The sequence below is a fragment of the Variovorax sp. M-6 genome, assembly GCF_052114385.1.
In the GTDB taxonomy this organism is placed as follows: domain Bacteria; phylum Pseudomonadota; class Gammaproteobacteria; order Burkholderiales; family Burkholderiaceae_C; genus Variovorax.
The window spans coordinates 111890-167459 of record NZ_JBFREQ010000008.1; the positions used below are offsets into that span (position 1 = coordinate 111890).

Annotated in this window: 51 protein-coding genes and 2 tRNA genes (1 of these 53 only partly in view); 31 read left to right on the forward strand and 22 right to left on the reverse strand. The window is 68.8% G+C overall.

What is annotated here, in order from left to right:
- The 3 genes in view from AB4Z46_RS11645 to AB4Z46_RS11655 are tightly spaced (at most 44 nt apart) and all read left to right on the forward strand, a layout consistent with a single transcriptional unit that may run on beyond the window.
- Positions 1-715, forward strand: partial view of a UDP-2,3-diacylglucosamine diphosphatase gene (locus AB4Z46_RS11645; protein WP_442283654.1) — the 3' portion only. It extends 164 nt beyond the left edge of the window; 715 of the gene's 879 nt are visible here — the last part of the coding sequence; its start codon lies off the left edge, out of view; the stop codon is at positions 713-715.
- Positions 712-1899: a glycosyltransferase gene (locus AB4Z46_RS11650; protein WP_442283655.1), complete on the forward strand. Its 1188-nt coding sequence runs from the start codon at positions 712-714 to the stop codon at positions 1897-1899. The genes AB4Z46_RS11645 and AB4Z46_RS11650 overlap by 4 nt, the downstream gene beginning before the upstream one ends.
- Before the next feature lie 44 nt (positions 1900-1943).
- Entirely contained in the window at positions 1944-2159 is a 216-nt protein-coding gene (locus AB4Z46_RS11655; protein WP_442283656.1) for a hypothetical protein, read from the forward strand.
- Positions 2160-2204: 45 nt separating this feature from the next.
- Here the strand turns inward: AB4Z46_RS11655 and AB4Z46_RS11660 are convergent.
- Positions 2205-2281 (reverse strand) — tRNA-Met (locus tag AB4Z46_RS11660).
- Positions 2282-2499: 218 nt separating this feature from the next.
- On the opposite strand from AB4Z46_RS11660, the gene AB4Z46_RS11665 reads away from it, so the two are divergent.
- Positions 2500-3186, forward strand: a complete 687-nt coding sequence (locus tag AB4Z46_RS11665; RefSeq protein WP_442283657.1) for a sigma-70 family RNA polymerase sigma factor — start codon at positions 2500-2502, stop codon at positions 3184-3186.
- Positions 3170-4285, forward strand: coding sequence for a hypothetical protein (locus AB4Z46_RS11670; protein ID WP_442283658.1), 1116 nt, complete (start codon positions 3170-3172; stop codon positions 4283-4285). The genes AB4Z46_RS11665 and AB4Z46_RS11670 overlap by 17 nt, the downstream gene beginning before the upstream one ends.
- A gap of 68 nt (positions 4286-4353) precedes the next feature.
- Here the strand turns inward: AB4Z46_RS11670 and AB4Z46_RS11675 are convergent, their stop codons facing one another.
- Genes AB4Z46_RS11675 through AB4Z46_RS11690 form a run of 4 tightly spaced genes read right to left on the reverse strand, consistent with a single transcriptional unit; the run spans position 4354 to position 8825 of the window.
- A complete protein-coding gene (locus AB4Z46_RS11675) occupies positions 4354-5133 on the reverse strand; it encodes an enoyl-CoA hydratase (RefSeq protein WP_442283659.1) in 780 nt (259 codons plus the stop codon).
- Between the two features lie 43 nt (positions 5134-5176).
- Complete coding sequence (locus AB4Z46_RS11680) at positions 5177-6970, reverse strand: M61 family metallopeptidase (protein WP_442283660.1); 1794 nt, start codon at positions 6968-6970, stop codon at positions 5177-5179.
- Positions 6970-7692 carry a DsbC family protein gene (locus tag AB4Z46_RS11685; RefSeq protein WP_442283661.1) on the reverse strand — a complete coding sequence of 241 codons (723 nt, stop codon included), beginning with the start codon at positions 7690-7692 and terminating at the stop codon, positions 6970-6972. The genes AB4Z46_RS11680 and AB4Z46_RS11685 overlap by 1 nt, the downstream gene beginning before the upstream one ends.
- A 17-nt stretch (positions 7693-7709) precedes the next feature.
- Positions 7710-8825 (reverse strand): FAD-dependent monooxygenase, encoded by a 1116-nt coding sequence (locus AB4Z46_RS11690; RefSeq protein ID WP_442283662.1) that lies wholly within the window; start codon positions 8823-8825, stop codon positions 7710-7712.
- A gap of 117 nt (positions 8826-8942) precedes the next feature.
- Here AB4Z46_RS11690 and AB4Z46_RS11695 point away from each other — a divergent pair, with 117 nt between their 5' ends.
- Genes AB4Z46_RS11695 through AB4Z46_RS11705 form a run of 3 tightly spaced genes read left to right on the forward strand, consistent with a single transcriptional unit; the run spans position 8943 to position 11658 of the window.
- Positions 8943-9824, forward strand: a complete 882-nt coding sequence (locus tag AB4Z46_RS11695) for an MOSC domain-containing protein (RefSeq protein ID WP_442283663.1) — start codon at positions 8943-8945, stop codon at positions 9822-9824.
- A 58-nt stretch (positions 9825-9882) separates the two neighbouring features.
- Positions 9883-10974, forward strand: coding sequence for a redox-regulated ATPase YchF (gene ychF / locus AB4Z46_RS11700; RefSeq protein WP_442283664.1), 1092 nt, complete (start codon positions 9883-9885; stop codon positions 10972-10974).
- 9 nt (positions 10975-10983) lie between these two features.
- Positions 10984-11658 carry a glutathione S-transferase gene (locus AB4Z46_RS11705; RefSeq protein ID WP_442283665.1) on the forward strand — a complete coding sequence of 225 codons (675 nt, stop codon included), beginning with the start codon at positions 10984-10986 and terminating at the stop codon, positions 11656-11658.
- Between the two features lie 13 nt (positions 11659-11671).
- On the opposite strand, the gene AB4Z46_RS11710 is transcribed toward AB4Z46_RS11705, so the two are convergent.
- On the reverse strand, positions 11672-12142 hold the full coding sequence (locus AB4Z46_RS11710; RefSeq protein ID WP_442283666.1) for a YqaA family protein: 471 nt from the start codon (positions 12140-12142) through the stop codon (positions 11672-11674).
- Between the two features lie 164 nt (positions 12143-12306).
- Here AB4Z46_RS11710 and dusB point away from each other — a divergent pair, with 164 nt between their 5' ends.
- From dusB to purH, 3 genes are read left to right on the forward strand one after another with little or no spacing between them, the layout of a single operon-like run.
- On the forward strand, positions 12307-13368 hold the full coding sequence (dusB, locus tag AB4Z46_RS11715) for a tRNA dihydrouridine synthase DusB (RefSeq protein ID WP_442283667.1): 1062 nt from the start codon (positions 12307-12309) through the stop codon (positions 13366-13368).
- 52 nt (positions 13369-13420) lie between these two features.
- Complete coding sequence (locus AB4Z46_RS11720; protein WP_028249493.1) at positions 13421-13657, forward strand: Fis family transcriptional regulator; 237 nt, start codon at positions 13421-13423, stop codon at positions 13655-13657.
- Positions 13657-15234: a bifunctional phosphoribosylaminoimidazolecarboxamide formyltransferase/IMP cyclohydrolase gene (gene purH, locus AB4Z46_RS11725; protein WP_442283767.1), complete on the forward strand. Its 1578-nt coding sequence runs from the start codon at positions 13657-13659 to the stop codon at positions 15232-15234. Before AB4Z46_RS11720 ends, purH begins: the two co-directional genes overlap by 1 nt.
- A 2-nt stretch (positions 15235-15236) precedes the next feature.
- On the opposite strand, the gene AB4Z46_RS11730 is transcribed toward purH, so the two are convergent.
- The 3 genes from AB4Z46_RS11730 to thiD form a co-directional block, all read right to left on the reverse strand.
- Entirely contained in the window at positions 15237-15707 is a 471-nt protein-coding gene (locus AB4Z46_RS11730) for a hypothetical protein (RefSeq protein WP_442283668.1), read from the reverse strand.
- A gap of 5 nt (positions 15708-15712) precedes the next feature.
- Complete coding sequence (gene hemL / locus AB4Z46_RS11735) at positions 15713-16999, reverse strand: glutamate-1-semialdehyde 2,1-aminomutase (protein WP_442283669.1); 1287 nt, start codon at positions 16997-16999, stop codon at positions 15713-15715.
- Positions 17000-17166: 167 nt separating this feature from the next.
- The gene (gene thiD / locus AB4Z46_RS11740; RefSeq protein ID WP_442283670.1) at positions 17167-18126 is read right to left on the reverse strand and encodes a bifunctional hydroxymethylpyrimidine kinase/phosphomethylpyrimidine kinase; all 960 of its coding nucleotides are present in this window, start codon (positions 18124-18126) and stop codon (positions 17167-17169) included.
- A gap of 111 nt (positions 18127-18237) precedes the next feature.
- On the opposite strand from thiD, the gene AB4Z46_RS11745 reads away from it, so the two are divergent.
- From AB4Z46_RS11745 to AB4Z46_RS11770, 6 genes are all read left to right on the forward strand, one after another.
- Positions 18238-18408, forward strand: coding sequence for a rubredoxin (locus AB4Z46_RS11745; protein WP_081781356.1), 171 nt, complete (start codon positions 18238-18240; stop codon positions 18406-18408).
- Between the two features lie 78 nt (positions 18409-18486).
- Complete coding sequence (locus AB4Z46_RS11750) at positions 18487-18882, forward strand: response regulator (protein WP_442283671.1); 396 nt, start codon at positions 18487-18489, stop codon at positions 18880-18882.
- Positions 18882-19247, forward strand: a complete 366-nt coding sequence (locus AB4Z46_RS11755; RefSeq protein WP_028249487.1) for a response regulator transcription factor — start codon at positions 18882-18884, stop codon at positions 19245-19247. The genes AB4Z46_RS11750 and AB4Z46_RS11755 overlap by 1 nt, the downstream gene beginning before the upstream one ends.
- Positions 19248-19266: 19 nt before the next feature.
- Complete coding sequence (locus AB4Z46_RS11760) at positions 19267-19800, forward strand: chemotaxis protein CheW (protein WP_442283672.1); 534 nt, start codon at positions 19267-19269, stop codon at positions 19798-19800.
- Between the two features lie 280 nt (positions 19801-20080).
- Positions 20081-22159 carry a methyl-accepting chemotaxis protein gene (locus tag AB4Z46_RS11765; protein ID WP_442283768.1) on the forward strand — a complete coding sequence of 693 codons (2079 nt, stop codon included), beginning with the start codon at positions 20081-20083 and terminating at the stop codon, positions 22157-22159.
- A 16-nt stretch (positions 22160-22175) separates the two neighbouring features.
- On the forward strand, positions 22176-28202 hold the full coding sequence (locus tag AB4Z46_RS11770; protein ID WP_442283673.1) for an Hpt domain-containing protein: 6027 nt from the start codon (positions 22176-22178) through the stop codon (positions 28200-28202).
- A 21-nt stretch (positions 28203-28223) separates the two neighbouring features.
- On the opposite strand, the gene AB4Z46_RS11775 is transcribed toward AB4Z46_RS11770, so the two are convergent.
- Positions 28224-29729 carry a cryptochrome/photolyase family protein gene (locus AB4Z46_RS11775; protein ID WP_442283674.1) on the reverse strand — a complete coding sequence of 502 codons (1506 nt, stop codon included), beginning with the start codon at positions 29727-29729 and terminating at the stop codon, positions 28224-28226.
- Between AB4Z46_RS11775 and AB4Z46_RS11780 the strand changes: the two genes are divergently transcribed.
- From AB4Z46_RS11780 to AB4Z46_RS11810, 7 genes are all read left to right on the forward strand, one after another.
- The gene (locus tag AB4Z46_RS11780; RefSeq protein WP_442283675.1) at positions 29728-30327 is read left to right on the forward strand and encodes a YqgE/AlgH family protein; all 600 of its coding nucleotides are present in this window, start codon (positions 29728-29730) and stop codon (positions 30325-30327) included. The two genes, AB4Z46_RS11775 and AB4Z46_RS11780, sit on opposite strands and share 2 nt — an antisense overlap.
- Positions 30328-30338: 11 nt before the next feature.
- On the forward strand, positions 30339-30761 hold the full coding sequence (ruvX, locus tag AB4Z46_RS11785; RefSeq protein WP_442283676.1) for a Holliday junction resolvase RuvX: 423 nt from the start codon (positions 30339-30341) through the stop codon (positions 30759-30761).
- Positions 30758-31255 carry a bifunctional pyr operon transcriptional regulator/uracil phosphoribosyltransferase PyrR gene (gene pyrR / locus AB4Z46_RS11790; protein ID WP_442283677.1) on the forward strand — a complete coding sequence of 166 codons (498 nt, stop codon included), beginning with the start codon at positions 30758-30760 and terminating at the stop codon, positions 31253-31255. Before ruvX ends, pyrR begins: the two co-directional genes overlap by 4 nt.
- On the forward strand, positions 31255-32217 hold the full coding sequence (locus tag AB4Z46_RS11795; protein ID WP_286525482.1) for an aspartate carbamoyltransferase catalytic subunit: 963 nt from the start codon (positions 31255-31257) through the stop codon (positions 32215-32217). The genes pyrR and AB4Z46_RS11795 overlap by 1 nt, the downstream gene beginning before the upstream one ends.
- Entirely contained in the window at positions 32214-33488 is a 1275-nt protein-coding gene (locus tag AB4Z46_RS11800; protein WP_442283678.1) for a dihydroorotase, read from the forward strand. Before AB4Z46_RS11795 ends, AB4Z46_RS11800 begins: the two co-directional genes overlap by 4 nt.
- Positions 33485-34231 (forward strand): lysophospholipid acyltransferase family protein, encoded by a 747-nt coding sequence (locus tag AB4Z46_RS11805; RefSeq protein WP_442283769.1) that lies wholly within the window; start codon positions 33485-33487, stop codon positions 34229-34231. The genes AB4Z46_RS11800 and AB4Z46_RS11805 overlap by 4 nt, the downstream gene beginning before the upstream one ends.
- Before the next feature lie 172 nt (positions 34232-34403).
- Positions 34404-34712 carry a cell envelope biogenesis protein TolA gene (locus tag AB4Z46_RS11810; protein ID WP_442283679.1) on the forward strand — a complete coding sequence of 103 codons (309 nt, stop codon included), beginning with the start codon at positions 34404-34406 and terminating at the stop codon, positions 34710-34712.
- Between the two features lie 58 nt (positions 34713-34770).
- On the opposite strand, the gene AB4Z46_RS11815 is transcribed toward AB4Z46_RS11810, so the two are convergent.
- Positions 34771-37125: a hypothetical protein gene (locus AB4Z46_RS11815; protein WP_442283680.1), complete on the reverse strand. Its 2355-nt coding sequence runs from the start codon at positions 37123-37125 to the stop codon at positions 34771-34773.
- Between the two features lie 167 nt (positions 37126-37292).
- Between AB4Z46_RS11815 and AB4Z46_RS11820 the strand changes: the two genes are divergently transcribed.
- Together AB4Z46_RS11820 and AB4Z46_RS11825 are read left to right on the forward strand one after the other, a co-directional pair.
- Positions 37293-38051, forward strand: coding sequence for a hypothetical protein (locus AB4Z46_RS11820; RefSeq protein WP_442283681.1), 759 nt, complete (start codon positions 37293-37295; stop codon positions 38049-38051).
- A complete protein-coding gene (locus tag AB4Z46_RS11825; protein WP_442283682.1) occupies positions 38048-39622 on the forward strand; it encodes a hypothetical protein in 1575 nt (524 codons plus the stop codon). Before AB4Z46_RS11820 ends, AB4Z46_RS11825 begins: the two co-directional genes overlap by 4 nt.
- A gap of 67 nt (positions 39623-39689) precedes the next feature.
- Here the strand turns inward: AB4Z46_RS11825 and AB4Z46_RS11830 are convergent, their stop codons facing one another.
- The 10 genes from AB4Z46_RS11830 to AB4Z46_RS11875 form a co-directional block, all read right to left on the reverse strand.
- Entirely contained in the window at positions 39690-40076 is a 387-nt protein-coding gene (locus tag AB4Z46_RS11830) for an FHA domain-containing protein (protein ID WP_442283683.1), read from the reverse strand.
- Positions 40077-40159: 83 nt separating this feature from the next.
- Positions 40160-40600 carry a YidH family protein gene (locus AB4Z46_RS11835; RefSeq protein WP_442283684.1) on the reverse strand — a complete coding sequence of 147 codons (441 nt, stop codon included), beginning with the start codon at positions 40598-40600 and terminating at the stop codon, positions 40160-40162.
- Positions 40601-40697: 97 nt separating this feature from the next.
- A tRNA-Arg gene (locus tag AB4Z46_RS11840) sits at positions 40698-40772 on the reverse strand.
- A 46-nt stretch (positions 40773-40818) separates the two neighbouring features.
- Positions 40819-44892 (reverse strand): translocation/assembly module TamB domain-containing protein, encoded by a 4074-nt coding sequence (locus AB4Z46_RS11845; protein ID WP_442283685.1) that lies wholly within the window; start codon positions 44890-44892, stop codon positions 40819-40821.
- A gap of 19 nt (positions 44893-44911) precedes the next feature.
- Positions 44912-46795, reverse strand: a complete 1884-nt coding sequence (locus AB4Z46_RS11850; RefSeq protein WP_442283686.1) for an autotransporter assembly complex protein TamA — start codon at positions 46793-46795, stop codon at positions 44912-44914.
- Between the two features lie 57 nt (positions 46796-46852).
- Complete coding sequence (locus AB4Z46_RS11855; protein ID WP_442283687.1) at positions 46853-47770, reverse strand: 2OG-Fe(II) oxygenase; 918 nt, start codon at positions 47768-47770, stop codon at positions 46853-46855.
- Between the two features lie 126 nt (positions 47771-47896).
- A complete protein-coding gene (locus AB4Z46_RS11860) occupies positions 47897-49084 on the reverse strand; it encodes a vWA domain-containing protein (RefSeq protein WP_442283688.1) in 1188 nt (395 codons plus the stop codon).
- Positions 49085-49090: 6 nt separating this feature from the next.
- Positions 49091-49705 (reverse strand): GNAT family N-acetyltransferase, encoded by a 615-nt coding sequence (locus AB4Z46_RS11865; RefSeq protein WP_442283689.1) that lies wholly within the window; start codon positions 49703-49705, stop codon positions 49091-49093.
- Between the two features lie 2 nt (positions 49706-49707).
- The gene (locus tag AB4Z46_RS11870) at positions 49708-49953 is read right to left on the reverse strand and encodes a hypothetical protein (RefSeq protein WP_442283690.1); all 246 of its coding nucleotides are present in this window, start codon (positions 49951-49953) and stop codon (positions 49708-49710) included.
- A gap of 10 nt (positions 49954-49963) precedes the next feature.
- Positions 49964-50806: an AAA family ATPase gene (locus AB4Z46_RS11875; protein ID WP_442283691.1), complete on the reverse strand. Its 843-nt coding sequence runs from the start codon at positions 50804-50806 to the stop codon at positions 49964-49966.
- Positions 50807-50936: 130 nt separating this feature from the next.
- Here AB4Z46_RS11875 and AB4Z46_RS11880 point away from each other — a divergent pair, with 130 nt between their 5' ends.
- Positions 50937-51617: a c-type cytochrome gene (locus AB4Z46_RS11880; RefSeq protein WP_442283692.1), complete on the forward strand. Its 681-nt coding sequence runs from the start codon at positions 50937-50939 to the stop codon at positions 51615-51617.
- A 180-nt stretch (positions 51618-51797) separates the two neighbouring features.
- Here AB4Z46_RS11880 and AB4Z46_RS11885 read toward each other — a convergent pair whose 3' ends face one another.
- Positions 51798-52232: a DUF1841 family protein gene (locus AB4Z46_RS11885; protein ID WP_442283693.1), complete on the reverse strand. Its 435-nt coding sequence runs from the start codon at positions 52230-52232 to the stop codon at positions 51798-51800.
- Positions 52233-52289: 57 nt separating this feature from the next.
- Here AB4Z46_RS11885 and AB4Z46_RS11890 point away from each other — a divergent pair, with 57 nt between their 5' ends.
- The 4 genes from AB4Z46_RS11890 to AB4Z46_RS11905 all read left to right on the forward strand — a co-directional run bounded on the left by AB4Z46_RS11890 (position 52290) and on the right by AB4Z46_RS11905 (position 55535).
- Positions 52290-53240: a LysR family transcriptional regulator gene (locus AB4Z46_RS11890; protein WP_442283694.1), complete on the forward strand. Its 951-nt coding sequence runs from the start codon at positions 52290-52292 to the stop codon at positions 53238-53240.
- A 143-nt stretch (positions 53241-53383) separates the two neighbouring features.
- Entirely contained in the window at positions 53384-53893 is a 510-nt protein-coding gene (locus AB4Z46_RS11895) for a hydroxyquinol 1,2-dioxygenase (protein WP_442283695.1), read from the forward strand.
- A 19-nt stretch (positions 53894-53912) separates the two neighbouring features.
- Complete coding sequence (locus AB4Z46_RS11900; RefSeq protein WP_442283696.1) at positions 53913-54920, forward strand: hydroxyquinol 1,2-dioxygenase; 1008 nt, start codon at positions 53913-53915, stop codon at positions 54918-54920.
- Positions 54921-55064: 144 nt separating this feature from the next.
- Positions 55065-55535, forward strand: coding sequence for a nuclear transport factor 2 family protein (locus tag AB4Z46_RS11905; protein WP_442283697.1), 471 nt, complete (start codon positions 55065-55067; stop codon positions 55533-55535).
- Positions 55536-55570: the final 35 nt, after the last annotated feature.

Sequence of the window (55570 nt, forward strand, 5' to 3'; positions counted from 1 at the left end):
TTTCCTCAGGCACACCGAGTGCGAGACCCTGTTCCTGGTCGGCGACATCATCGACGGCTGGCAGCTGCGCCGCCACTGGTACTGGCCGCAGGCGCACAACGACGTGATCCAGAAGCTGCTGCGCAAGGCGCGCAAGGGCACGCGGGTGATCTTCATCCCGGGCAACCACGACGAGTTCGCGCGCAAGTACCTGCACCACAACTTCGGCGGCATCGACGTCGCGGAGGAGTGGATCCACGAGACCGCCGACGGCCGCAAGCTGTGGGTGATGCACGGCGACCTGTTCGACGGCGTGATCCAGTGCGCGAAATGGCTGGCCCATGTGGGGGATTCGCTGTACGAGTTCACCCTCCGGCTGAACCGGCACCTCAACTCGCTGCGCGCGCGCATGGGGCTGCCCTACTGGTCACTGTCCAAGTACCTGAAGCAGAAGGTCAAGCGGGCGGTCAGCTACGTCGGCGACTTCGAGAGCGCGGTGGCGCGCGAGGCCCGCCGGCGCGGCGTGCAGGGCGTGGTCTGCGGCCATATCCACCACGCGGAGCTTCGGGACATCGACGGCATCCTCTATGCCAATGACGGCGACTGGGTCGAGAGCCTGACGGCGCTGGCCGAGCATGCCGACGGCTCGCTCGAGATCCTGTACTGGGCCGGGCAGCTGCCGGCCCGTTCGAGCCTCGGGGCGGGGGCTTCGCGGCGCGCGGCGGTGTCCGCATGACGGCGGTGTCCGGCGCGCGAACCGTCGACCTCGTCTACTTCAATGCCGGCGGCGGCCATCGCGCCTCGGCGCTGGCGCTGGAGGCCGCGATCCAGCGCGCCGGCCTGCCGTGGACCGTGCGGCGGGTCAACCTGCGCGAGGTGCTGGACCCCAAGGACAGCTTCCGCAAGCTGACCGGCATGGACCCCGAAGACGTCTACAACAAGCGGCTCGCGCGCGGCTGGACGCTGGGCCTGGCGCAGGAACTCAAGCTGCTCCAGGGCATGATCCGCTGGAGCCACGCGACGCTGGTGCGGGCGTTGCAGCAGCACTGGCTGGCAACCGAGCCGGACATGGTCGTGTCGCTGATCCCGAACTTCAACCGCGCGCTGTGCGAGTCGCTGGCCTCGACGCTGCCGGGCGTTCCCTACGTGACCGTGCTGACCGACCTGGCCGATCACCCGCCGCATTTCTGGATCGAGAAGGGGCTGGACCAGCACCTGGTGTGCGGCTCGCCGAAGGCCGTCCAGCAGGCGCGCTCGGCCGGCTATGCGGACGAACGAATCCATGCCAGCTCGGGCATGCTGATGCGCTCGGCCTTCCATGAGCGGCCGCCGATCGACCGCGCCGCCGAGCGCCGCCGGCTGGGGCTCGATGCGGATCGGCCGACCGGCATCGTGCTGTTCGGCGGCCAGGGCTCGAAGGCGATGCTCGGGATCGCGAAGCGCTTGCCCGAGACCCCGCTCATCCTCGCTTGCGGCCACAACGCCGCGCTCGCGCGGGCCCTGCGCGCGTTGCCGGCGCGGGCGCCGCGGCAGGTGCTGGAATTCACGCCCGACATCGCGCACTACATGCGCCTGGCCGACTTCTTCATCGGCAAGCCCGGCCCCGGCAGCCTGAGCGAGGCGGTGCAGATGCAGTTGCCGGTGATCGTGGTGCGCAATCGCTGGACGCTGCCGCAGGAGCGCTACAACGCCCAGTGGGTGCGCGAGCAGGGCGTGGGGCTGGTGTGCGGCAGCTTCGCCAAGGTAGGGCCAGCGGTCGACGAGCTGACCGGGCAACTGGGGCGCTACCGGGCGGCGACGCGCAGGATCCAGAACCGGGCGATGTTCGAGTTGCCGGTCATCCTGCAGGACATCCTTGTCCGGGCGGAGCGCCCCGCCCCCGAGTCAGCCTCGGCGGGGCTTGAAAGTAGAACTTTATAAGTACAAGCAGTTACACTCGGCTTGGAGCAACCGAGGAGAAGACTGTGAAAAAGACGAGCGGGCGTGTACTCCCGGGCATCCTGATTCTGGTGGCGTCGTTGACCGGCTGCGAGGGCGGTACCCGGACCGCGGCCTCGGGCGGCGATTCGACGACCTTTGCGGCGGCGCCGGCGCCGGTCGTGGTCACCTGGCAGCCCCGGAACAAGCCCGAGGAGTTCCTCAGCGGCTGGCGTCCGAAGGAACGGGCATCCGGGCGCTGAAAAAGAAAAGCCTTGCAAGTCGCTGACCTGCAAGGCTTTCTGATTTGGTGGCTCTTCACGGACTCGAACCGCGGACCTGTGGATTATGATTCCATCGCTCTAACCGACTGAGCTAAAGAGCCGAGCCCGAGATTATAACCCTATTGGCAGCGACCTCGGCCGCAGCGCGGAAGTTTCTCGAGTTCGTCGCTCACCAGCCCGCACGTTCAGCCGGTCCAGCGTCTCCACCGAATGGTTGCTCACGTCGTGCGCCGTGTCGCGGCCGGGCCCGCTGCCGTGTGCGATCTGCCGACTCCGGGCGACCATCCCGTCCGTAAAAAGCCGAGGTCAAAATCTGCCGATGTTCTCGCCCGCCGCGAATCCCGACGTCTTCGATGCCATGCCGGACGACCAGTTGATGCTGGCCTATGCCGGCGGCGACACCAGCGCCTTCGACGCGCTCTACGCGCGCCACGAAAGCGCGCTGCTGCGCTTTGTCCGGCGGCTGCTGGGCATGCGGCTCGCGGCCGAAGCCGACGAGGTGTTCCAGGAGACCTGGATGCGGATCGTCGCGGCGCGCGACAGCTTTTCGCCGCGTGGGGCCGCCTGGCGCATCTGGGCTTTCACGATCGCGCACAACCTGGCGATGGACCGGCTGCGCGCGAGCGGCCGCGAGGTCGCGTTCTATGCCCACGACGAGGACGGCGACGGCCTCGAGGCGGCGCAGCTCTTCAGCCGCGGCTTGCTGCGCGACGGCGCCTCGATCGGCGATGCCGTGCACCCGTCGGCCGAGGAGCTGGCGTTCTGGCGCGCCGCCGGGAGGCGCCTGCTCGCCTGCCTCGACGAATTGCCGGACGACCAGCGCGCAGCCTTCCTGCTGCACCACGAAGACGGCTTCACGGTGGAGGCGATGGCCGCCGCCCTGGACATCAGCTTCGAAACGGTCCGCAGCCGCCTGCGCTACGGGCTGAAGAAGCTGCGCGGCTGCATGGAACGCTACCTGTCCGTGCTGGGGCAGCGGAGGTTGTCGAATGAACTCGATGCCTGAGGACACGGACGATCTGCGCGACGCGCACCTGCGGCGCGCGCTTGCGCATGCGCCCGACCACAACGTCGCGCCCGACTGGCGGCTGCGCAAGGCCATCCTGAGGAGGGCGCACGACGCCATCGGCGCGACCGACCCGGACACCGACGCGGCCGAACTGGAACGAGCGGCCCGCCCGTGGTGGCGCCGTGCCGGGGAACGCGGTGGCAAGGATGCCAGGCGCATGCGCAGGTTCTGGAGCGCGGCCGTCGCGACCGTGCTGCTGGCGGTGCTGGTGGGCGTGCTGTGGCAGCGCGAACCGGTACCCGGGCCGGGGCTCAACGCCGAAGCGCCGGCGAAACCACCGTCGCCACCGGTGCCCGCGCCGAGCGCTGGGCCGGCCCAGGGCGGCACCGGTTCGGTCGCTTCTTTGGCCGAGTCCGTCACTGCGCCACCGCCGCCGCCGGCACCCGTTGCACCTGCGCTCCCGGAGCTGCCTCCCGCGGCCGGCAGTGCCGCGCTCCTGGCGCCGACGGACCTGCCGCCAGTCCGGCCGCGCAAGGAGTCCGAGGCGACCGCGCAGGCGCCCATCGGTATCGATCGTGCGCCGACCACCCCGGTGGCGCCCAGGGTCGCACCAGCCGCACCAGCCGCACCCGTTGCACCCGCCGCCGCGCCAGACGCGGCCCGGAAGGCGCCACCAGCGGTCCGCACCGACGAGACCGATCCGCCCACCTTCGTGGCGCTGTCGACGTGGAACCGCATCACGATCAGCCGGCGCGGCGGCGAGAGCCGGAGCCTGCCGCGGGCCGAAGCGCGCGAACTGAATGCCTTGCTGGGATCGGCCGCCTTGTCGGCGGTCGGGCCTCGACCGCTGGCCGGCGCACCCGAGTGGCGAGTCACGCTGGAGCGCAGCGGCGAGGTGCTGGCGGTGTTCGAGATCGCCGGGGCTCAGGTGCGCTGGCGCGAGGGGCGCACGCCGGCCGCCACGGGCGTGCCGTCGGCGCCGGCGCTGGCGGCCTTGCGCGAGGCGCTGCAGCGCGCGGTGCGGCCGCCGGACGCGGCGCCTGCAGGGATCTCCGAACGGCCCGCAGAAGCACGCGCGTCGCCGCGCAATCCCTGAAGCGGGTCACCAGAGGGCCTCCAGGCCGACGCGGCTTGCGGCCCCAGGTGCGAGGGGACCTTGTCTATCTACTCGTGTTTGAAGTCGGGCGTGCGCTTGGCCAGGAAGGCGTCCATGCCTTCCTTCTGGTCGGCGGTGGCGAACAGCGCGTGGAACAGCCGGCGCTCGAACATCACGCCATCGGAGAGCCCGCTCTCGAATGCCCGGTTGACCGATTCCTTGGCCGCCATCACCGCGACCTGCGAGAAGTTCGCGATCACCAGCGCGGCGCCGAGCGCCTCCTCGGCGAGCTTCTCGTAAGGCACGATGCGGCTCACCAGCCCGGCGCGCTCGGCCTCGACCGCGTCCATCATGCGGGCGGTCAGGGCCATGTCCATGGCCTTCGACTTGCCCACCGCGCGCGGCAGGCGCTGGGTGCCGCCGGCGCCCGGGATGACGCCGATCTTGATCTCGGGCTGGCCGAACCTGGCGTTGTCGGCCGCGATGATGAAGTCGCACATCATCGCGAGTTCGCAGCCGCCGCCCAGCGCGAAGCCGCTCACGGCGGCGATCACCGGCTTGCGGATCTGGCGGATGGTTTCCCAGTTGCGGGTGATGTAGTCGCCCTTGTACACATCGAGGAAGCTGTACTTGGCCATCGCCGCGATGTCGGCACCGGCCGCGAAGGCCCGCTCGCTGCCGGTCAGGATGATGCAGCCGATCGCCGGGTCGGCGTCGAAGGCCTTGAGCGCCTGGCCCAGTTCGGTCATCAGCGCATCGTTGAGGGCGTTCAGCGCCTTCGGGCGGTTCAGCGTGACGATGCCGACTTTCTCGGCCTCGATGCGCACTTCGATGTTTTCGTAGCTCATGCGTGTCTCCTTGAAACGAACAATGGGTGGGGGCGTGTGCCGGCTATCGCGGATGCAGCCAGGCCGCCATCTTCGCCGGATCCTGGGCGAACAGGCGCCAGGTCGTGACGTTGGCGGGCAGGCTCAGCGGCAGGCGCAGCAGGCGGCGATCGCGGGCCACCAGGGCGGTCGCCTTTCGCAGCGGGCCGAGGTAGAGCGCGAGATCGTCGAGCCGCGCCAGRCGCCAGGCCTGGGCCGGCCGGCCCTTGGCGGCCGGCAGCTCGATGCCGATCCATTCGTCGTTGGCCGAGAAGCCCGCCTGTTCGGCGGCACCGCCGCGCAGCACCACCTTGACCTGCACGCTGCCGCCGGTCTCGGCGACGCGCAGGCCGAGTTCCTGTGCGCGCTGCGCCGGATCGTCGAGCGCCGCCACGCCGTGCAGGCGCAGGAGGTCGGACAACGGCAGTTCGTCGGTCGAATGGACCCAGCTCGCCATTTCCCTGGCGAACGATCGCCCGCCGACCGCCTCGAGCGCGGCGGCGACATCGGCTTCGGCGATCGGACCGCCGTCGCTCTGCTTCCACAGCAGGCGCATCACGTCGTCGAGCGAGCCCTTGCCCTCGCTGCGCAGCGTGAGGTCGAAGCACATCGCGACCAGCGCGCCCTTGGTGTAGTAGCTCACCGTGGTGTTGGGCGTCTGCTCGTCCTGCCGGTAGTACTTGATCCAGGCGTCGAAGCTGGCCTCGGCCACCGACTGCACCAGCCGGCCCGGCGTCTGCAGCACCTGGTTGATGGTCTTGTTGACGAGCCGCAGGTAGGTGGCGTCGTCGATGCAGCCGGCCCGGCGCAGCAGCAGGTCGTCGTAGTAGCTCGTGAAGCCCTCGAACAGCCACAGCAACTGCGTGTAGTTCTCGCGCCCGTAGTCGTAGCGCGCGAATTCGGCGGGCCGCAGCCGCTTCACGTTCCAGGTGTGGAAATACTCGTGGCTGACCAGGCCGAGCAGCGTGGTGTAGCCCTCGGACTGCTTCCTGGCGCCGAGTTGCGGCAGGTCGCGGCGGGTGCAGATCAGCACCGTCGAGCGGCGATGCTCGAGCCCGCCGTAGCCGTCGTCCACCGCGTTGAGCATGAACACGTAGCGGTCGTGCGGCGGCTTCGGCCCGCCGCGCTTGCCGACCTTGTCGCCGTGCCAGAAGCGCATCTGCGCCTCGCAGATGGCGCGCGTGTCGGCAATCAGCCGCGCGCCGTCGAAGGAGGCCGGCGCGCCCGCGACCACGAAGCGGTGCGGCACGCCGCAGACCTCGAAATCCTCGCTCCAGAACGGCCCCATCTCGACCGGGCTGTCGGCCAGTTCGTCATAGCTTGCGGCCAGGTAGCTGCCGAAGCCCTGGCGGTCGACCCGGGTCGGCTGCAGCGCGGTGGCGCAGGACCAGCGCGCGCCGTCGGCGACCGGAGGCGGTGCCACCACTTCGAGCGCGTGCGGCGTGTCGACCTGGCCCTCGACCTGCAGGCACAGGCTGGTGCCGTTGAAGAAGCCGCGATCGGCGTCCAGCCAGGCGGTGCGCACCGAGTTGTCGTAGGCACAGACCTCGTAGCGCAGCACCAGCGGCTTGCCCGGCGTGCAGGCGATGTCCCAGGTGCACTTGTCGTGTTGCCGCACGGCCAGCCTGCGCCGCCCCTGCAGCGCCCGCAGCTGCTGCAGGTTCTTCGAGAACTCGCGCAGCAGGTAGCTGCCGGGGATCCAGGCCGCGAGCGCCACGCGCTGCAGCGCGGCGGGCGCCGCGATGGTCAGCGTGACGGCGAACAGGTGCGCCTTGCGGTCCGCGCACTCGACGCGGCAGTGGATGGCCGGCGTGGCCATCAATTGAGGGCGGAGAGTTGCTTCTCGACCTGCGCGGCCGGGATCGCGCCGGGGGTGCGCGTGCCGTCGCTGAAGATCAGCGTCGGCGTGCCGGTGATGTTGTATTTCTGGCCGAATTCGCGGTTGCGCGTGAGCGCGGCGGTGTCGCACTCGGCGGTCGCGGGCGCGACGCCGCGCTGCATCCAGTCGTCCCAGGTCTTCGCCTTGTCCTTGGCGCACCAGATGTTGCGCGACTTGACGACCGAATCGGGTCCCAGCACCGGGTAGAGGAAGAGCTGGATCGTGACGTTGTCGACCTTGGTCAGGTCGCGCTCGAACTGCTTGCAGTAGCCGCAGTTCGGGTCCGCGAACACCGCCAGCCGGCGCTTGCCGTTGCCGCGCACGATCTTGATGGCGTCCTTCGTCGGCAGTTTGTCGAAGGCCACCTGGCTGAGCTTCTCGACCCGTTCCTCGGTCAGGTTGCGGCGCTCCTTGACGTCGATCAGGTTGCCCTGCAGCAGGTAGTTGCCCTGCTCGTCGGTGTAGAAGATCTCGAAGCCGTTGACCCGCACTTCATAGAGGCCGGGGATCGGCGCCTTCGTGACCTCGTCGATCTTGGCGAACTGCGGGATCCGCGCGGCCAGGTTCTTGCGGATCTCGGCCTCGCCGGCCGTTGCGGTCAGCGCCGAACCGAATGCGAGGACCGCGAGGGCGGCAAAGAGGGGACGGAGGGGGTGCTTCATGGTGGTGTTCCGGGGATTCAGCGCAGGCCCATGGCCTGGCGCGCGATCCAGTTCTTGACGAGCCGTGTGCGGTCGAAGCCGCGCATGCCCCAGTTGCGCAGCGCCGGCAGGGGGTCGGCGCTGTGGGCGAAGAGTTGCTGCAAGCCGTCGGTGGCGAGGCTCATCGACAGCACGTCGGTGCGGCGTGCGCGCTCGTAGCGGCGCAGCAGCCGGGCATCGCCCACGCTGCGCCAGTAGTCGCGGGTACGGATCAGCTCGGCCAGCGCGGCGACGTCGGCAAGGCCGAGGTTGAGTCCCTGGCCGGCCAGCGGATGCACCGTGTGGGCGGCATCGCCCGCCAGGGCCCAGGCCGAGCCGTCGCCGAAGACGCCGGTCCAGCGGTCGGCGATGGCGCGCTGCAGCGGCCAGGCGGCGCGTTCGCTGGCGAGCTTGAGCGCGCCCAGCGCATCGTGGCTGGCCTCGCGCAGGGAGACGCTGAATGCGTCGTCGGACTGCGCGAGCAGGGCCGGTGCCCGGAACTGGTCGACCGACCAGACGAGGGCCAGCGAGCGGGGCGTATCGCCCAGCGGCAGCAGTGCCAGCACTTCGCCCTTGTCGTTGAACCACTGGCGCGCGGTGCCGTCGTGCGGCTGCTCGGCCTCGAGCCGGGCCGCGATCGCATGCTGGGCGTAGCGCGTGACCTCGTAGCCGACGCCGAGCGCCTCGCGGGTGGTGCTGACGCGGCCTTCGCAGACGACCGTCAGCGCTGCCGGCACGGGCGCGGCCACGACCTCGATGCGGGACTGGAAGCGCACGGCGTCACTCAGTTGCCGTTCGAGCGCGGGCACGTCGACGATCCAGGCCAGCGCATCGACCTTCTGGCGCACGGCGGAGAACTGCACCCGTCCGCCTTCGTCGCCGTGCACCAGCATCTCGCGCACCGGCGTGGCATGCGCCGCCTCGGGCCAGGCGCGCAGCGATTCGAGCAGGGACTTCGAGGCGGCGTTGAGTGCGTAGGCGCGCACGTCCTGTCCGGCCGGCGCCGCGGCCGGCGCCACCAGCGCCACGCGCACCCTTTCGCGCGCCAGCAGGAGCGCCAGCGTACGGCCGACGATGCCGGCGCCGCGAATGCAAACTTCGGGGGGAAGAGCCATCGGGCCATTGTAAGGATGTGGCCCTTCCACGCTTCTGCGCTCCATGGGGGCGCCGCCCCCACGGAGGGAGCCCGGGCCGGTGCCGCACAATCTTCGGTCAGCCACAAGGATCCGACCGTGAACGCCTCCGATTTCGACCTCCAAGCCACCATCGCCCGCCTGTTCGTCTACCCGGTCAAGTCCTGCGCCGGCGTCGAGCTCGACGAGGCCCTGCTGATCGAGACCGGCCTGGAGTTCGACCGCGCCTGGATGGTGGTCGACGCCGCGGGCGAATTCGTGAGCCAGCGCGAGCTGCCCCGCATGGCGCTGATCCGGCCGCAGCTCAAGCAGTCCGAGATGGTGCTGCGGGCGCCGGGCATGCTGGCGCTGCACATCGCCTTCGACCGGGTCGAGCAGCCCACCCGTGTCAGGGTGTGGAAGGACGAGGTGGCGGCCTACGACATGGGCGATATCGCGGCCCAGTGGTTCAGCGACTTCCTGTCGGAGCCGGGCCGGCCGCGGCCATTGCGCATGGTGAGGTTCGATCCCGAGCAGCAGCGGCTGTCGAGCCTGAAATGGACCGAGGGCGTCGAGGCGCCAAACCAGTTCGCCGACGGATTCCCGCTGCTGGTGGCGAGCGAGGGCTCGCTGGCCGAACTGAATGCAAGGCTGGTCGCCGCCGGCCATCCGGCGGTCGGTATCGAGCGCTTCCGGCCCAACATCGTGCTGGCCGGCATCGAGGCGCACGACGAGGACCGGGCCGAAACGATGCACGTCGCCACCGCCGAGGGCGAGGTGCTGATGCGTCCGGTCAAGCCCTGCGCGCGCTGCCCGATTCCGGACATCGACCCGGCGACGGCGTTGAGCAGCCCCGAAGTCGGCGACATGCTGCGCACCTATCGTTCGGATGCGCGGGTCGACGGCGCCATCACTTTCGGCATGAACGCGATCGTGCTGCAGGGGGTGGAACACGCGCTCAGGGTCGGCCAGCCGGTGGTCGCCAACCTGCGTTTCGAATGACCGCGGTGCCGGGCGCCTAAAATAGCCGGTTCCCCCCAGCATTCTGAAAGCACCCGCCATGAGCCTCCAGTGCGGCATCGTCGGCCTGCCCAACGTCGGCAAGTCCACCCTCTTCAATGCCTTGACCAAGGCAGGCATCGCGGCCGAGAACTATCCCTTCTGCACCATCGAGCCCAATGTGGGCGTGGTCGAGGTGCCGGATCCGCGGCTCGCCGCGCTGAGCGAGATCGTCAAGCCCGAGCGCGTGGTGCCCGCCATCGTCGAGTTCGTCGACATCGCGGGCCTGGTGGCCGGTGCCAGCCAGGGCGAAGGCCTGGGCAACCAGTTCCTCGCCCACATCCGCGAGACCGACGCGATCGTCAACGTGGTGCGCTGCTTCGAGGACGACAACGTGATCCACGTGGCGGGCAAGGTCGATCCGATCTCCGACATCGAGGTGATCCAGACCGAGCTCTGCCTGGCCGACCTGTCGACGGTCGAGAAGGCGCTGCATCGCCACACCAAGACCGCGCGGTCGGGCGACAAGGAAGCCATCAAGCTGGTGGCGCTGCTCGAGAAGTGCCAGGCTTCGCTGAACGAGAACAAGCCGGTGCGCTCGATCGAGTTCAGCAAGGAAGACAAGCCGCTGGTCAAGCAGTTCTCGCTGATCACCGCCAAGCCCGCGATGTTCGTCGGCAACGTGGCCGAGGACGGCTTCGAGAACAATCCCTTCCTCGATCGCCTGCGCGAATACGCCGCTGCGCAGAACGCGCCGGTGGTCGCCATCTGCGCCAAGATCGAGGCCGAGCTGGCCGACATGGACGACGAAGACCGCAAGATGTTCCTGGCCGAGATCGGCCAGGAGGAGCCGGGCCTGAACCGCCTGATCCGCGCCGCCTACACGCTGCTGGGCCTGCAGACCTACTTCACGGCCGGCGTCAAGGAAGTGCGCGCCTGGACCATCCACATCGGCGACACGGGTCCGCAGGCGGCCGGCGTGATCCACACCGATTTCGAGAAGGGCTACATCCGGGCCCAGACCATCGCCTACAACGACTTCATCGCCTACAAGGGCGAGCAGGGCGCGAAGGACGCGGGCAAGATGCGCGCGGAAGGCAAGGAATACGTCGTCAAGGATGGCGATGTGATGAACTTCCTGTTCAGTTCCTGAGCCCCTGCCGTGATCACGGTCCACCACCTCGAGAACTCGCGCTCGCAGCGCGTGCTCTGGCTGCTCGAGGAACTCGAACTGCCCTACGAGGTCGTGCACTACCAGCGCGACGCGACGACGATGCTGGCGCCGCCTTCGCTCAAGGCGGTGCATCCGCTGGGCAAGTCGCCGGTGGTGACCACCGATGAAGGCCTGACGCTGGCCGAGTCCGGCGCGATCATCGAGACCTTGATCGAGCGCGAGGGCAAGGGCCGCCTCGCACCCGCGGCCGGCAGCCCCGAAGCCCTGCGCTATCGCTACTGGCTGCACTACGCGGAAGGCTCGGCCATGCCTCCGCTGCTGCTCAAGCTGATGTTCGACCGGGTCGAGAAGTCGAAGATGCCTTTCTTCGCCAAGCCGATCGCCAAGGCCATTGCGGACAAGGCCCGGGCCGCATTCATCCTGCCGAGCCTCAAGACCCACCTCGACTTCATGGAGGCCGAACTCGGCAGGAGCGAGTGGTTCGCGGGCGACGCGTTCACCGGCGCCGATATCCAGATGAGCTTTCCGGTGGAAGCCGCCCGGGCCCGCGGCGGGCTCGATGCTTCGCGGCCGAAGCTGATGGCCTGGCTCGAGCGCATCCATGCGCGGCCGGCCTACCGGCGCGCGCTGGAGCGCGGCGGCCCGTACGGGCTCCTGTCCTGAATTCGGCGCCGGCTCAGTTCGGCCAGATATGGAGCAGCGCCACCGTCATCGTGACGTAGCGCGCGAACTTGCCGATCGCCATGTAGAAGACACAGGGCCAGAACGACAGCTTGAGCCAGCCGGCGACCGCGCACAGCGGATCGCCGACGACCGGCAGCCAGGCCAGCAGGCAGGCCTTGGGCCCGAGCCGCTCCAGCCACCCCAGCACGCGCAGATGGTGCTTGGAGTGCGAATACTTGTCGGCCACCTTGTGGGCCCCGTAGCCCATCCACCAGTCGACGATCCCGCCCAGGGTGTTGCCGGCGGTGGCGACCGCGATGGCCGGCCAGAACATGTCGGGATTGAGCTTGAGCAGCCCGAACAGCACCGGCTCGGACCCCACCGGCAAGAGCGTTGCCGACACGAAGGCGGCGATGAACACCGTGCTGAGCCCGTATTGCGGAAGCGCCAGCAGCGCAAGGAGGGAATCGAGCCAGGCTTGCATGTGTGCGCGAAGTATAGGAACCAGACCGCCCGGGCATCGGCAAGATCACTGATGGGTACCTTCGGCGATGGATGCGGGAGTGCAAATCGTTTCAGCCGAAGGAGCGGCGCACCGCTACAATCGTGCCTCATTTTTCAGCAGCCCGGCGCGCGCCAACTTCCTCCATGACTCTGCAGATCGGCCACATCGCGCTGGACAACAGCCTGTTCGTCGCCCCCATGGCGGGCGTCACGGACCGGCCGTTCCGCATGCTGTGCCGCGAACTCGGCGCCGGCTATGCGGTGAGCGAGATGGTCACTTCGCGCAAGGAACTGTGGGGCACGCTGAAGACCTCGCGGCGCGCCAACCACGAGGGTGAGCCCGGCCCCATTTCGGTGCAGATCGCGGGCACCGACGCCGCCATGATGTCCGAGGCCGCCGAATACAACATCGATCGCGGTGCGCAGATCATCGACATCAACATGGGCTGCCCGGCCAAGAAGGTCTGCAACAAGTGGGCCGGGTCGGCGCTGATGCGCGACGAACCGCTGGCGCTCGAGATCGTCGAAGCCGTGGTTCGTGCTGCGCTGCCGCATCGCGTGCCGGTCACGCTCAAGATGCGCACCGGCTGGAGCGAAGACCATCGCAACGCGGTGACGCTGGCGCGACGCTTCGAGGCGGCCGGCGTGCAGATGCTCACGGTGCACGGCCGCACGCGCGAGCAGGGCTACAAGGGCCGGGCCGAATACGACACCATCTCGGCGGTCAAGGCCGCGGTGCGCATCCCGGTGGTCGCCAACGGCGACATCGCATCGCCCGAGAAGGCGCGCGACGTGCTGGCGGCAACCGGGGCCGATGCGGTGATGGTCGGGCGCGCGGCGCAGGGCCGGCCGTGGATCTTCCGAGAGATCGCGCACTTCCTGGCGACCGGCACGCACCTGGCGCCGCCGCTGGTGGCCGAGGTGCGGCGCCTCATGCTGGACCACCTGCAGCAGCACTACGCGCTCTACGGCGACTACACCGGCGTGCGGACCGCGCGCAAGCACATCGGCTGGTACGTGCGGGCGCTTCCGGGCGGCGAGGCGTTCCGCAGCGAGATGAACCTGATCGAGGACTGCGAGGCGCAACTGCGTGCCGTGGCCGCATTCTTCGACGCGCTGGCGCAGCGCATGGACCGCATTCCGCCGGCCTCGGCGGACGACATGCTCGAACCGCTGGACGCGCAGTCGGCCGACGCGATCGCGTGACGCCGAAGCGAACACGAGAGAAGGCTGAGAACGAGGAGAAGAAGAGAAGGCCATGAGCAAGAAACACATCGAAGACTGCGTACGCAGCAGCCTGGACAGCTATTTCCGCGACCTTCGCGGCACCGAACCCGACGGCATGTACGAGATGCTGGTGCGGGTGGTCGAGAAACCCCTGCTCGACGTCGTGATGACGCGCGCCGAGGGCAACCAATCCAAGGCCGCGCAATGGCTCGGCCTCAACCGAAACACGCTGCGCAAGAAGCTGGTCGAACACAAACTGTTGAAGTAATCCCGATGAACGCACTGATCTCCGTATCCGACAAGACCGGCATCCTCGAATTCGCCCAGGCGCTGCACGCGCTCGGCATCAAGCTGCTGTCCACCGGCGGCACCGCCAAGCTGCTGGCCGATGCCGGCCTGCCCGTGACCGAAGTGGCCGACCACACCGGTTTTCCAGAGATGCTCGACGGCCGCGTCAAGACCCTGCACCCCAAGGTGCACGGCGGCCTGCTGGCGCGCCGCGACCTGGCGGCGCACATGGCGGCGCTGAAGGAACACGGCATCGACACCATCGACCTGCTGGTGGTCAATCTCTATCCGTTCGAGGCCACGGTGGCCAAGCCCGGCTGCACGCTCGAGGATGCGATCGAGAACATCGACATCGGCGGCCCCGCGATGGTGCGCAGCGCGGCCAAGAACTGGAAGGACGTCGGCGTGCTGACCGATGCGTCGCAATACGGCCCCGCGCTGGCCGAACTCAAGGCCGACGGCAAGCTCAGCGACAAGACCAAGTTCGCCTTCTCGGTGGCCGCGTTCAACCGGATCAGCCAGTACGACGGCGCGATCAGCGACTATCTCTCGCGCATCCAGGAGGACGGTGCGCATGCGCTGTTTCCGGCCCAGAGCAATGGCCGCTTCGTCAAGCTGCAGGACCTGCGCTACGGCGAGAACCCGCACCAGCAGGCCGCGTTCTACCGCGACCTGTATCCGGCGCCGGGCTCGCTGGTGACGGCGAAGCAGTTGCAGGGCAAGGAACTCAGCTACAACAACATCGCCGACGCCGATGCGGCCTGGGAGTGCGTGAAGAGCTTCGACACGCCGGCCTGCGTGATCGTGAAGCATGCGAACCCCTGCGGCGTCGCCACCGGCGCGGGTCCGCTGGAGGCCTACAGCAAGGCCTTCAAGACCGATCCGACCTCGGCCTTCGGCGGCATCATCGCTTTCAACCGGCCGATGGACCGTGCCGCCGCTGAAGCGGTCAGCAAGCAGTTCGTCGAAGTGCTGATGGCGCCGGGCTATTCGGCCGAAGCGCTCGAGGTGTTCAAGAGCAAGGTCAACGTGCGCATCCTCGAGATCGCGCTGCCGCCGGGTGGCAAGACCGACTGGGACAACGGCCGCAACGCGGTCGACGTCAAGCGCATCGGCTCGGGCCTGCTGATGCAGACCGCCGACAACCGCGAACTGTCGGCCGGCGAGCTCAAGGTCGTGAGCAAGAAGCAGCCGACGCCGCAGCAGCTGCAAGACCTGCTGTTCGCCTGGAAGGTCGCCAAGTTCGTCAAGAGCAACGCGATCGTGTTCTGTGCCGACGGCATGACCATGGGCGTCGGCGCGGGCCAGATGAGCCGTCTCGATTCGGCGCGCATCGCCAGCATCAAGGCCCAGCATGCGAACCTGTCGCTGGCCGGCACCGCGGTCGCGAGCGACGCCTTCTTCCCGTTCCGCGACGGCCTCGACGTGGTGGTCGATGCCGGTGCCACGTCGGTGATCCAGCCGGGCGGCTCGATGCGCGACCAGGAAGTGATCGACGCCGCGGACGAGCGCGGCGTCGTGATGGTGCTATCCGGAGTTCGGCACTTCCGGCATTGAGCCTAGTTGCCGTCTGAAAAACGGTACTTGAGCTGAAAGCTGATCGCGCCGTACAGGCGGTTCTTGATGCTGGGGATGATCGCGATGTTCAGTCCCCAGTGCTTGCCTTCGATGGCCGCGGTCGGGATCAGCGCCGCGAACCAGCCGCCGTTGTTGGTCATCTGGTAGCCGTCGAAGCCGCCCACCACCGCGCCGAGCTTCACGCCGTGGAATTCGAAGGGCATCACGTACAGGCCCGCGTAGTGCGAGCGCTCGCGGTCGCTGTTGCGGAACAGGCCGGCCGTGAGCGAGAAGGTCTTGTCGATCGGCCACTCGAAGCCGATGCCGGGGTTGACGTCTTCCAATCCCTTGTTGCGATCGAAATGCAGCGAATAGAAGCCTGGATTGATCCAGACCTGGCTGATGTCGACCTGGGCCAAGGCCAGGCCGGGCAGGAGCAGGCTCGCGCCTGCCAGGAGCGGCAGAAGCTTCATGGCGACTACAGCGTGGCGAAGATCTGCCGCGCCGCTTCGACCGTGGCCGCGATGTCCTCGTCGCTGTGCGCGGCGCTCACGAAGCCCGCCTCGTACAGCGCCGGCGCGATGTAGACGCCGCGGTCCAGCAGGCCGTGGAACAGCTGGTTGAACTTCGCGCCGTCGCTCTTCATCACGGCCGTGTAGTTCTGCGGCAGTGCGTCGAGCAGGAAGAAGCCGAACATTCCGCCTTCGCTGTCGACGCTGAACGGCACGCCCTCGGCGGCCGCCGCGGCCTTCAGGCCTTCGACCAGCGAGCGCGTCTTTTTCGACAAGGCTTCGTAGAAGCCGGGCTTAGCGATTTCGCGGAGGGTCGCAAGTCCGCAGGCGGTCGCCACCGGATTGCCCGAGAGCGTGCCGGCCTGGTACACCGGCCCCATCGGCGCGAGCTGCTCCATGATCGCGCGCGGCCCGCCGAAGGCCGCCAGCGGCATGCCGCCGCCGATCACCTTGCCGAGCACCGTCAGGTCGGGCGTGACGCCGAGCACGCCCTGGGCGCCTCGCAGGCCGACGCGGAAGCCGGTCATCACCTCGTCGAACACCAGCAGCGCGCCGTGCTGCGTGCACAGCTCGCGGCAGCGCTTGGCGAAGGCCGCGCTGGCGCGCACGAAGTTCATGTTGCCGGCGATCGCCTCGATCATCAGGCAGGCGATCTCGTGGCCGTGCAGCGCGAAGGCCTCCTCGAGCTGCGCGAGATTGTTGTACTCGAGCACCAGCGTGTGCTGCACCACCTCGGGCGGCACGCCGGCCGAGGTCGGATTGCCGAAGGTCGCAAGGCCCGAGCCGGCCTTGACCAGCAGCGCGTCGGCGTGGCCGTGGTAGCAGCCCTCGAACTTGATGATGTACTTGCGGCCGGTGGCGCCACGGGCCAGGCGCAGCGCGCTCATCGCGGCCTCGGTGCCCGAGCTCACGAGGCGCACCATCTCCATCGAGGGCACCAGCGCGAGGATGGCTTCGGCGAGTTCGATCTCGCGCTCGGTCGGGGCGCCGAAGGAGAAACCTTCGGTGACGGCGCGCTGCACGGCCTCGACCACCGCCGGGTGGCCATGGCCGAGGATCATCGGCCCCCAGGAACCGATGTAGTCGATGTAGCGCTTGTCGTCGGCATCCCAGAAATAGGCGCCCTGCGCGCGCTTCACGAAGCGCGGCGTGCCGCCGACTGCCTTGAAGGCCCGCACCGGCGAATTCACGCCTCCGGGGATGACGGCGCGGGCGCGCTCGAAGAGGATCTCGTTCTGGTCAGGTGCGTTCATGGCGTTTGCGTTCATTGTTCATCTGCAATCAGCTCTTGCGCGGCCGGCGCAGCCCGGCCCGTTGGTGAAACACCGTGGAACCGGCTTCGCCGGGCCACTGGGGTTGCCCCCGGTAGGGGGTGGGCGTCCCGACACGAAGTGCGGGACAACCTGGGGGCGAGCAATAGCTAATGCCTGGTGTCGTGCGGGGGAAGTGCGAAGTCGGTTGGGGACGCGAGGTCGTCATTGTCGTCGTCGTCCTCGGGCTGGGCCCAGAACAGTCGATCGGGCAGCACGTGACCCATGCCGGGGCGAAAGCCCGCGTCGAGGCAGCGGTCCATGTAGCTCAGGGCCTCGCTGGTGGCGGCGACCAGATCGGTGCCGCTCGCGAGCAGCGCCGACAGCGCGGCCGACAGGGTGTCGCCGGCGCCCGCGAACACCGCATCGAGCCGCTCGTATTTCTCGCTCGCCAGCACCGACTGCGGCGAGGCCAGCACGTTGTCGATGAACTGGTCGGGCAACACCAGCCCGGTGACCAGCGTATAGGGCACGCCGTACTCGCTCGCCGCCTTGGCGATGTCGCGCGCCGTCGGCGGCCGCTCGCCGCTCCAGTCGGGCAGGAGCCAGCGCCAGAGCGTGCTGTGGTTGCCCACCAGCACCGTGGTCTGCGGCAGCACCAGCTCGCGAAAGGCGTCGAGGTAGGCCTCGATCTGGCTGTCCTCCCACCACGAGAGGTTCGGCATGTAGGCCACCACGGGCACTTCGGGATAGTCGGTCGCGGTCTCGGCCACCGTGCTGAGGTTCTCGGGCGAGCCGACGAAGCCGACCTTGATCAGCTGCACCTCCACGTCCTCGAGGATCGAGCGCGCCTGCTCGGCGACGGCCTCTTCATCGAAGCTGAAGTGGTCGAAGATTTCGGCCGTGTCGCGCGCATAGGCGCCGGTGACCACCGCCAGCATGTGGGCGCCGACCGAGGCCATGGCGAGCGCGTCGCCGCCCAGGCCGCCGGCGCCGCTCGGATCGCTCGCATTGAAGACCAGCACGCAGGGCGGATTCAAATCAGCTTCCGCCGCGCTCTCTTCGTCCGAGGGGTCGGTAAGATCGCTGATTTTGCGATCGTGCTCTGGTGGTAGTAAGTAAGTTTTCATACTCGAATCAGGGCTCACCAGATGGTGGCATATCTGAGACGCTTGTCACGTGAATAGTTGATACGTTTGGATACGATCGTTGCATTTGATGAACAGGGACCTTAAGCTGCGATGAATACGAAAACCTGGATGTGCCTGATTTGTGGGTGGATCTATGACGAATCGGTGGGCGTGCCAGAGGATGGTATTGCGGCCGGTACGGCCTGGGCGGATGTTCCGATGAACTGGACCTGCCCGGAGTGCGGGGCGCGCAAGGAAGACTTCGAAATGGTTGAGATCTGAAGCATGGCATAGGGCCGCGCTTCTTGCGCTCCCCGAGGGGCGCAGCTACACCCGGGTGTCACACGAGGAGCGGTGCGAATGAGCGCGAATGGATCTGGTTACAAGGTGCTCGTCATCGACGACAGCAACACCATTCGGCGCAGCGCCGAGATCTTCCTGAAGCAGGGCGGCCATGAAGTCCTGCTCGCCGAGGACGGCTTCGATGCGCTGTCCAAGGTCAACGACCACAAGCCCCATCTGATCTTCTGCGACATCCTGATGCCGCGGCTCGACGGCTATCAGACCTGCGCCATCATCAAGCGCAATGCCACCTTTTCCAATGTCCCGGTCGTGATGCTGTCCTCGAAGGACGGCGTCTTCGACAAGGCGCGCGGCCGCATGGTCGGCTCCCAGGACTACCTCACCAAACCCTTTACCAAGGACCAGCTGCTCCACGCCGTGCAGCAGTTCGGTCTCGTCCAGGAAACGCAGTAATGGCGATTCGCAAAGTGCTCGTGGTCGACGATTCCAAGACTGAACTCGTGTTCCTGACCGACCTGCTCCAGAAGAACGGCTTCTCGGTCAAGACGGCGGAGAACGCGGATGACGCGATGCGCCGGCTCGAGGAGGAGCAGCCCGACCTGATCCTGATGGACGTCGTGATGCCGGGGCAGAACGGCTTCCAGCTCACGCGCGCCATCGCCCGCAACCCGCAGTACGCGGCCGTGCCGATCATCCTGTGCACCAGCAAGAACCAGGAAACCGATCGCGTGTGGGGCATGCGCCAGGGTGCCCGCGACTACATCGTCAAGCCGGTGAACGCCGCCGAGCTGATGGCCAAGATCAGCGCCCTGGCCTGATCGCACACCGCCGCCGTCCATGGCCAACCGCGACGCTCTCCGCGCTTTCCAGTCCCGGCTCGCCAGCCGCCTGCAGGCGGCGCGCACCTCGGACGTGTCCGCATCCTGGCTCGCCGTGGAGGCGGGCGAATCGAACTACCTGTTCCCGCTCGGCCACGCCGGCGAGATCTTTCCCTGGGTGGCCCCGCAATCCGTGCCCTACACCGCGCCCTGGTTCCTGGGCGTGGCCAACCTGCGCGGCGGCCTCTACGGCGTGGTCCAGCTGTCGAGCTTCGCCGGCGGCGCGGCCACGGCATCCGTCGTGAACGACGCGGCCCGCGCGCAGTCGCGGCTGGTGGCGCTCAATGAAATGCTGGAAGTCAACTGCGCCTTGCTGATCGACCGCCTGGTCGGACTGCGCGGCGTGGAGGCCTTCGTGGCCTCGGAGGCGCCGCAGGGCGACGCGCCGCCCTGGTTCGGGCACTCGTACACCGACGCCGCCGGAGGGCGCTGGCAGGAAATCAACCTGCAGGCACTTTCGCAGCAACCCCAGTTTTTGAGCATCGGCGCCTGAGCGGCCTGCCGAGCACCGACTACAACCTGAAGGACCGACCGTGAGCTCGATCGCCGACAAGTTCAAGAAACTCCTGCCCCAGGGTGGCAACAGCGTCACCGTGGGCGCCGACAGCACGGCCACCCTGTCGCTGGACAGCATCGAAACCGTGCAGACGGGCGACGACAGGGCCGAACCGGTGCGGCGCGATGCCGTGCCGGAGCCCGAGGCCCCCACGACGGCGGCCGATGCCGTGCTGCAGAGCGTGGACGAGGCGCCGCCGGCCGAGGGTTCCGGCGCCGTGCCGCCGCCGGTCGCGACCCGATCGAGGCGATCGCGGCGATCCAGCCCGGCGCGCCAGCAGCGGATCCTCGCGCTGGCCCTGGCGGGCGTGGTGCTGCTGCTGCTGCTGGTCGCCGGCTCCGCCATCCTGCGCGCCGAACGGCTGGCGCAGCAGGTGGCGGCCACCGGCCAGTCGCTGATGCAGTCGCAGCGACTCGCCAAGTCGGTGTCGCAGGCGCTGGTCGGCAACGTCGCCGCCTTTGCCGAGGTGCGTGACAGCGCCGACGACCTGACCCGCCGCGTGCAGGGCCTGACCAACGGCGACGACGCCCTCAAGCTGGAGCGCGCGGGCAGCCAGTACGACGCCGAGCTCGGCAAGATCGGCCCGCTGGTCGAGCGCGCCGACAAGAATGCCAAGGCCGTGCTCGCCCAGCAGAAGATCCTGACCCAGGTCGGCACCGCGCTGCGCGACATCAATCGCCAGTCCTCGGACCTGCTCGAGATGACCGAGACCGTGGCTTCCCTGAAGATGCAGCAGAACGCGACCATTCCGGAAATCTCCGCCGCCGGCCAGCTGGTGATGCTGACGCAGCGCATCGGCAAGTCGGCCAATGAATTCCTGACGGTCGAAGGCGTGAGCCCGGACGCCGTGTTCCTGCTCGGCAAGGACTTGAACAGCTTCCAGGAAATCACCCGCGGCCTGCTGGACGGCAGCCCGCAGCAGCGCCTGCCGGGCACGCGCGACGCGCAGACGCGCCAGCAGCTCGAAGCGATCCTGAAGACCTACGAATCGACCCGCACCCAAGCCGGCGCCATCCTGGGCAACCTGCAAGGCCTGGTCGCCGCGCGCGAGGCGCAGGCCGCCATCCTGGCCGACAGCGAACCGCTGCGCACCGCGCTCGGCGACCTGCAGGAAAAGCTCTCGGCCCGCACCGGCCTCGGCGCCGGCACGGTGGTGATGCTGTTCGTGCTGTCGCTGGCCGCCCTGGCGCTGGCCGGCGCGATCGGTTTCGTGCAGGTGCGCGAAGGCCGCGAGCGTGCCGCCGCGGCGGAGCGCGATCGGGTCGAGGCCGAGCGCGTGAGCGAAGACGCGAGCCGCGTCAACGCCGCCAACCAGGCCGCCATTTTGCGTTTGATGAACGAACTGCAGACGGTGGCCGAAGGCGACCTGACGCAGGAAGCCACCGTGACCGAGGACATCACCGGCGCCATCGCCGACTCGGTGAACTACACGGTGGAAGAGCTTCGCCTGCTGGTGGGCAACGTGCAGAACACGGCGACCCGCGTGGCGCAGACCACCTCGCAGGTGGAAAGCACCTCGACCGAGCTGCTGGCCGCATCGACCGAGCAGCTGCGCGAGATTCGCGAGACCGGCCAGTCGGTGCTGACGATGGCCGAGCGAATCAACGGCGTGTCCTCGCAGGCGCAGGAATCGGCCACGGTGGCGCGGCAATCGCTGCAGGCCGCTTCCTCGGGCCTGCAGGCGGTGCAGAACGCGATCGGCGGCATGAACTCGATCCGAGACCAGATCCAGGAAACCTCCAAGCGCATCAAGCGCCTGGGCGAATCCTCGCAGGAGATCGGCGAAATCACCGAGCTGATCTCGGACATTACCGAACAGACCAACGTGCTGGCGCTCAACGCCGCCATTCAGGCGGCGTCTGCCGGCGAAGCCGGTCGCGGCTTCTCGGTGGTGGCGGAAGAAGTGCAGCGCCTGGCCGAACGCTCGGCCGACGCCACGCGCCAGATCGCGGCGCTGGTGAAGGCCATTCAGACCGATACCCAGGATGCGGTGGGCGCCATGGAGCGTTCCACGCAGGGTGTGGTGGAGGGCGCGAAGCTGTCCGACAACGCCGGCACCGCGCTGTCGGAGATCGACCGCGTGTCGCGCCGGCTGGCCGAGCTGATCGAGCAGATCTCGCAGTCTGCTTCGCGCGAAGCCGATTCGGCCAACGTGGTGGCCGCGAACATCCAGCACATCTTCGCCGTGACGGAGCAGACCGGCGAGGGCACGCGGACCACCGCGCAGCAGGTTCGCGAGCTCTCGCACATGGCGGAGGAACTGCGTCAGTCCGTGTCTCGTTTCAAGATTGCCTGAACGCCGAGCGCCCAACGTGTCGACCCCAAGCCCCACCGTCGCCCACACCGCCGGCAACGCGCCGGCCACCGAGGATCTCGGGCCGCTGGCCTGGGTCCTGGGAGAGATCCAGAAATCGCTCGACGGAGTCGGCAAGACGCTGCGGCGCTTCGCCCGCGAGGCTGCCTCCGCCGCGCCGGGCGCGGAGATCGACACGGCGCCGCTGCGCCTGACGCGCCAGCATCTGCACCAGTCCGTCGGTGCGCTCCAGATGGTGGGCCACACGGCGCCGGCCCTGGTGCTGGGCGCGATGGAGTTCGCGGTCCAGAGCTTCGTCACGGAGCCGCTGCGCTGCACCGAGAGCGCGGTCGAGAAGATCGATCGCGCGGGCTTCGCGGTGGCCGATTTCCTCAACGCGATGATCGCCGGCAAGGTGGTGTCGTCGGTGGCGCTGTTCCCGCAGTACCGCGAGGTGCTCGAACTGGTCGGCAACGAGCGGGTGCACCCGGCCGACCTCTGGAGCATGACCTGGCGCTGGGTCGAGATCAAGCCGGCGCCGACCCAGACCGCGCTGGTCTACGACCCGGCGGTGCGCTCCAAGCTCGACCGCGAGGTACTCAAGGTCGTCAAGAGCGGCGACGACCACGCCGCCCGGCGGCTCCAGGCGCTGTGCCTCGGGCTCGGGCGCGGCGCGTCGATGCCGCGGGTCGCGAGCTTCTGGACCCTGGCCGCCGGCTTCTTCGAGGCCCTGGCGCTGGCGCTGATACCCACCGACTCGCATGTGAAGCGCGCCGCCTCGCGCGTGCTGCTGCAATACGCCACCCTGGCACGCGGCGACAACACCGTGTCCGATCGCCTGGGCCAGGACCTGCTGTTCTTCTGCGCGCAGGCCGCGCCCGGCACGCGCGACGAGGCCGCCACCTTGCGCGCCGTGCGCGCCGCATGGGGCGTTGCCAACGAGCAGACGGTCGACTACACGATCGAGCAGTTCGGCCGCTTCGACCCGCTGGTGCTGGCCCAGGCGCGCAAGCGCATCGAGGCCGCGAAGGAGATGTGGTCGGCGCTGTCGGGCGGCGACACCAGCCGCACGCGGCAGGTCGCCGACACCTTCGCGCAGCTCGGTGAATCGCTGCAGAAGCTGCATCCGCCCAGCGCCCCGATGGTGCAGGCGCTCAACAATGCGGTCGAGGCCTCGATGGGTTCGGGCCAGCCGCCGGCGACCGAGCTCGCGATGGAAGTCGCGACCTCGGTGCTGTACCTCGAGGCCGCCTTCGAGGACCTCGATCCGCACGACCGCCAGCTCACGGCGCGCACCGTGCAACTCGCGGGCCGCATCGAGCGGGCCCGCGACGGCGGCCGTTCGGAGCCGCTCGAGCCCTGGATGGAGGAACTCTACCGCCGCGTCAGCGATCGCCAGACCATGGGCACCGTGGTCAGCGAGCTGCGCAGCCACCTGAGCGAGCTCGAGAAGTCGCTCGATCAGTTCTTCCGCCGGCCGACCGAAAAGGGCCTGCTGCGCACCGTGCCGAGCCAGCTGCTGCAGATGCGCGGCGTGTTCTCGGTGCTCGGCCTCGACCAGGCGGCGCAGACCGTGCAGTGCATGCGCGAGAACGTCGACCAGCTGCTGGCCGAAGAATCGCCGGCCGACGAGATCCGAGCCTTCGATTCGCTCGGCAACAACCTGGGCGCGCTCGGCTTCCTGATCGACATGCTGAGCTACCAGCCGGCGCTGGCGAAGCGCCTGTTCGTCTTCGATGCCGAATTGGGCGAGCTCAAGCCGCTGATGGGGCGGCAGGGATCCGAAAGCGCGGCGCCGGAAGGGGCGGCGCCGGCGTCCTTCGCCGCGGCATCCGGTCCGGTTGCCGTGACCGAAGCCGTGCTCAGCGTCGAGGAGGTGGATGCACAGATCGCGGCCAAGCTGGCGGCGCTCGCAGCGCCGGGCAGCCGCAAGCCGCCGCCTTCGCCGATCGAGGAGTTCAGCCGCGCGACCGCCAGCTGGACCTCGAAGATCACCGGACCGGCGCCGCTGGAAGGCATGCTTCCCGACACCGAGGTCACCGAGCTCGAGGAGGACGATCTCCAGAACATCTTCCTCGACGAGGCCCGCGAGGTGCTGCACAACGGCCTGGCCGCGGTGTCGGCGCTCGGCGCCCGTCCGGACGACGATGGCGAACTGACCGTGCTGCGGCGCGCCTTCCACACGCTCAAGGGCAGCTCGCGCATGGTCGGGCTGATGGATTTCGGCGAGGCCGCCTGGTCCTTCGAGCAGGTTCTCAACACCTGGCTGGCCGACCAGCGCCCGGCCACGCCGGAGCTGATCGCCGGCACGCGCAGCGCGCTGACCGATTTCGCGAAGTGGGTCGAAGCCATCGCCGGCGGCCAGCCGCACGACTGGCACTCGGCGCCGTTCCGCAGCATGGCCGAGGCCTTGCGAACGGGGGAACCGCTGGTGGTGCCCACCCGCGTGGCCGATGCCGGCGCGCTGGTCGCGGCCGCCCGTCACATCGCCGCGGAATCGCAGGCCGAGGCGCCGCCCGCCGCCGGGCCCGAAGGGTTGCCGGCGCTTCCCGATCTGGACCTCCCCGATCTGGACCTCGGGCCGATCGCACTCGATGTGCCGCCGACCGCAGAGCCGGCCGCAGCAACGCCGCCCGCTGAAGCCGCCATCGTGTGGCCGGGCCTGCACGAGCCCTCCCGGGACGAGGAGGCGCCGCCCACCCCGGACGATTTCGTCTCGACGGATTTTCTCGACTTCGAAGGCGACCCCACGCCGGAAGCACCGGCGGACCTGGGCGAACTCGAGGAGGTCGACTTCCTCGAGACCGTCCATACCTCGCTCGAGCCCGTCGCCAGAAGCCCGCGGCCGGAGCCGGATCCCGAAGCCGAAGCCGAAGCCGAAGCTGCGACGTCCACGGGCTTCGAGTCGACGGTCTTTGCCCCTGCGCCAGAGCCAGAGCCCGAGCTGTCTTTCGCCTTGAGCCTGGAGCCCGAAGCGCAGGCCGAGCCGCCGCCGCCGGCCATCAGCGTCGAGCCCGAACCCGTGGTCGAGCCGCTGGCGCTGGCCCCGGTGGCAGAGGCTGCCGAGGCAGAGGTGCCGCCCGAAGCCGCCGCGCCATCGGCGGCGGCCGAGCCGCCGGCCGAGATCGAACCCGAACGCCCGTCGCTGCCCAGCGCCGAGGAGCAGGTCAAGGTCATCGGGCCGCTGCGCATCGGGATTGCGCTCTACAACGTCTATCTCAACGAAGCCGACGAATGGTCGCGGCAACTGGCCACCGAGGTCGGCGAATGGGCGCTCGAATCGCACCAGCGGGTGTCCGACTCGACGATCGGGCTGGCGCATTCGCTGGCCGGCAGTTCGGCGACGGTGGGATTCCAGAGCCTGTCGGGCATGGCGCGCCTGCTCGAGGCTGCGCTGCAGCATCTGCAGATGCAGGGCCGAGGCACGCCCCAGCAAGGCACGGTGCTGGTCGGCGCGGCCGAGGAATTGCGGCGCCTGCTGCATCAGTTCGCGGCCGGCGTCCTCAAGGATCCGGCCGAAGGCACGCTGCGGGCGCTGCGCGAAGTCGCCGCTTCCGTGCTGCCGGTCGAAGCGGCCGAAGCGCGGACTGTCTATCCGCACCTGGTGCGCGACGGCATGGCGGACGTGGCGCTCGACGACTCCGAGGACGCCGTCGACGTGGCCGATGCGGTCGACGTCGACCTGTTCCCGATCTTCGAGGAAGAGGCCGCCGAGTTGCTGCCGCAACTCGGCGCCGCGCTGCGCGAGTGGGCCCAGCGTCCCGAAGACACCGCGCCGCGTGCGTCCACGCTGCGCACCCTGCACACCCTCAAGGGCAGCGCCCGGCTGGCCGGCGCGATGCGCCTGGGCGAGCGCGCGCACCGGATGGAGTCCGAGATCGAGTCGCTCGGCGCCGCGGGCGCCGAGCGTTCGTCGATCGAACGGCTGCTGGCGCGCTTCGATGCGCTGCAGGCGACCTTTGACGCGCTGCGCGCCGCCGACGATGCGATCCAGACCGAACTGGTGCAGCGCGCGGTGGCGCCCCCGGCCCCTGCGAAGGTCGCGGAACCGGCGTCGGCCGCTGCGGCGCACGTCCGCGATGCGCCGCCAGAGGCGGCGGCTGCCGCCGAGCCCGCCGTCCAGCGCGGCACGGTGGCGATGCCATCGCCATCGGCCCTCACGCCGCTGCGCGCGGTCTCGAGCCAGGCGGTGCGCATCCGCACCCACCTGCTCGACCGCCTCGTGGCGCAGGCCGGCGAGGTCATCATCACGCGTTCGCGGCTCGAGGCCGAACTGGGCCAGCTGCGCAGCTCGCTCGGCGACCTGACCGGCAACCTGGATCGCCTGCGCCAGCAACTGCGCGACATCGAGGTCCAGGCCGAGAGCCAGATGCAGTCGCGCCTGGCCCAGGCCAAGGATTCGCAGAAGGGCTTCGACCCGCTCGAGTTCGACCGCTTCACGCGGGTGCAGGAACTGACCCGCATGATGGCCGAGTCGGTCAACGACGTGGCGACCGTGCAGCGCACGCTCCAGAAGACGGTGCAGGCGACGGAAGACGACCTGAGCGCGCAGGCGCGCCAGACCCGCGAGCTTCAGCGCGGACTGCTGCGCACGCGCATGGTGGAGTTCGAGGGCATCTCCGAGCGGCTGTACCGAGTGGTGCGCCAGGCCTCCAAGGACACCGGCAAGCAGGTGCGCCTGGACATCACCGGCGGCTCGATCGAAATGGACCGCGGCGTGCTGGACCGCATGACGCCCGCCTTCGAGCACCTGCTGCGCAATTGCGTGGCGCACGGCATCGAGGACGCGGCGGCGCGCGAGAAAGCCGGCAAGGACGCCAGCGGCCTGATCGTCATCGAACTGCACCATGAAGGCAACGACGTCTCGGTGAGCTTCCGCGACGACGGCGCCGGCCTCGACCACGCGCGCATCGCGGCCCGCGCACGCGCGCTCGGGCTGGTCGCCGAAGGGCAGCCGCTCAGCGATGCGGACGCGGCCGAGTTGATCTTCCAGCCCGGCTTCTCGACCGCCGAGCAGGTGTCCGAGCTGGCCGGCCGCGGCATCGGCATGGACGTGGTGCGGGCCGAAGTCGCCGCGCTCGGCGGCCGCATCGAGACCCACAGCCAGGCTGGCCAGGGCACGACCTTCAAGCTGGTGCTGCCGCTGACCACCGCGGTGACGCACGTGGTCATGCTGCGTGCCGGCGGCACCTCGGTCGGCGTCCCCTCCAACCTGGTCGAGCTGGTGCTGCGCGCGAGCGCCTCGGACCTCGAGTCCGCCTACCTCGAACAGCGCTATTCCTTCGGCGGCGAGCAGGTGCCGTTCTACTGGGCCGGGGCGCTGCTGCAGTCCTCCGCGCGCAGCGAGCGCGCGCCGTCCAAGGCCAACACGATCGTCATCGTGCGAAGCGCGGCCCAGCGCGTCGCCCTGCACGTGGACGAAGTCCTGGGCAACCAGGAAGTGGTGGTCAAGAACCTCGGGCCGCAGCTGTCGCGACTGCCCGGCATGGCTGCCATCTCGGTGCTGGCCTCGGGCGCGGTGGCGCTGATCTACAACCCCGTGGCCCTGGCCGCGGTGCACGGCGAGCAGGCGCGCGAGTTCCAGGCCGCCGCGCGCCGCCAGCCCGCGGCGCGTGGCGCGCAGCCCGCGGCCTCGCAGTCGCCGGTGGCGCCGCAGGTTCCCCTGGTGCTGGTGGTGGACGATTCGATCACGGTGCGGCGCGTCACGCAGCGCCTGCTGCAGCGCGAAGGCTACCGGGTGGCGCTGGCGGCCGACGGCCTGCAGGCGCTCGAGCGGCTGCAGCAGGAGCGGCCGGCGGTCGTGCTGTCAGACATCGAGATGCCGCGCATGGACGGCTTCGACCTGGCGCGCAACATCCGCGCCGACCAGTCGCTGGCCGACCTGCCGATCATCATGATCACCTCGCGGATCGCCGAGAAGCACCACGACCACGCGCGCGCGCTGGGCGTCAATCACTACCTCGGCAAGCCATATTCGGAAGACGAACTGCTGCGGCTGGTGCGCAGCTATACAGGGGTCGATCTGCCGCAGGTGCTGGCGGCCTGAGCGACGGGGCAGGGCGGGGCGTCAGCGTTTCGGGCGCGGCTCCTGCTGCCTGACCACCCCATAGCGCTGCAGCGTGCGCTCGCGCGCCTCGGCGTGGTCGACGACCGGCTTCGGGTAATTCACGCCGAGTTCGACGCCCGCCGCCAGCAGTTCGACCGGCTTGGCGGTCCAGGGTGCATGGATCGCGCCGTCCGACAGTTTGGCGAGCTGCGGCACATAGCGGCGGATGAACTTGCCCTCGGGGTCGAAGCGTTCGCTCTGGGTGACCGGGTTGAAGATCCGGAAATAGGGCTGGGCGTCGCAGCCGCTCGAACTCGCCCACTGCCAGCCGCCGTTGTTCGAGGCCAGCTCGAAGTCGTTCAGGTGCAGGGCGAAGTAGCGCTCGCCGCGCCGCCAATCCAGCCCCAGGTCCTTGCAGAGAAAGCTCGCGACCACCATGCGCAGCCGGTTGTGCATGTAGCCGGTCTGGTTGATCTGCGCCATCGCGGCGTCGACCAGCGGATAGCCGGTGCGGCCCTGGCACCAGGCGTCGAACAGCTGGTCGGCGTGCTTGCCGTGGTGCCACTGGATCCTGTCGTACTCGGGCCGGAAGCTGCGCGATTCGCCGCCTTCGGCCACGTGCGGGTGGTGGGCCAGGATCTGGAAGTAGAAGTCGCGCCAGATCAGCTCGCTGAGCCAGGTCGCCGCGCCGCCGCTGCCCTGCTGCGAGAGCGGGTACGCCAGGCCCGCGAGCTGGCGGATCGAGACGGTGCCGAAGCGCAGGTGGACGCCGAGGTAGCTCGGGCCGCGCACCGAGGGGAAGTCGCGCGCCGTGTCGTAGCGGTCGATGCGCTGCAGGAAGTCGCCCAGCAGCGCGGCGGCGCCCTGGCTGCCGGTCGGGATCTCGAGCCCGGACAGGTTGGTCTTCTCGAAGCCCAGCTCGGCCAGCGCGGGCACCGGCGCGCGCAGCGTGTCGGGCGGCGGCGCCAGCGCCTCGGCATGGCTGCGCACCGGATACGGCTTGAGATAGAAGGCGTCGACCTTGGCCAGCCAGGCACGCTTGTAGGGTGTGAAGACGGTGTAGGGCTGCCCGGTCTGCGTCAGCACCTCGTCGCGCTCGAAGATGGCCTGGTCCTTGCAGGTGTGGAAGGCCACGCCGGCATTGGCCAGCGCGCCCAGCACCCTGGCGTCGCGGTCGAGTGCGCCGGGTTCGTCGTCGCGGTTCGCGAACACCGCCTGCGCTTCCAGGGTGCGCGCCAGTTGCGCGATCTCGTCCTCGGCCGCCGCGTGGCGCACGATCAGCCCGCCGCCCAGCGCCTCGAGCTCCGCCTGCAGCTCCACCAGGGACTCGCGGATGAACTCCACCCGCCGGTCGCGGCGGGGCAGGGGATCGAGGATCGCGCGGTCGAAGACGAACACGCAGACCACCTGCCGGCAGGCTCGCAGGGCCTGGTAGAGCGCCGCGTTGTCGTCCACGCGCAGGTCGCGCCTAAACCACATCAGGCCCCTGGGATAGATTTTGTCGACGGCCAGTAAAATCGGCGGCATGGCCTTCGATTCTGCCCCCATGAACCTCACGCATCATTTCCTGATCGCGATGCCGGGTCTGGAAGACAAGGCATTCAACCGCAGCGTGGTCTACCTGTGCGAGCACAGCGAGCGCGGCGCCCTGGGCCTGGTGATCAACAAGCCCAGCGACATCAACCTCAAGGTGCTGTTCGAGAAGATCGAACTGCACCTGTCGCGCCCTGAGCTCGGCAATGCGCCCGTGTACCAGGGCGGCCCGGTGCAGACCGAGCGCGGCTTCGTGCTGCACGAGCCGGTGTTCGCGGACGCCGACAAGCCCAACGAGTCGGTCTATGCCTCGACCATGACCATCCCGGGCGGCCTCGAAATGACCACTTCCAAGGACGTGCTGGAAGCGATGGCCACCGGCGCCGGACCGCGCAAGGTGCTGGTCTCGCTCGGCTACGCGGCCTGGGGCGAGGGCCAGCTCGAATCCGAGCTGGCCGAGAACAGCTGGCTCACGGTGGGCGCCGACCCGGCCGTGATCTTCGACACCCCGGTCGAGCAGCGCTACGACAAGGCCCTGTCGCTGCTGGGCCTGGAGGCCTGGACGCTGTCGCCCGAAGCGGGGCACGCATGAGCGTTCCGGCGATGCCTGACCGCGCTGTCCCTGCCCCGTCCGTCCCCTCCCATTTCCAAAGCTTCCTGGCCTTCGACTATGGCCAGAAGCGCACCGGCGTCGCCAGCGGCAACCGGCTGCTGCGTAGCGCCACGCCGCAGGCCACCATCAAGGCCGAGGGCAATGCCCGCTTCGCCCAGGTCGAGGCCCGGATCCGCGAATGGCAGCCCGACGCGCTGGTGGTCGGCGTGCCTTACCACCCCGACGGCGCGCCGCACGACAACACCCGCGCCGCCCAGCGCTTCGCCCGGCAGCTCCATGGTCGTTTCCAGCTGCCGGTGTACGAGGTCGACGAGCGCTACAGCACCACCGAGGCGCTGGCCGGCGGCGCGCGCGACGCCGATGCCGCGTCGGCCTGCATCATCCTTGAACAGTTCCTGAGGAGTCTCCCGTGAACGCAATCCCCGACGCCGAAGCGCTCTATGTCGAGCTGCTGCGCGGCGTGAAACCCCTCATGCGTCCCGACACGCGCCTGGTCGGCATCACCTCGGGTGGCGCCTGGCTGGTCGAGCGGCTGCAGAAGGACCTGGGCCTGCCCGGCGCGCCCGGCATCATCTCCTCGGCCATGCACCGCGACGATTTCGCCCGCCGCGGCCTCGCCGCCAGCGCCCAGACCACGCTGCCCTTCGACGTCAACGGCGCCGACGTGCTGCTGCTCGACGACGTGCTCTACACCGGCCGCACCATCCGGGCGGTGCTCAACGAGCTGTTCGACTTCGGCCGCCCGGCCTGCGTGCGGCTGGCGGTGCTGATCGACCGCGGCGGCCGCGAGCTGCCGGTGGCGGCCGACTTCGCGGCGCAGCGCCTCGATCTGCCGGCCACCCAACTGCTCGCGCTGGCGCGCAGCGATGCCGGCGCCTTCAGCTTCAAGGTGGAGGAAAACACCTGATGTTGTACAAGCGCAACCCCCAGCTCAACAAGAACGGCGAGCTGATCCACCTGCTGTCGATCGAGGGCCTGCCCAAGGACATCGTCACCCACATCCTCGACACCGCGGCCAACTTCACCAGCGTCAGCGACCGCGAGGTCAAGAAGGTGCCGCTCCTGCGCGGCAAGAGCGTGTTCAACCTGTTCTTCGAGAACTCGACGCGCACCCGCACCACCTTCGAGATCGCGGCCAAGCGGCTGTCGGCCGACGTGATCAACCTGGACATCGCGCGCTCCTCCGCCACCAAGGGCGAATCGCTGCTCGACACCATCGCCAACCTCAGCGCGATGGCGGCCGACCTGTTCGTGGTGCGCCACAGCGAGTCGGGGGCGCCCTACCTGATCGCCCAGCACGTGGCGCCGCACGTGCACGTGGTGAACGCGGGCGACGGGCGGCATGCGCACCCGACGCAGGGCCTGCTCGACATGTACACGATCCGCCACTACAAGAAGGACTTCGCGAACCTCACGGTGGCGATCGTCGGCGACGTGCTGCATTCGCGCGTGGCGCGCTCCGACATCCACGGGCTCACCACGCTGGGCTGCGCCGAAGTGCGCGTGGTCGGCCCGAAGACGCTGGTGCCGTCCGACATGGCGCAGATGGGCGTGCGCGTGTGCCACACGCTCGAGGAAGGGATCAAGGACTGCGACGTGATCATCATGCTGCGGCTGCAGAACGAGCGCATGAGCGGCGCGCTGCTGCCTTCGTCGCAGGAATTCTTCAAGACCTTCGGCCTCACGCCCGAGAAGCTGCAGCTCGCCAAGCCGGATGCGATCGTGATGCACCCGGGGCCGATCAACCGCGGCGTCGAGATCGATTCGGCGGTGGTCGACGGCCGGCAGAGCGTGATCCTGCCGCAGGTCACTTTCGGCATCGCGGTCAGGATGGCCGTGATGAGCATCGTCGCAGGAAACGAAGCATGAGCAAGATCCTGATCGTCAACGGGCGGGTCGTCGATCCTGCCTCGGGCCTCGACCGGCAAGCCGACATCGCGATCGCCGACGGCGTCGTGCAGGCCATCGGCGATGTCTCGCCCGACTTCCGGCCCGAGCGCACGCTCGACGCCCAGGGCTGCCTCGTCGTCCCCGGCCTGGTCGACCTGGCCGCGCGGCTGCGCGAACCCGGCTACGAGCACGAGGGCATGCTCGAAAGCGAGATGGGCGCGGCGGTGGCCGGCGGCGTCACCAGCCTGGTCTGCCCGCCCGACACCGACCCGGTGCTCGACGAGCCGGGCCTGGTCGAGATGCTCAAGTTCCGGGCCGAGAAGATGCAGCGCGCGCGGCTGTTCCCGCTCGGTGCGCTGACCCGCGGCCTGGCCGGCGAGGTGCTGACCGAGATGGCCGAGCTGACCGAGGCCGGCTGCATCGGCTTCGGCCAGGCCGAGGTGCCGCTGGGCAACACGCAAGTGCTGCAGCGTGCGCTGCAATACGCGAGCACCTTCGGCTACACGGTGTGGCTGCGGCCGCAGGAGCGCGACCTCGGCCGCGGCGTCGCCGCCAGCGGGCCGCTGGCGACGCGTCTCGGGCTGTCGGGCGTGTCGGTCGCGGCCGAGACCATCGCCATCTTCACCATCGTCGAACTGATGCGCAGCACCGGCGCACGGGTGCACCTGTGCCGCCTGTCGAGCGCGGCCGGGGTCGCGCAGGTGCGCGCGGCCAAGGCCGAGGGCCTGCCGATCAGCTGCGACGTCAGCATCAATTCGCTGCACCTGGCCGACACCGACATCGGCTTCTTCGACAGCCGCGCGCGCCTCAACCCGCCGCTGCGCCAGCAGCGCGACCGCGATGCGCTGTCGGCCGGGCTGGCCGACGGCACCATCGACGCGCTGGTGTCCGACCACACGCCGGTGGAAGCCGATGCCAAGACCCTGCCCTTCGCCGAAAGCGAGCCCGGCGCGACCGGTCTCGAGCTGCTGCTGCCGCTGGCGCTGCAGTGGGGCGAGCAGAGCGGCGCCGGCCTGCGGCGAGCGATCGAGGTCGTGAGCGCCGCGCCGGCGCGGCTGCTGAACGCCGAAGGCGTGGGCCGGCTGGCCGTGGGCGGCGCGGCCGACCTCTGCGTGGTCGACCCGGCGCACGAATGGCTGGTGCGGCCCGAGACGCTGAAAAGCCAGGGCAAGCACACGCCCTTCGGCGACTACGCGATGCGCGGACGGGCCCGTTTCACGCTCGTGGGCGGGCGGGTGGTGCACGGCTGATGCACGCCCTGTCCGCCAGCTGGAAGCTGCTGCGCGCGGTCGCGCACGCATTGGCCGGCTGGTGGACCATCCGGACCCGGTTCCCCCGGCTCTCGCCCGCCGAGCGCGAGCAGCGTGTCCAGCAATGGGCCGAGCGCATGCTGAACCTGATGGGCATCCGTCTCACGGTGCTGGGCACCCCGCCCGCGCAGGGGCCGGTGCTGGTGGTGTCGAACCATCTGTCCTGGCTGGACATCCTGGCCATCCATGCGGCACGGCATGTGCGTTTCGTTTCCAAGGCAGGGGTGGGCCACTGGCCGCTGATCGGCACCCTGTCGACCGGCGCCGGCACGCTCTACATCGAACGCGAGCGCCGCCGCGACGCGGTGCGCGTGGTGCATCACATGACCGAGGCGCTGCGCGCGGGCGATGTGATTGCCGTCTTCCCCGAGGGCACCACCAGCGACGGCGACGGCCTGTTGCCCTTCCACGCCAACCTGCTGCAAGCGGCGATCTCGGCCGGCGCGCCAGTGCAGCCGGCCGCGCTGCGCTTTGCCGATGCGGCCAGCGGCGACACCAGCCATGCGCCGCGCTACATCGGCGACGACAACCTGCTGAGCTCGCTGTGGGCCACGCTGAAGGCGCCGCCGCTGCTGGCGATCGTGCGATTCGGCGAGCCCCAGTCGTCGCTGGGCCGCGATCGCCGCGTCTGGGCGAAGACCCTGCATGTCGACGTCCAGGCGCTGCGCCGCGAGCTCAAGTAGCGCCTCGCCAACAATTAAGAAGTTCGGCCTCCTGCGGGAGCCCCTCGAGGCGGACTCCAGGGCGCATTGCACCAAATGCTTATATCCAGCGGGCGATCATCGCTTTATGCTGCCGCTGGTCTTCCTGCCCCATGCAGGAGGCGTTCACCCGAAAAACTCTCTGAGGAACCCCATGAGCAAAACTCTCGCCATCATGATTGCCGGTCTGTTCGCCGCGAGCGCCTTCGCGCAAGCCCCCAAGGGCGCCTCGTCGGAAAGCTCTCCCATCATGAACAGCAAGCCGCAGGAGCGTGCCGAAGCCAGGGTCGACGCTCGGCCGCAGGGCAAGGTCAAGGCCGTGGGTGGTGACACTCTGAACACGCCAGAGGGCGGCGCGATCGGCACGGGCAAGGCCGCCGCAGCCGGGCAGAAGCGGGAAGCGACCCGCAATGCCAAGCATCCGAATCGCAAGGTGAATCCGCAGGGCGGCACGCCGAACTGATCCGCGACCTGCCGCCGGAGCGCGGCGTGATGCCGGATGCGCCGACGACGTCCTGGGGCTAGCTCCTGGCGGAAGCGGCTTGCAGCGCGGTCAGCGCCTTGCGAGCCTCCGGCGCGCCGGCGGTTGCCGCCGCGCCCAGGTAGTGCTTCGCGCGGGATGCGTCGCGAGGCACTCCGTCGCCGCTCAGGTACCGCTTGCCGAGCGCGAAAGCGGCCGATGCGTGGCCCCGATCCGCGGCATTGCGAAGCCGCCGGATCCCGCCTTCCAGATCGAACAGCGGGCTCTGCGGCGCCAGGTTGAGGCGGGCCAGCCAGTAGCCTGCTTCGGGCAGTTCGATCCGGGCCAGTTCGCCGCCACCTTCTCGCAGGGCCTGGGGCATCGCATCGGTGTTCATCAGCGCGACCACACGGCCGACGCGTACCAGGGGATCCTGGGGGCGCATGACGGCGGCCTGCTCGAAGAGCTGCACGGCCGCAGGAATGTCCTTCGCGACGCCGTTCGCTCCCAGCACCAGGCGCCAACCGAGCACGATCCGCGCCTCGACATTGCCGGCCGCGGCCTCGCGGCTCAGGCGGGCCATCTCGGGGTACTTGCGCAAGGAGAGGTCGGGCATCGGGTCCGAGCGCCAGGCATTCAGCTCGGCCTTGAAGGCCGAATCGGAGGGCATGCCACGGGCGACCGGCAGCTTGTCGACACCCCACAGCGCACCGAACGTGAGCGCAGCCGCGACCGCCATCGCCAGCGCGCGCACTCGCCAGGAAAACCGGGACTTGTCGATCTGCGCCGTCATGCGCTGCCCGATCTCGGCGGGAAAGCGCTGGCGCAGTTGCCTGCGCACCCTGATCTCGACCGCCGCCCACACGAGCACGCCGCCCCCCAAGGCGGTCCAGGCCGGCGGCCAGCCGACCGGCCAGCGCGCGAACACCATCGCGCAGGCCGCCAGCACCACCAGGCCGATGCAGTAGAGGCCCGGCTCGAACATCTGCGCGGCGAAAAGCTTGCCCACGGCGCCATGGAACGCAGCCGAGGCGCGGTTCACGTAGTCGGCGTCCACCAGGCCCTGAAAGCGCGCCTGTACCGCCTGGTTGGTTGCCTCCAGTCCGCTGGCCTGGGATGCTGCCTCGGCAATGACCAGATTGAGTTCCGACTCGACGAAGAGGCCGGTGGTGTCCAGCAGATCGTCTTCGTGCGTGCGTTTCCAGCGCGACGCCTCGTTCACCGCCTGCTCCAGTCGCTCCAGGTCGCCCAGCAGCAGGTGGCCGGCGACATTGCGGAAGTCGAACACCTGCAGCGTCTTGCCGAAGGCGAGGACGGCGAAGCTCTGGCCTCCGGCCAGCAGGCGCGCGCTGGCGACGTCGATGTGCAGGCGGTAGTCGCTGCGCACGGAGGTGCCGTCGAGCCGCCGGTGAGCGACCGCGTCCAGCGCTCCGTAGTCCGGCAGGCGCGCGGCGTCGATGCGCAGCCGAACCAATGCCTTGGCCTCGCTGTCGGGATGCTCCAGCGCCAGCGATTCGCTCCCTTGCACCTTGCAGGTCAGGTGCCCGACGCAATGGCACCAGCCGGTGGCGGCGCAGCTGCCGCAATTGACCTTGCCGGTCGCGCCGCAGGTCATGCAGTCGTTGTGACCCCGGCCTGCGCAGGAGCCGCAGTTGATCTCGCCGGCGTAGTCGCAGGCGGTGCATTGGACCTTGCCGCCGGAGCAGCTGTAGCAGTTGATCCAGCGCGTCTTGTTCTCGGTGGAGTACGCGCTGCGAACCGGGTCCCAGGTCTGGGTCGAATAGTGCTCGATCTGGCTGCCCCGGCCCTGGCAGGAGGTGCAATCCCTGCGCCGCGTGCCCTGACAGCTGTAGCAGCTGATCTTTCCCCGCGCGCCGCAGCCGTGGCAGGCTTGCTTGCCGTCGCCGGAGCAGGCCGAGCACGACAGCCGGCCATACCCGCCGCAGGCACCGCAGACGAACTCGTAGCCCAGCAATTTGCCGAAGCCGCGCAGCAGGCCGTTGACGGGCAGCAGGCGACGGTATTCCACCGCGTCGAGGGCCGCCCAATGGTCGAGCCGGGCCGGAAGCGCCGTCCTGGCCTCGTCTCGCAGTGTCTTCAAGCCCGCCACCAGGTGCGCGTGGGAGGGCAAGGGCGTCGCGTCCTGGTGCAGCCGGCCGCTGAACTCGGCCGTCTCGATGCCGATCGTCACCTCGTGCACCCGTGTCAGATGGCCGCCCATGCGCGTGAAGGTTTCCGGAACCTCGTCGCGAACGCTGTCGCTTCCAAAGCGCGTGACCGCCTCGACGTGCTGGCCGACGACCCCGGCGACGCGGCCGGCGGGTGCGGCGGGCGCCCGGGGTTGTTCGGTCGGTTCTTCCTCGATGTCTTCCTGGTGATGCGCGGGGCTTGGCGCGCTGTCTGCAACGGTGTTCATGGGAGGGACGGCGCGCGGCCGACTATGATGTCAAGAGGTAACTATTCGTTTCAATCTGTAATGTATCTCGTGTCATTCCGCAGCACTTCGGCGCCTCGCCCGCCTGTCCCCGTCGGTCAGTTCTTCCAGCTCTCTTGCCGACCGGCGGTCTGATGCGGATCGGACGCATGGGCCCACGGGCCGGCGCAGCCGTGCTGGCCATCCTCTGCACCGGATGCGCAGTGCAGCACCAGGCCAACGGCAAGGTCACGATCGGGCTCGACGAAGCCCAGTTGTTCGGGCGGCAGATCGAGGCATTCCGATTGCGCGATGGCTCCACGGGCGCATTGCGCGTGTTGAACGGCGTCTACAGCGTCAAGTTCGACTCTCACGCGCAGGTGGTTCCGGTCGGTCGCGCCTCCACGGCGCGCATCGTGAACACGGCGCAGGTCGGAGACCGCCTGACCGTGCTGGTCGAGAAGGCCGAGCAGGGCTGTGCTTACAAGTACCAGTTCATCACCCTGCGTGGTTCGGAGGTCAACACCTGGGACCTGACCGGCGACTGCCAGACCGTGCCGAACGTGACGCTCGGCGAGGACGGTGCGCAGCGCGTCGATTTCTGGCTGCGCAACCAGGTCAAGCGATTCAAGTACGTGGATGGCCGACTGCTGCGCTTCGACATTCCGATGTCGAGCCTGGTCGCGCCCGACGCCTCGCCGGCACCCGCCACGTCGAGCACGCCGCGAACCGGCGCGAAGAATGCGTCGTCGAGCGGCGCGCCGGCGCGCACGACCCGGAAGACGCCGCCGCCGCGCCAGTCGGCTGGCGTCGAACCATCGGCAGCGCCGCGCCCCGTGGCCACGCCGTCCGTCAAGCCGCCCGTGTCGCCGAAGCTCGAGTTCGGAGCACAGGAAGAGAAGCCGGTTCGCATCGTCCTCGACAAATGAGCGCGCACTCGCCCGGGCTGACGATGAAGAGCATCGTGCGGCTCATCGCCGTGACGGCCGTGTACCTGCTGTTCGAACTGGGATTCAACGCCCGGCTGCTCGATGTCGTGGGCGGCGGCGCATCCGCCGACCAGGTGCATCGCATCGAGATCTACGGGCGCCTGTTGTCGGGAGTCGCGGCGGCGCTGGTCGTTCTCCAGCTGCTGATGCTGCGACGGGCCCGCACCGGTTCGCCGGCCCTGGTCGGCATTGCCTTCTGGTGCCTGGTGACGGTCGGCCTGGTCTACGGCGGGCTGCAGCTGTTCGTGGACACGTTGGTCGCGCGCAGCACGGCGGAGTTCCGCCGGCAATCGCTCAATGTGGTGCTGGTGCAGCAGGCCCTGGTCAAGGGCAGCGCCCAACTGGACGGCCTGGACGACGAGGATCCCGCCCTCTTCGGGCGCCCCGAGGGCAAGGCCTTCCTGGCGCTGTTCCCGGTTCTCGCGAGCTCGGTCGAACGGCTCGAGGAGAAGCTCAGCGACGCCAAGCTGGTCCTGCTGGAGCAGCAGATCGGCCGCGAGCTCCACGGTCCCAAAGGGGCGTTCGAGAAATACGACGCCGCCATGGATGAGGTGCGAAAGCAGTGGTCGTACTACCGCAGCGGCACGTCGCCGGCCCTGGACGCCGAGGTGAGGCGCCAGCAGGACAGCGCCTGGGAGGACTATCGCAACGACCTCGCGCGCCACCGCTGGACGCCGTCGACGGTCCCTGCGCGCTATCGGCAAAGGGTCGTGAACGGCGTGCGCGAGCGGGTGCCGGTTCCGGCGGCATGGCAGCCGGACGACCGGCGGACCTTCTACCGCGCCGTCGAGGGGCGTGTGCGCGACAAGGCGAACGCGGGACGCGACGGGTCGATCCGCGTGCGCGGCCAGCGCGTGCCGCCCGGGCTCGCGTTCGCGGACTTCGTGCTGCACCCGGGTGTGCAGGAGGACCTGCAGGTGCGCCTGGGCGTCCCGGCCAGCATTCAGATCGCTCCGCAGTACGGCTCGTCCGACCAGTTCCGCGCGCAGTTCTACGATCGCCTGCGCCAGGCGCTTGCCAGGCAGGAGATCGGCAAGTACACGGCGCCGGTCCATACATTCGGTCCCGGCGGCATCAACGAGTCACTCGGCCTCGATGCCGCCCGTGCCGCCCTGGTGCCGCCGATCGCGCTGCTGTGCTCTCTGCTGGGCGCGATCGGCCACCTCGGCAAGCTGCTCTACCTTTGCGTCAAGGCCGGCGGAATGGCTGCCGGCGCGAAGGGCGGCACCGCGGTGCGGTCGCGGCTGCTGGGAGCCGCGTGGATCCTCCCCTTCCTCACGATCGGGCTGGTGTGGGCTGCCTTCAGTGTCATGAGCAACAACGTCACCCGCAGCCGGCTCTACACCTACCTGCAGGCCCAGGCCCTGCACACGGAGAGCGGCATGCCCAACGTCGCCGCCATGGTGGCGACGAACGCGATGCATGTCGTGGCGGTGGGCCAGGGGTATGCCTATCCCTTCAACGAAGCCTTGCGCGTGCGGGTGCTGCGAGGCCTCGACTACGGCTACTAGCCGTGGGGCATGGTGGCGAAGCGATCCGGCAAGTTCGGCCCGGACGCATCCGGCGCGGCAGACCGGATCAAACCCGGGCCAGCGAGGTTTCGCGGCTGCGGTCGAGGTCCGCCAGAAGCTCCGGGGTCGTCATGAGGCGCATGGCGTCGACCGCGCAGGAGTCGTCGTCGTCCGACAGGAAGCGGATCTTGAAAGTACCGATCGAGACTTCATCGCCGCTGGCCAGGACGAACGATTGCACCCTGGCGCCATTGACGTAGACCCCGTTGCGGCTGCCCAGGTCGTGGATCGTTGCGAACGGGCCGTCCATCGTGACGACCGCGTGCCGCCGGCTCACCTGCATCGAGTCGAGCGCCACATCGTTGGTCGCAGCCCGGCCGATGGTGGTTTCCCCGGCGAACAGAGCCACCTGCTTGGTCCTGGCAGGACCTTTCATCAGAATCAGTTTCGGCATGCGTCCCCAGCTCCTCCAATCTGTAACACATTATTGTTACATCAAATCGCAGGAAATCTGGATCTGGCCGTGCATGCCAACGCTCAGAGCAACCGGGAGACGATACCGAGGAACATGAACAGGCCTGCGGCCGACATGATCAATGCGATCACGAAAGAAGGCTGCATGATCTTGAAGCTTCGGTCGTGGCGCAGGCTCTTGAGCCGATACCAGTACTCCACCGTGCCCATCACGATGGCGACCGTACCCAGCCCCGTGAGGAACAATCCGACGTTGCGCGCCATGTTGGCGCTGTGCACCGGCCCGCCCTGATGCTGGAAGGCCTCGATGATCTTGTAGATGGTGAAGCCGAAGCTGATCATCGACAGGCCCGTGCGCACCCAGGCCATCAACGAGCGGTCCGCGGCCATCAGGGTGCGATCGACCGCGAGGTCGGTGCGCATCTGCGCAAGCTCGTCCGACGACTTCGCCACGGCCGGACCCGGCGCCGACTTGAGCAAGCTGGGTGAAGGCGTGTCGTTCATGAGGACCTCGTCGGCAATGTCTGCACGCGCCATCGTCACGAGAGTCGGCTTGAGCGGATGGCGAGACTCAAGTCATGGACCCATCCGGATGGGTCGCTGGTGCCCTCGACAGGAATCGAACCTGTATCTGAGTCTTAGGAGGACCCCGTTCTATCCATTGAACTACGAGGACGAGAGCGCCCTGAACTTTACCAGTTCGCCCCGCCGTCCCGCCCCATCTAGTCGAACTGGACGGTGTAGATCAGGTCGATGGCGCTTTGCTGCCCCGCCTGGGCCCGCAGCGTCAGGCGGCGCGTGAGGTCGTAGAAGATGAACAGCGTGCCCAGCGTCCCGCCGAGGCTGCGCTCGTAGGTGATGTAGAAGTCGCGCGCGATGCGCTTGCCGACGGTGACCGTGGATTCCCGCACATCGCCGCCGCTGCCCGGGCCCTTGAAGCCGATTTCGTCGAGGCCGAAGCGGCTCGCCAGTCCGCCGCCGCTGCCGCCGCCGAGGCCGCCGAGCAGCGCCAGCGCGGCCTGCTGCAGCAGCACCGACTCGCCCCCGCTGGTGGCCGAGGCGCGCCCCAGCACCAGCCAGGTGAGGGTCTCCTGGTCCGACAGCTGCGGCTCCGAATAGAGCCGTACGCGTGGCGACTGCGCGGTGCCGGTGATCGCGACGCCGGCACGCTGCGAGATGTTCGGCCGGATCGCGAGGATGTCGAGCTGCGGGTTGTCGAAGGGGCCGTTGAAACGCGCCACGCCGGTCTCGATGTTGAGCGCCTGCCCGTAGGCGCGGTACTGGCCGGCGACGGTGCGGACCTCGCCGGTGATGCGCGGCGGGGCGTTCAAGGCGGTGCTGCGGATGTCGAGCTTGCCCTCCAGGCGGGTCGTGATGCCGCGGCCCTGGACGGCGAAATCGGTGCCGAGGTTGAAGTTCACCGCGATGTCCGGCGGTTTCGCGGTCTGGGCCCGGGCGACTTCCGTCTGGTTCTCGGCCGCCCGGCGCTGCGCCTCTGCCGCGGCTTCCCGATCGATCGCCGCCGAGCGGATCACGACGTCGCTGCCCAGGCTGGGCGCGGTCTGGTCGGGCAGGATGATGACCGCGCGGTCGGTCTTCAGGTCGCCGCGCACAGTGAACTGTCCGTCCGTGAGCCGGGCCTGCAGGTCGCCCGACAGCGTGACCTGGCGATCGGCGCGCACCAGTACGCGCAGCGCGCGCAACTGGGCCTGGACCGACATGCGGATGCCGGTGCCGGCGCCGGCGGCCGGCGCGGCGCCCCAGGCCAGTTCGCCGCGCGCCGAGAGCGTGCCGCCGTCGCGCGCGGCCTCGCTGGCCGCGGTGCTGAGGTTGCCGCTCTGGCCCGGAATGCGCGTCTGGGCCCCGGCGCCGCCCTTGAGGGTGAATTCGCTGATCTCGACCCGGTTGCCCGCGAGCGTGGCCCGCAGCCGGCCGTCGCGCAGGTCCAGCCCCTCGACCAGCGCCCGCAGCGCCAGCTTGTCGGCGCCCAGGGTGCCGTTCCAGCGCGGGTCGCTGCGGCTGCCCGCGAGCGTGGCGTCGGCTTCCAGCGTGCCTGCCACCCGCCAGCCGGGTGGCGCCAGCATCGACCAGACGCCCAGGTTCGGCATCCTCGCCGTGACCCGTCCCGCGAGCGGCGCGTCGTCGGCCCATTGCCAGCCGCCCTGGCGCTGCTGCACGCGCGTGCTCGCCTCGACGCGGATCTCGCCGGCCCGCTCGCTGTCCCAGGCCAGGTTGGCGCGCACGGTGTCGCCCTCGGCGTCCAGCGTGAACTCGGCGCGGCGCAGGCCGGCCGGCGTGCTGGTGCCGGGGCCGGCGGCGTCCATGGTGCGTTCACTGGCTGTTCCTGTCCCATGGCTGTGGATGCGCGTGACCAGGGCGGCCTCGCCGGCCTGGACCCGGAGATCGCCGCTCTCGCGCATCAGGCGGGCCTTTGCGCGCAGCGTGTCGCCGGCGTCGATATCCCATTCGCCGTTGAACAGCAGGTCGCCGCTGAAGCCGACCTGCGCCAGCGTGTTGCCGTTGCCCAGCAGCTCCGCCCAGGCCATCGGCAAGCCCTGCAGCCGGCCCTTGGACTGCAGGCGGAAGGCGCGCCGCGCCTCGCTGCCGGTGCGGCTGAAGCGCAGCGGCTGCCAGTCGATCTTCACCGTGCCGGGCGCCGGGCCCTTGAGGGTCGCGGCCGCCGCGGAGGCTTCCACGTCGAGCCTCGGGCTGTCGCCCGGGACCGTGCGGACCTTGGCGCTGACCGGGCTGGCGAGTTCCAGCACCCACGGCTTGGCGTCGGGACGCGCGCTGTCGAGCGCCTGGATCCGCAGGCTGGCAAGCGTCGCATTCCACTGGTTCCTGCGTTCGATGCCGCCGCTGGCGCGGGTGTCGAGCGTGACCTTGCGGCTGCCGCTGGCGGCGTCGCCTTTCAGGGACAGCGTCGCCTGGGCCAGGCTGCCCGACAGCTCGGCGCGCACCCCGCTCAGGTTGACCGGGTCGGGGGGCGTGCCGGTCTCGGGCGGCGGCAGCTTCAGTTCGAGCTTGGGGACGGTCAGCGTGGCCTGCAGCGTCGGCTCGGGTGCGCCGCGCGGGGCCGGGTCGCCGGCGCTCTGCAGCCGGCGCTGGATCGCCTGCCAGCCCCCGCGCCAGCTGGCGTCGAGCCGCGCGTTGCCTTGCAGCGCCGCGCCGGCGAACAGGCCGTCCAGTTCGGGCAGCGCTTCGATCCAGCGCTGCAGCGCGGCCGCGTCGTCGACCCGGGCCTGGACTTCGCCGCCGCCCGTGGACGGTGCGATGCGGCCATCGATCAGCGCCGTGGCGCCCGGCATGACCAGGTTCAGCCGGCCGCTGGCGGCTTCTTCGTCGACGCGCACCTGCAGCCGGCCCTCGACGCTGGCGCGCTGGGCCTCGATGCGCAGGCTGCGCAGGTCGAGCACCTGGTCCTGCCACCGGCCCTTGGCGAGCGCGCGCTCCAACCGCAGGCCTTGTAGGTCGCCCGCTGCGCCGGCACCGCCCTCGGCCTGCAGCGCGAGGTCGAACTGCAGCGCGTCACCGGCCTGCTCGGCCTGGATGCGGCCGCTCACCGGTGCGCCATCGAGCCGGGTGTGGAGCGCGCCGGGCTTCACGCCGCGCACGGTGGCCTTCGCCTGCCAGGGGGCCGGCGCGGGGCTCCAGCTGCCTTCGGCCTCGATGCGGCCGCCGCCGGCGCGCACGCTCGCCTGCGGCAGTGTCCAGGTGCTGCCGTCGAAGCGGGCGCGGGCTTCGAGCTGCTCGACCGGCAGCTTCGCCTCGTCCCAGGGGCCCGGCAGCGCGTTGCGGATTTGCGCGCTGGCCTGCCAGGCCTGCGCGCCGGCCGTGGCCGTGGCGTCGGGACCGGCCTCGATCTCGCCGCTCAGCAGCGTGGCGGGTGCTTCCGGCCACAGGCGGCCCAGGTCGACGTTCTGCAGCTCGGCCTTGGCGTCGATCACGGGCTGCGGCTGCCAGGGCGCCAGGTGGGCCTGGAGCTGCGCCTGCATCGGCTTGTCCGCGCCTTCCTCGACGGGGCGCAGTTCGGCGGCCACCGCAAGGCGCGCATCCGCGCCGGCCAGCGTGCCCTTGACGCTCGCTTCGGCCCGGACGTCGATGCTGCGGTCCTGCGCCAGCAGCGCCCGCACCCGGCCGTTCAGCGTGGCGTCGATCGCCATCGGCGCCGGCCCCTGGAGGCGGACCTGCGCGCCGTAGTGGCCGTCGGCAACATCGACGCCGGTGATCTCGAGCTGATGGTGCGCGTCGCTGTAGCGGTAGCTGCCTTCGAGCTGGGTCGCCTGCAGGGCAGGGGGGCCGGCCCAGCGCAGGTCGTCGATCTTGAAGGGCAGCTCCACCGCCACCGGCAGAACGAGCTGCTCGAGCGGCTCGACCGGCGTGCTCTCGGCCGGGGTGCGACGCTCGATCACCACCTGCGCCGCATGCACCTCGCCGAGCTGTACCCGGCGCCGCAGCAACGGCGCCAGCCGCCAGCCGATGCGGGCATCCCGGACCTCGACGGCGAGGCTTTCGCTCTCCCAGCGCAGCCAGCCGATGCGCCCGCCGGCGCGCAGCGATCCGGTCACCTCGCGACTCTCCAGCGTCTGTCCGGCCGGCAGGTAGCGTGCCGTGCGGGCCAATGCGAAGGCGAGAGACTGGTCCGACCCCAGCCACCACCAGGCCCCCGCGCCCAGCAGCAGCACCACCGCCACCAGCCCGGTGACCCCCCACGCCAGCGCGCGCAAGGCGCGCTGGCCGCGCGAGCGCCGCACCGCCGGTGCGGGCGTGGTGGCCGTGGTGTCGTCAATCGTCATGGAGCAGGCGAGGTGTGATCTAGAACGTGAAGCCGAGGCGAAGGTGGAACCGGAACTCGTGCACCTGGATGCCGTAGGCCAGGTCCATCTGCACCGGCCCGATCGGGCTGGCCCAGCGTGCGCCGACGCCCACCCCCACCTTGGCCGCCAGGTCGGCGGGCCGGTCGGCCACCGCGCCGACATCGACGAACACGGTGCTCTCCCAGGCGGTCAGCTTGCCGTCGTAGACGAAGGGCCGTTGCCACTCGACGCTTGCCACGCCGAGGTAGCGCCCGGCGATGACCTGGCCGTCGGGCTTGACGGCGCCGATCGATCGGTAGCCGTAGCCGCGCACCGTGGTGTCGCCGCCGGTGAGGAAGTTCAGGGTCGACGGAATCTGGGCACGGTCCGCGGCGCTCACCGCGCCGGCTTCGGCGCGCAGCTGGATGCGGGCGTTGCGGGTCTGCGTTCGGTCGGCGTTGCTCACGGTGCCGGCCGGAACGAATCCGACCCAGCGCACGTAGGTGCGCGTGAAGGGCAACTGCTCGCCGCTCAGCGTGTAGCCGGCGGCCAGTTCGAGCGCAACGCCCTGGCCGCGCGTCGGCGCCGCCGCGTTGTCGAAATAGCGGCCGGTCCAGCCCCAGTTGAGGCTCAGTGCCGAGGCCGATGGCGGCGGATTGAAGCCGTGGTTCTGCGCATAGTCGTACTGCAGAAAGGCGCTGCGGTCGATGTGATCGCCGGCCTGGCTGCGGCCGCCCCGCAGACGGCCGCTGTCGACCGTGAAGCTGCCCGAGACCTCGCTCTTCAGCAGCGCCGACGAGAAGGAGCGCCAGCCGTTGTCGTCGGGGATCGCGCTCCACTCGGTGCCCAGCGATTGCGTGTCGCGGTCGAGCGTGAGCTTCGACACGGCGCGCCAGCCGAGCAGCGGCATGTCGTTGTGCGAGTGGTCGATCGACAGGCGAGCGCCGCTGTCGGTGGTGAAGCCGACGCCCAGCACCACCCGCTGCAGTGGCGCCTCGCGCAGCTGGGCGATCACGGGCGCTGCGAGCGGGTCGGATTGGGTATCGATCGTGAGGAACACCGAGTCGAAGTAGCCGCTGCTCGCCAAGCGTTGCTGGGCGTCGAGCAACTGCTGCTGGTCGTAGTCGGCGCCGGTGGGCACGCGCGCGAGCCGGCGCACGTTGTCGGCGGGGTAGCGCTGGTTGCCGTGCACCACCAGCGGCCCGAAGCGAAAGGCCGGGCCGGAGTCGTAGGTCGCGCTGAGCTTTGCTTCGCTGCGGTCGGCGTCGATCTCGGCCTGGCTCGCCAGAATGCTGCCCGTGGGATAGCGCCTGGCCGTCAGGTTGCGCAGCGCCGCCGCCTTGGCGTTGTCCCAGGCCTGCTGGTTGAACGGCTGGCCCGCGCGCAGCGCCCAGCCGGTTCGTATGGCATCGCGCCGCGACTCGGAGGCGGGGTCCTCCGCGATCGGCCCGGTGAAGCCGATCTGGACGTTGCTCACCTGCGTGATCGGGCCGGGCTCGACCGTGATCCTCACCTCCCGCGGCGCCTTGCCGCCGGGCGTATCGCGGAGTTCGAGCGTGAGGGTCGGCGTGAAATAGCCGAGGGTATTGAGCAGCTCGCGCGCGTTGGCTTCGGCGGCGACCATCAGCCGCGAGATCTCGATCGCGCCGAGATCGTCGACCTGGCGGAAGCGCTGGATCTCCAGATGGCGCTCGAGGTAGTCGCGCACCGTGCCTGGCGCCTGGACGTCGACCGTGAAGGCCTCGCCGGCCGCCCGGCCTTCACTCGCCACGGGGCTGGCGGTCGCGTCCGATTCTGCTGCGTCCTTCGTGGGCAACAGACTGCAACCTGGCAAAAAGAGAACAGCTGCAAACAACAACGCCGGCAACCATGCCGGCGCAAGAGATCGGACCACCCAAAGCATGCGGCGATTCTGACAGCATGCTCAAGGGCTTCCGGACGCCCTGACGACCCGCTCCGCTCAGTGCCGAACGACCTTTCGCGCCAGCGACCACAGCAGCGGCGGCGTGAGCATTCGGGCGAAGGCCTTGACCTGGTCGATCCGGTACTTCTGCATGAAGACGGTGCCGGCTTCGACGCCGTGCTGCTTGCCGGCGAGCGGGCTGGTGTAGTAGTAGGCCGCGACCGATCGGCGCGGGCGTCCGTCGGGCGCCTGCAGCGGCTGGGTATGGCCGTGGTAGCTGGCGGGGCCGTGCGGCAGCAGGATCGTGCGGCCGAATTCGGGTTGCACGTTGCTGACGCAGCGCTTCTTGCTCTTGTCCCAGAGTTCCAGCGCCGAGCCCCAGGCCGGATCCCAGCCCTTGTTGAGGTAGGTGATGAAGACCATCTCGTTCTTCAGGCCCAGGTGGGGATGGCGGTCGAAGTCCCGGTGGATGGCGAAGGTGGCCCCGGTCCTGCTCTCGTGCAGCCCGCCGCCGAACAGCTTGGGATCGGGCAGCAGATAGGGGACGCCGCTGATCGAGGACAGCCATTCGCAGAACCAGCCCGAATTGAGGAGGTCGAAATAGAGTTGCGTGGCCGGGCCCAGCTGGACGTTGAAGCCGGAGCGCCGAAGCAGCTCGTACCTGCTCTTGACGTCTGCCCAGTTCTCCCGCGGCAGCAGGTCGAACTCTTCGGCCACGAGGTCGAGCAGCACTGGATGAAAGATGCCGTCCAGGACCAGGTGCGGAAACGGCTTGGCGTCGTGCAGTTGCTGGCGCAGGCCGTCGCGTCGCTCGGCGGAGAACAGCGTGTGGTCGACGAGCTCGGCCAGCGGCAGACGCACTCCCCGGATGCAGAGAAAGTCTTCTTGCGGCACCGACAGGGCAGCCAGCGACAACATCGGTATCGGTTGCGCATGAACCGGGATGTCGACGTGATGCGACAGCAAGGCAGACATGATCCCCTCCGAAACGTGGGGTGGATGACTTTTGAATCTTTAAGTGTTAACTGTAACGTAAAGATTCTGTTTCTGCACTTTTTCTTGCGTGCGCCGTTGGCGCTGCCGGGTTCCCCCGGCCAGGAGCTACTTCGAGAGCATCCGCATGGCGTCCTCGAGGCCGCGAAGCGTCAATGGGTACATCCGGTGGGACACCAGCTGCTGCATCACCGCGATGCTCTGGCGGTACTGCCAGACGCCCTGGGGCTCGGGGTTGATCCAGGCGAATTTCGGGAAGGCGTGCGTCAGCCGCTGCATCCACTCGGCACCGGCCTCTTCGTTGTTGTACTCGACGCTGCCGCCCGGCTGCAGGATCTCGTACGGGCTCATGGTGGCGTCGCCGACGAAGATCAGCTTGTAGTCCTTGTTGTACTTGCGGATGATGTCCCAGGTCGCGAACTTCTCGGAGAAGCGGCGGCGGTTGTTCTTCCACATGAAGTCGTAGACGCAGTTGTGGAAGTAATAGAACTCCAGGTGCTTGAACTCGGTCTTGACGGCCGAGAACAGCTCCTCGACGCGCTGGATGTGCTCGTCCATCGTGCCGCCGACGTCCATCAGCAGCAGCACCTTGACGTTGTTGTGGCGCTCGGGGCGCATCTTGATGTCGAGGTAGCCGGCATTGGCCGCGGTCGAGTGGATGGTGTCGTCGAGGTCCAGCTCTTCTTCGTGGCCCTCGCGCGCGAACTTGCGCAGGCGCCGCAAGGCGATCTTGATGTTGCGCGTGCCGAGTTCCTGGGTGTCGTCGTAGTCCTTGTAGGCACGCTGGTCCCAGACCTTGACCGCGCTCTTGTTCTTGCCGGCGCCGCCGATGCGCACGCCTTGCGGGTTGTAGCCGCCATGGCCGAAGGGCGAGGTGCCGCCGGTGCCGATCCACTTGTTGCCGCCTTCGTGGCGCTCCTTCTGCTCCTCGAAGCGCTTCTTGAGCGTCTCCATGAGCTCGTCCCAGCCCATCTTCTCGATCTTGGCCTTCTCCTCGGCCGTGAACTCGCGCTCGAGTGTCTTGCGCAGCCAGTCGAGCGGCACTTCCTTGGTGAAGTCGGCCAGCATCTCGACGCCCTTGAAGTAGGCGGCGAAGGCGCGGTCGAACTTGTCGTAGTGCTTCTCGTCCTTCACCAGCGCGGTGCGCGAGAGGTAGTAGAAGTCGTCGAGGCCGAAGGCGCCGTCGGAATTGGGGCCGACCACGTCGGCCTGCAGCGCCTCCAGCAGCGTCAGGTATTCCTTGACCGATACCGGCAGCTTGGCCGAACGCAGGGTGTAGAAGAAGTCGATCAGCATGGCGAGTCACTCCCGGTCGGAAGCAGGGGTGCGAGGCTTGTCCAGCAGGTAGAGCAACTGCGCCCGCACTTCGGGCCATTCGCCCGAGCGCAGGCTGTACATCACGGTGTCGCGGATGGTGCCGTCGCGGCGCATCGCATGGCCGCGGATCACGCCGTCCTTGCGGGCACCGAGGCGCTCGATCGCGCGCTGCGAGGCATGGTTGAAGTTGTCGGTGCGCCAGCCCACCACCTGGCAGCCCAGGGCGTCGAAGGCGTGCGTGAGCATCAGCAGCTTGCAGGTGGTGTTGACGTGCGTGCGCTGGCAGCGCCTGGCGTACCAGGTGTAGCCGATCTCGACCCGCTTCACAGCGGCCAGGATGTCGTGGAAGCTGGTGCTGCCGAGCACCGTGCCGCTGGCTTCGTCGGTGACGGCGAAGGCGAAGCGGTTGCCGTCCTCGCGCATCTTCAGTGCCGCCTCGATGTAGCCGCGCGTGTCCTTGGGTTCGGGCACCGAGGTCACCCGGAGGTTCCAGAGCTCACCGTCGGCGGCGGCGGCGCGCAGGCCGTCCTCGTGGGCCAGCGACAGCGGCACCAGCGCGATGCCGCGCGACCTGAGCGTGACGGGCTCGACGAATGCCATCCTCAACTCCTCGGAGAACCGTATTTGCGTGTGTACCAGGCGCGGGCGAGCTGCGCGCCGCCGCCGCCGCCGAGGCCGATCAGCAGGATGCCGAAGATGGCGTTGTTGGTGTAGCCGCCCGGACCGAAGGCATCGAGGCCCAGCGCGAGTCCGAGCCAGCGGCCCAGCAACGCGCCGGCGATGAACAGCACCGCCTGCGCGACACCGAGCAGCATCAGTTGCCTGGTCGGGTGACGACCGCTGTTCATTGCTGCCCGCTCATCGATTGTTGCGCTGCATGAACACGAGCTTCTCGAACAAGGTCACGTCCTGCTCGTTCTTGAGCAGCGCGCCGACCAGCGGCGGCACCGCGACCTTGTCGTCCTTGCTCTGCAGCGCCTCCAGCGGAATGTCCTCGGCCACCAGCAGCTTGAGCCAGTCGAGCAGTTCGGAGGTCGACGGCTTCTTCTTGAGACCGGGCAGGTTGCGCACGTCGTAGAAGGTCTTCATGGCCGTGATCAGGAGCTCCTGCTTGAGGCCGGGGAAGTGCACCGCGACGATGCTCTTCATCGTTTCCGCGTCGGGGAACTTGATGTAGTGGAAGAAGCAGCGGCGCAGGAAGGCGTCGGGCAGCTCCTTCTCGTTGTTGGAGGTGATGAAGACCACCGGCCGGTGCTTGGCGCGGATCAGCTCGCGGGTCTCGTAGCAGTAGAACTCCATGCGGTCGATCTCGCGCAAGAGATCGTTCGGGAATTCGATGTCGGCCTTGTCGATCTCGTCGATCAGGAGCGCCACCGGTTCGTCCGCGGTGAAGGCCTGCCACAGCACGCCCTTGACGATGTAGTTGTGGATGTCCTTCACGCGCTCGTCGCCGAGTTGCGAGTCGCGCAGGCGGCTCACGGCGTCGTATTCGTACAGGCCCTGCTGCGCCTTGGTGGTCGACTTGATGTGCCACTGGAGCAGCGGCAGGTTGAGGGCCTGGGCCACTTCCTCGGCCAGCATCGTCTTGCCGGTGCCGGGCTCGCCCTTGACGAGCAGGGGGCGTTTGAGCGTGATGGCGGCATTGACCGCGAGCATCAGATCCTGAGTGGCAACGTAGTTGTCTGAACCCTTGAATTTCATGGATTGGCGTGGTGCGGAGGGTGGTTGAAAGAACACAACATCGATTCTTCGTCCGCGGGGGCCGCGAGGAGCCCCCATATAATCAAATGTTGATTTGAAACAAGTTTCTCCACGAGATTGTGCGCGCAAAATGAACAAGTTGTTGACCACGATGTTTGCCCTGGCTGTCGCCTGCGTGACGGTCTCGGCCCAGGCCCAGAAGATCACCGGCAACGCTGAAGCCGGGGCCAAGAAGACCGCGATGTGCGTGGGCTGCCACGGCATCATCGGCTACCAGGCGAGCTTTCCCGAGATCCACAAGGTGCCGATGATCGCGGGCCAGAGCGCCAGCTACATCGTCTCCGCGCTCACGCAGTACAAGGGCGGCGAGCGCAAGCACCCGACCATGCGCGCCATCGCCGACTCGCTGAGCGAGCAGGACATGGCCGACCTCGGCGCCTACTACGGCCAGCTCGGCCTGAAGGAGGGCGACGCGCCGCCGGCCGCCGCCAAGGCACCGAGCGACAAGGTCCAGGCCCTGATCTCGCGCGACAAGGACAACGCCTGCACCAAGTGCCATGGCGCCAACTTCAACACGCCCAACGACGGCACCGTGCCGAAGCTCGCGGGCCAGTACGCCGACTACCTCTACGTGGCGCTCAAGTCGTACAAGGCGCAGAACCATGCCCAGCTCGGCCGTTCGAACGGCGTGATGAGCGGACAGGCCAAGAAGTACACCAACCCCGAGATCAAGGAACTCGCGACCTACATCAGCTCGCTGCCCGGCGAACTGAAGACGGTGCCGGAGTCGCGCTTCCACCACGCCGACTGAACGGCCTGGCGCCAGTTGAAAAGCCCGCTTCGCGCGGGCTTTTTGCTTTGTGACTGTGCGCGGTGCTCAGGCCGGCGCCGGCCGCCAGCGCGGCGAAGTCCGCGCTTCGCGCAGACGGGCGGCCTGCTGACTCCCCCTCGGGGGGCAGCGACCCACACGCAGTGGGGGAGCGTGGGGGCATCAGTCCCGCGTGGCGCGGCGCTGGACGCAGGCCACGTAGGCCTCGCCGTCGGGCGGGCGGCCGGCGCGCTGGCTCTCCCACATCATCTGGCCCAGGCACTCCATCGCCTCGTGGTGGGCGTCGAGCAGCGAGTCGCGGCGCGCCGCCAGCAGCTCGACCGCCTGGCGGATGCCGCGCGGCTGGTCGATCGAGCACTGCTCGCTGATCGACAGGTGCATCGACAGGTGCAGGAAGGGGTTCTCGCGCCCGTCCTTGCCGTCGTAGACGCGGGCCACCGCGGCATCGCCATCGGCCAGGTCGGCGTGGTATTCGGGGTGCTCGTCGATCCAGCGGCTGGCAATGATCTCGAGCGCTTCCATCGGCTCGCCGCGGCGGCTCTTGGCGAAGACGTCGCAAAAGAAGCGACGCACTTCCTCTTGGGAGGGATTGAACATCCGCCGAGATTAGCACCGGCCCCACAGGCCGGCGCCGGGCCGCTACATTGCGAAGCCATGGACCGCCTCGAAAACATAGAGACATTCGTTCGCGTCGCGCAGACCCAGAGCTTCGCCGAGGCCGCGCGGCAGATGCGGGTGTCGAAGTCGGTGGTCACCAGCCGCGTGAAGCAGCTCGAGGACCATGTCGGCGCGCCGCTGTTCCACCGCAGCACGCGCGTGGTGCGGCTCAGCGACGTCGGCCAGGCCTTCCTGCGCGACTGCACCGAGCTGGTCGGCCGGGCCAACGACATCATGGACCAGATGCGCGACGCCCGGGCCGGGCCCACCGGCACGCTGCGCATCCATGCGCTGACCGGCTTCGTGCTCGGCCACTTCGCGGCGCTGCTGCGCGCGTTCCAGGTCAGCTTTCCGGACATCCATCTGGAGCTGATCGTGAGCGATGCGGTGGTCGACCCGGTCAAGGCCGGCGTGGATTGCGCGCTGCAGATCTTCCCGGCGGCGTCCACCGAACTGGTGTCGCGGCCGCTGTTCCCGGTGCGCCGCGTCTTCTGCGCCACGCCCGAGTACCTGGCTGCGCACGGCATGCCCCAGAGCCCGCGCGATCTTCACAAGCACGCGCTGGGCCTCTATTCGGGCTATCCGACGCGCGACCGCTGGACCTTTCACCACGGCGGCGAACAGGTGACGATTTATATGAGCGCCGCCTTGCTCACCAACAGCGTCCACCTGCTGCGCGAGTACGCGCTGGAGCACGCCGGCATCGTCTGCCTGCCGACGCTGGTGGCGGGCGACGCCATCCTGCGCGGCGACCTGCAGGTCGTGCTGCCGGCGCACCAGCTGTCTTCGTTCTCATTGAGCGCGGTCTACGCGGGCACCTCGCGCAACGCGTTCAAGCTCAGGCTCTTCATCGAGCACATCACGGCGGCCTTCGCGAAGGTGCCGCCCTGGGACGCCGCGATGATCGAGCGAGGGCTGCTGCCGCCGGGATTGATCGCCGACGGCTAGGCGATCGCGGGTAAACCCTGCGCATTGACCGGATTCTCCGAACAATGCGGCCCGGATTTGAGGCCTACCGGAGCGGCCCGCCGTTTCCTACAGTCCATTCATCGCAGTCCATCGCTGCAGTTTGGCACCTGAGGAGACACACCATGACCGCTGCCTACCAGACCCGCTTCGGGTCCCTCAAGCACTTCGAGAAAGGCCACGTCGAGCCGATCGCCGACGACGTGCGCCACTACGCGTTTTCCAACTGCTTCGAGATCGCGGGCAAGAGCAAGCCCTACGAGAAGGTGGTGTTCGGCCAGAACCAGATCTACGTGCTGGAGACGCTGCGCGCCGAAGGCACGTCGCCCTGGTACACCAGCGCGCACGACGAGTTCGCGCTGGTGATGGATGGCGAGGTCGAGGTGCACCTGGTCCAGCTCGATGCCAGCCAGACCGTGGCCGACGCGGAGAAGAACGGCGCCGTGCTCGTGAAGGGCGAACCCAAGGGCCCGAAGATGGGCTGGATGAAGCTGTCGCGCGGCCACCAGGGCCTGCTGCCGAAGAACAGCGCCTACCAGTTCCGCACCGCGGGCGCGCCCGGCGTGATCGTGCTGCAGACCTGCAAGGGCGACCTGTCCGTCGAGAAGTGGGCCGACATCTGCCAGACGCACTGAGACATCGAGGAGCACCGCCATGAACGCACCCGCAGAACTCGCCAAGGTCATCGCGTCGCAGCCCGACGCCACGCTGGGCTACAAGGACTTCTCGCTCGGCAGCTTTGGCTTCCGGCGCGACGAGTATTTCGCCCACGTCACCTGGAAGACCCGCGACGGCCGGCCGATGAGCCACACGCTGGACGTCGGCAACTACCTGCGCGCCCTGATGCGGGACGTCGCCTGGGGCTTCTTCTACGGCTGGGTCAATTTCGACGACGTGATCGGCACCGTCAACCACTACCAGTCGGTCGACCTCTATGCCGGCAGCTTCAACGGCACCATGAAGGAAGCCGGCATCGACCTGCTCGAGAATTTCCCGACGGCGCAGATCCGCGCCACCTTCGAGGCCATGCTCGACGACTGGACCAACGAGAGCTTCGACCCCTTCTCCGCGCCGCAGGAGACCGGTTCGCCCTACGGCCGCAAGAAGGGCAACAACACGGCCAAGATCACCCGGGCGCGCGAGCTGGCGACCCGCTGTGTCGGCTTGAAGGGCGATCTCGACCTGCGCAGCGACGCGCGCGGCGCGCCGATCAACCGCGCCTTCGCCGACGTGCCGCAGGGCGAGCCCGAACTGCACCCCGAGCCCGGCTTCGAGAACGACGTGCACGCCTTCAACCTGTTCGGCTTCCTGAGCCGCTCGCAGGTGACCTGGAACCCGAGCTTCACCTCGGTCGTCAAGCACAGCTACATGTGCCCGACCACGGAGGAGCACATCCTGCCGATCATCCACGGCAACGACCGCGTCGAGTGGTTCTTCCAGATGACCGACGAGATCCACTGGGACTGCGGCGACAAGAACACCGGCCGGCCGATGGCGCGCGTGATCATGAAGGCCGGCGACATGGCCGCCATGCCCGCCTATTGCCGCCATCAGGGCTTCAGCCCCAAGCGCTCGATGCTGCTGGTCTGGGAGAACGGCTCGCCCAGCCTGGTCTACGAGATCCAGAAGGGCGAGAGCCCCGAGATCCCGGTTCAGTTCTAGGACATGTGCAAGGGCTGCGCGGGAGGCCGCGCAGCCCTCGCCACGAGGAGACGACGCGTGTGGCAGGCCGCGACCGGCCCGGTGCCGGTGCGGCGTCGCGCCGCGGACGACCCGCATGGACTCAAGCGAAGAAGGAGACACACCATGGCACTCACCCGTCAACTCATGACCGACGAGCAACGCAAGTCGGTGGCGCTCGAATACCTCAAGGCCTACGACAACGGCGGCGTCACCTCCACCGGCGACTCGATCCTCGACCTGTTCGCGGATGACGCGCAGGTGTACTTCCCCAAGTGGGGCCTGGCGACCGGCAAGGAGCAGATCGGCAAGCTGTTCGGCGACGTGGGCGGTCGCGGCAAATCCATCCGGCACGACTACGCGGGCTTCAACTGGATCATGACGCACACCGACCTGTTCGCCTGCGAAGGCACGAGCTTCGGCGAACACGCGGACGGCCCGTGGCGCGCGGGCGTGCCCGAGTGGGGCGCCGGCCGCTGGTGCGATGTGTTCGAGGTGCGCGACTGGCTGATCCAGCGCTGCTTCATCTACCTCGACCCGGACTACGCCGGGAAGGACACCGCGCGATATCCCTGGCTGGCCGGCCAGACCCAATGACCCTCGAAAAGAAAAAGGCACGGAGCCCGTTCATG

What these genes read in the sequence shown, in the direction of transcription:
- AB4Z46_RS11650 (WP_442283655.1), top strand. Translation starts at nt 712, where the DNA reads ATGACGGCGGTGTCCGGCGCGCGAACCGTCGACCTCGTCTACTTCAAT.
- AB4Z46_RS11665 (WP_442283657.1), top strand. Translation starts at nt 2,500, where the DNA reads ATGTTCTCGCCCGCCGCGAATCCCGACGTCTTCGATGCCATGCCGGAC.
- AB4Z46_RS11670 (WP_442283658.1), top strand. Translation starts at nt 3,170, where the DNA reads ATGAACTCGATGCCTGAGGACACGGACGATCTGCGCGACGCGCACCTG.
- AB4Z46_RS11675 (WP_442283659.1), bottom strand. Translation starts at nt 5,133, where the DNA reads ATGAGCTACGAAAACATCGAAGTGCGCATCGAGGCCGAGAAAGTCGGC.
- AB4Z46_RS11685 (WP_442283661.1), bottom strand. Translation starts at nt 7,692, where the DNA reads ATGAAGCACCCCCTCCGTCCCCTCTTTGCCGCCCTCGCGGTCCTCGCA.
- AB4Z46_RS11690 (WP_442283662.1), bottom strand. Translation starts at nt 8,825, where the DNA reads ATGGCTCTTCCCCCCGAAGTTTGCATTCGCGGCGCCGGCATCGTCGGC.
- ychF (WP_442283664.1), top strand. Translation starts at nt 9,883, where the DNA reads ATGAGCCTCCAGTGCGGCATCGTCGGCCTGCCCAACGTCGGCAAGTCC.
- AB4Z46_RS11710 (WP_442283666.1), bottom strand. Translation starts at nt 12,142, where the DNA reads ATGCAAGCCTGGCTCGATTCCCTCCTTGCGCTGCTGGCGCTTCCGCAA.
- dusB (WP_442283667.1), top strand. Translation starts at nt 12,307, where the DNA reads ATGACTCTGCAGATCGGCCACATCGCGCTGGACAACAGCCTGTTCGTC.
- AB4Z46_RS11720 (WP_028249493.1), top strand. Translation starts at nt 13,421, where the DNA reads ATGAGCAAGAAACACATCGAAGACTGCGTACGCAGCAGCCTGGACAGC.
- AB4Z46_RS11730 (WP_442283668.1), bottom strand. Translation starts at nt 15,707, where the DNA reads ATGAAGCTTCTGCCGCTCCTGGCAGGCGCGAGCCTGCTCCTGCCCGGC.
- hemL (WP_442283669.1), bottom strand. Translation starts at nt 16,999, where the DNA reads ATGAACGCACCTGACCAGAACGAGATCCTCTTCGAGCGCGCCCGCGCC.
- thiD (WP_442283670.1), bottom strand. Translation starts at nt 18,126, where the DNA reads ATGAAAACTTACTTACTACCACCAGAGCACGATCGCAAAATCAGCGAT.
- AB4Z46_RS11745 (WP_081781356.1), top strand. Translation starts at nt 18,238, where the DNA reads ATGAATACGAAAACCTGGATGTGCCTGATTTGTGGGTGGATCTATGAC.
- AB4Z46_RS11750 (WP_442283671.1), top strand. Translation starts at nt 18,487, where the DNA reads ATGAGCGCGAATGGATCTGGTTACAAGGTGCTCGTCATCGACGACAGC.
- AB4Z46_RS11755 (WP_028249487.1), top strand. Translation starts at nt 18,882, where the DNA reads ATGGCGATTCGCAAAGTGCTCGTGGTCGACGATTCCAAGACTGAACTC.
- AB4Z46_RS11760 (WP_442283672.1), top strand. Translation starts at nt 19,267, where the DNA reads ATGGCCAACCGCGACGCTCTCCGCGCTTTCCAGTCCCGGCTCGCCAGC.
- AB4Z46_RS11780 (WP_442283675.1), top strand. Translation starts at nt 29,728, where the DNA reads ATGGCCTTCGATTCTGCCCCCATGAACCTCACGCATCATTTCCTGATC.
- AB4Z46_RS11775 (WP_442283674.1), bottom strand. Translation starts at nt 29,729, where the DNA reads ATGCCGCCGATTTTACTGGCCGTCGACAAAATCTATCCCAGGGGCCTG.
- ruvX (WP_442283676.1), top strand. Translation starts at nt 30,339, where the DNA reads ATGCCTGACCGCGCTGTCCCTGCCCCGTCCGTCCCCTCCCATTTCCAA.
- AB4Z46_RS11795 (WP_286525482.1), top strand. Translation starts at nt 31,255, where the DNA reads ATGTTGTACAAGCGCAACCCCCAGCTCAACAAGAACGGCGAGCTGATC.
- AB4Z46_RS11800 (WP_442283678.1), top strand. Translation starts at nt 32,214, where the DNA reads ATGAGCAAGATCCTGATCGTCAACGGGCGGGTCGTCGATCCTGCCTCG.
- AB4Z46_RS11810 (WP_442283679.1), top strand. Translation starts at nt 34,404, where the DNA reads ATGAGCAAAACTCTCGCCATCATGATTGCCGGTCTGTTCGCCGCGAGC.
- AB4Z46_RS11815 (WP_442283680.1), bottom strand. Translation starts at nt 37,125, where the DNA reads ATGAACACCGTTGCAGACAGCGCGCCAAGCCCCGCGCATCACCAGGAA.
- AB4Z46_RS11820 (WP_442283681.1), top strand. Translation starts at nt 37,293, where the DNA reads ATGGGCCCACGGGCCGGCGCAGCCGTGCTGGCCATCCTCTGCACCGGA.
- AB4Z46_RS11825 (WP_442283682.1), top strand. Translation starts at nt 38,048, where the DNA reads ATGAGCGCGCACTCGCCCGGGCTGACGATGAAGAGCATCGTGCGGCTC.
- AB4Z46_RS11830 (WP_442283683.1), bottom strand. Translation starts at nt 40,076, where the DNA reads ATGCCGAAACTGATTCTGATGAAAGGTCCTGCCAGGACCAAGCAGGTG.
- AB4Z46_RS11835 (WP_442283684.1), bottom strand. Translation starts at nt 40,600, where the DNA reads ATGAACGACACGCCTTCACCCAGCTTGCTCAAGTCGGCGCCGGGTCCG.
- AB4Z46_RS11845 (WP_442283685.1), bottom strand. Translation starts at nt 44,892, where the DNA reads ATGACGATTGACGACACCACGGCCACCACGCCCGCACCGGCGGTGCGG.
- AB4Z46_RS11850 (WP_442283686.1), bottom strand. Translation starts at nt 46,795, where the DNA reads ATGCTTTGGGTGGTCCGATCTCTTGCGCCGGCATGGTTGCCGGCGTTG.
- AB4Z46_RS11855 (WP_442283687.1), bottom strand. Translation starts at nt 47,770, where the DNA reads ATGTCTGCCTTGCTGTCGCATCACGTCGACATCCCGGTTCATGCGCAA.
- AB4Z46_RS11860 (WP_442283688.1), bottom strand. Translation starts at nt 49,084, where the DNA reads ATGCTGATCGACTTCTTCTACACCCTGCGTTCGGCCAAGCTGCCGGTA.
- AB4Z46_RS11865 (WP_442283689.1), bottom strand. Translation starts at nt 49,705, where the DNA reads ATGGCATTCGTCGAGCCCGTCACGCTCAGGTCGCGCGGCATCGCGCTG.
- AB4Z46_RS11870 (WP_442283690.1), bottom strand. Translation starts at nt 49,953, where the DNA reads ATGAACAGCGGTCGTCACCCGACCAGGCAACTGATGCTGCTCGGTGTC.
- AB4Z46_RS11875 (WP_442283691.1), bottom strand. Translation starts at nt 50,806, where the DNA reads ATGAAATTCAAGGGTTCAGACAACTACGTTGCCACTCAGGATCTGATG.
- AB4Z46_RS11880 (WP_442283692.1), top strand. Translation starts at nt 50,937, where the DNA reads ATGAACAAGTTGTTGACCACGATGTTTGCCCTGGCTGTCGCCTGCGTG.
- AB4Z46_RS11885 (WP_442283693.1), bottom strand. Translation starts at nt 52,232, where the DNA reads ATGTTCAATCCCTCCCAAGAGGAAGTGCGTCGCTTCTTTTGCGACGTC.
- AB4Z46_RS11890 (WP_442283694.1), top strand. Translation starts at nt 52,290, where the DNA reads ATGGACCGCCTCGAAAACATAGAGACATTCGTTCGCGTCGCGCAGACC.
- AB4Z46_RS11895 (WP_442283695.1), top strand. Translation starts at nt 53,384, where the DNA reads ATGACCGCTGCCTACCAGACCCGCTTCGGGTCCCTCAAGCACTTCGAG.
- AB4Z46_RS11900 (WP_442283696.1), top strand. Translation starts at nt 53,913, where the DNA reads ATGAACGCACCCGCAGAACTCGCCAAGGTCATCGCGTCGCAGCCCGAC.
- AB4Z46_RS11905 (WP_442283697.1), top strand. Translation starts at nt 55,065, where the DNA reads ATGGCACTCACCCGTCAACTCATGACCGACGAGCAACGCAAGTCGGTG.